At 41.2% G+C, this 57671-nt stretch carries 64 protein-coding genes and 2 other annotated features (1 of these 66 running past the window's edge); of the genes, 11 read left to right on the top strand and 53 right to left on the bottom strand.

From position 1 onward, the window contains the following. The 13 genes from rplN to IC619_RS13170 form a co-directional block, all read right to left on the bottom strand. On the bottom strand, positions 1-341 hold the 5' portion of the coding sequence (rplN, locus tag IC619_RS13230; protein ID WP_191140639.1) for a 50S ribosomal protein L14. Its footprint begins 28 nt before the window's first position; only the first 341 of its 369 coding nucleotides appear in the window; its start codon is at positions 339-341; its stop codon lies off the left edge, out of view. Positions 342-379: 38 nt separating this feature from the next. Further along, a complete protein-coding gene (gene rpsQ, locus IC619_RS13225; protein ID WP_191140640.1) occupies positions 380-646 on the bottom strand; it encodes a 30S ribosomal protein S17 in 267 nt (88 codons plus the stop codon). After that, entirely contained in the window at positions 643-855 is a 213-nt protein-coding gene (gene rpmC, locus IC619_RS13220) for a 50S ribosomal protein L29 (protein WP_191140641.1), read from the bottom strand. Before rpmC ends, rpsQ begins: the two co-directional genes overlap by 4 nt. Next, entirely contained in the window at positions 852-1274 is a 423-nt protein-coding gene (rplP, locus tag IC619_RS13215) for a 50S ribosomal protein L16 (RefSeq protein ID WP_191140642.1), read from the bottom strand. The genes rpmC and rplP overlap by 4 nt, the downstream gene beginning before the upstream one ends. Positions 1275-1277: 3 nt before the next feature. Then, complete coding sequence (rpsC, locus tag IC619_RS13210) at positions 1278-1940, bottom strand: 30S ribosomal protein S3 (protein WP_191140643.1); 663 nt, start codon at positions 1938-1940, stop codon at positions 1278-1280. Between the two features lie 26 nt (positions 1941-1966). Continuing rightward, positions 1967-2299, bottom strand: a complete 333-nt coding sequence (rplV, locus tag IC619_RS13205; RefSeq protein WP_191140644.1) for a 50S ribosomal protein L22 — start codon at positions 2297-2299, stop codon at positions 1967-1969. Positions 2300-2334: 35 nt separating this feature from the next. Further along, positions 2335-2616 (bottom strand): 30S ribosomal protein S19, encoded by a 282-nt coding sequence (gene rpsS, locus IC619_RS13200; protein ID WP_191140645.1) that lies wholly within the window; start codon positions 2614-2616, stop codon positions 2335-2337. Positions 2617-2656: 40 nt separating this feature from the next. Beyond that, on the bottom strand, positions 2657-3490 hold the full coding sequence (gene rplB, locus IC619_RS13195; RefSeq protein WP_191140646.1) for a 50S ribosomal protein L2: 834 nt from the start codon (positions 3488-3490) through the stop codon (positions 2657-2659). A gap of 27 nt (positions 3491-3517) precedes the next feature. Then, on the bottom strand, positions 3518-3805 hold the full coding sequence (rplW, locus tag IC619_RS13190; RefSeq protein WP_191140647.1) for a 50S ribosomal protein L23: 288 nt from the start codon (positions 3803-3805) through the stop codon (positions 3518-3520). Further along, entirely contained in the window at positions 3802-4428 is a 627-nt protein-coding gene (gene rplD, locus IC619_RS13185) for a 50S ribosomal protein L4 (RefSeq protein ID WP_191140648.1), read from the bottom strand. Before rplD ends, rplW begins: the two co-directional genes overlap by 4 nt. A gap of 26 nt (positions 4429-4454) precedes the next feature. Continuing rightward, positions 4455-5084: a 50S ribosomal protein L3 gene (rplC, locus tag IC619_RS13180; RefSeq protein WP_191140649.1), complete on the bottom strand. Its 630-nt coding sequence runs from the start codon at positions 5082-5084 to the stop codon at positions 4455-4457. 32 nt (positions 5085-5116) lie between these two features. Further along, a complete protein-coding gene (gene rpsJ, locus IC619_RS13175; protein WP_191140650.1) occupies positions 5117-5425 on the bottom strand; it encodes a 30S ribosomal protein S10 in 309 nt (102 codons plus the stop codon). A gap of 531 nt (positions 5426-5956) precedes the next feature. Continuing rightward, the gene (locus IC619_RS13170; RefSeq protein ID WP_191140651.1) at positions 5957-6778 is read right to left on the bottom strand and encodes a DUF2935 domain-containing protein; all 822 of its coding nucleotides are present in this window, start codon (positions 6776-6778) and stop codon (positions 5957-5959) included. Positions 6779-7003: 225 nt separating this feature from the next. On the opposite strand from IC619_RS13170, the gene IC619_RS13165 reads away from it, so the two are divergent. Genes IC619_RS13165 through IC619_RS13155 form a run of 3 tightly spaced genes read left to right on the top strand, consistent with a single transcriptional unit; the run spans position 7004 to position 8984 of the window. Then, a complete protein-coding gene (locus tag IC619_RS13165) occupies positions 7004-7729 on the top strand; it encodes an ABC-2 transporter permease (protein ID WP_191140652.1) in 726 nt (241 codons plus the stop codon). Positions 7730-7745: 16 nt separating this feature from the next. Beyond that, entirely contained in the window at positions 7746-8135 is a 390-nt protein-coding gene (locus IC619_RS13160; protein ID WP_191140653.1) for a GntR family transcriptional regulator, read from the top strand. Positions 8136-8138: 3 nt separating this feature from the next. Next, positions 8139-8984: an ATP-binding cassette domain-containing protein gene (locus tag IC619_RS13155; RefSeq protein ID WP_191140654.1), complete on the top strand. Its 846-nt coding sequence runs from the start codon at positions 8139-8141 to the stop codon at positions 8982-8984. Positions 8985-9212: 228 nt separating this feature from the next. Here the strand turns inward: IC619_RS13155 and tuf are convergent, their stop codons facing one another. The 26 genes from tuf to IC619_RS13025 all read right to left on the bottom strand — a co-directional run bounded on the left by tuf (position 9213) and on the right by IC619_RS13025 (position 35588). Next, complete coding sequence (gene tuf, locus IC619_RS13150) at positions 9213-10400, bottom strand: elongation factor Tu (protein ID WP_191140655.1); 1188 nt, start codon at positions 10398-10400, stop codon at positions 9213-9215. A gap of 103 nt (positions 10401-10503) precedes the next feature. Then, positions 10504-12579: an elongation factor G gene (fusA, locus tag IC619_RS13145; RefSeq protein ID WP_191140656.1), complete on the bottom strand. Its 2076-nt coding sequence runs from the start codon at positions 12577-12579 to the stop codon at positions 10504-10506. 41 nt (positions 12580-12620) lie between these two features. Beyond that, on the bottom strand, positions 12621-13091 hold the full coding sequence (gene rpsG, locus IC619_RS13140; RefSeq protein ID WP_191140657.1) for a 30S ribosomal protein S7: 471 nt from the start codon (positions 13089-13091) through the stop codon (positions 12621-12623). Positions 13092-13147: 56 nt separating this feature from the next. After that, a complete protein-coding gene (gene rpsL / locus IC619_RS13135; protein WP_191140658.1) occupies positions 13148-13561 on the bottom strand; it encodes a 30S ribosomal protein S12 in 414 nt (137 codons plus the stop codon). A gap of 150 nt (positions 13562-13711) precedes the next feature. After that, positions 13712-13960 (bottom strand): ribosomal L7Ae/L30e/S12e/Gadd45 family protein, encoded by a 249-nt coding sequence (locus tag IC619_RS13130; protein ID WP_191140659.1) that lies wholly within the window; start codon positions 13958-13960, stop codon positions 13712-13714. Between the two features lie 80 nt (positions 13961-14040). Further along, complete coding sequence (gene rpoC / locus IC619_RS13125) at positions 14041-17658, bottom strand: DNA-directed RNA polymerase subunit beta' (protein ID WP_191140660.1); 3618 nt, start codon at positions 17656-17658, stop codon at positions 14041-14043. Between the two features lie 59 nt (positions 17659-17717). After that, positions 17718-21257, bottom strand: coding sequence for a DNA-directed RNA polymerase subunit beta (gene rpoB / locus IC619_RS13120; RefSeq protein ID WP_430624114.1), 3540 nt, complete (start codon positions 21255-21257; stop codon positions 17718-17720). A 246-nt stretch (positions 21258-21503) separates the two neighbouring features. Beyond that, positions 21504-22109 carry a class I SAM-dependent methyltransferase gene (locus tag IC619_RS13115; RefSeq protein ID WP_191140662.1) on the bottom strand — a complete coding sequence of 202 codons (606 nt, stop codon included), beginning with the start codon at positions 22107-22109 and terminating at the stop codon, positions 21504-21506. Positions 22110-22241: 132 nt separating this feature from the next. After that, entirely contained in the window at positions 22242-22607 is a 366-nt protein-coding gene (rplL, locus tag IC619_RS13110) for a 50S ribosomal protein L7/L12 (RefSeq protein ID WP_191140663.1), read from the bottom strand. Between the two features lie 41 nt (positions 22608-22648). Then, on the bottom strand, positions 22649-23164 hold the full coding sequence (gene rplJ, locus IC619_RS13105; RefSeq protein ID WP_191140664.1) for a 50S ribosomal protein L10: 516 nt from the start codon (positions 23162-23164) through the stop codon (positions 22649-22651). 26 nt (positions 23165-23190) lie between these two features. Beyond that, positions 23191-23325 (bottom strand) — a sequence feature (ribosomal protein L10 leader region). A gap of 57 nt (positions 23326-23382) precedes the next feature. After that, positions 23383-24123, bottom strand: a complete 741-nt coding sequence (gene rplA, locus IC619_RS13100) for a 50S ribosomal protein L1 (protein WP_347239801.1) — start codon at positions 24121-24123, stop codon at positions 23383-23385. 40 nt (positions 24124-24163) lie between these two features. Continuing rightward, on the bottom strand, positions 24164-24589 hold the full coding sequence (rplK, locus tag IC619_RS13095; RefSeq protein WP_191140707.1) for a 50S ribosomal protein L11: 426 nt from the start codon (positions 24587-24589) through the stop codon (positions 24164-24166). A 164-nt stretch (positions 24590-24753) separates the two neighbouring features. Continuing rightward, entirely contained in the window at positions 24754-25287 is a 534-nt protein-coding gene (gene nusG, locus IC619_RS13090) for a transcription termination/antitermination protein NusG (RefSeq protein ID WP_191140666.1), read from the bottom strand. Positions 25288-25337: 50 nt separating this feature from the next. Then, a complete protein-coding gene (gene secE / locus IC619_RS13085) occupies positions 25338-25568 on the bottom strand; it encodes a preprotein translocase subunit SecE (RefSeq protein ID WP_191140667.1) in 231 nt (76 codons plus the stop codon). A 30-nt stretch (positions 25569-25598) separates the two neighbouring features. Then, the gene (gene rpmG / locus IC619_RS13080) at positions 25599-25748 is read right to left on the bottom strand and encodes a 50S ribosomal protein L33 (protein WP_191140668.1); all 150 of its coding nucleotides are present in this window, start codon (positions 25746-25748) and stop codon (positions 25599-25601) included. A 518-nt stretch (positions 25749-26266) separates the two neighbouring features. Further along, positions 26267-26914: an RNA polymerase sporulation sigma factor SigH gene (sigH, locus tag IC619_RS13075; RefSeq protein WP_347239802.1), complete on the bottom strand. Its 648-nt coding sequence runs from the start codon at positions 26912-26914 to the stop codon at positions 26267-26269. 100 nt (positions 26915-27014) lie between these two features. Further along, a complete protein-coding gene (locus IC619_RS13070; RefSeq protein ID WP_191140670.1) occupies positions 27015-27536 on the bottom strand; it encodes an NYN domain-containing protein in 522 nt (173 codons plus the stop codon). Then, positions 27529-28275, bottom strand: coding sequence for a 23S rRNA (guanosine(2251)-2'-O)-methyltransferase RlmB (gene rlmB / locus IC619_RS13065; RefSeq protein ID WP_191140708.1), 747 nt, complete (start codon positions 28273-28275; stop codon positions 27529-27531). The genes IC619_RS13070 and rlmB overlap by 8 nt, the downstream gene beginning before the upstream one ends. A gap of 2 nt (positions 28276-28277) precedes the next feature. Then, positions 28278-28703, bottom strand: a complete 426-nt coding sequence (locus IC619_RS13060; RefSeq protein WP_191140671.1) for a Mini-ribonuclease 3 — start codon at positions 28701-28703, stop codon at positions 28278-28280. Beyond that, positions 28700-30100, bottom strand: coding sequence for a cysteine--tRNA ligase (cysS, locus tag IC619_RS13055; protein ID WP_191140672.1), 1401 nt, complete (start codon positions 30098-30100; stop codon positions 28700-28702). Before cysS ends, IC619_RS13060 begins: the two co-directional genes overlap by 4 nt. Further along, entirely contained in the window at positions 30063-30794 is a 732-nt protein-coding gene (gene cysE / locus IC619_RS13050) for a serine O-acetyltransferase (RefSeq protein ID WP_191140673.1), read from the bottom strand. Before cysE ends, cysS begins: the two co-directional genes overlap by 38 nt. 63 nt (positions 30795-30857) lie before the next feature. Next, positions 30858-31078, bottom strand: a binding site (T-box leader). A gap of 39 nt (positions 31079-31117) precedes the next feature. Next, positions 31118-32587: a glutamate--tRNA ligase gene (gene gltX / locus IC619_RS13045; RefSeq protein ID WP_191140674.1), complete on the bottom strand. Its 1470-nt coding sequence runs from the start codon at positions 32585-32587 to the stop codon at positions 31118-31120. 13 nt (positions 32588-32600) lie between these two features. Next, positions 32601-33080 carry a 2-C-methyl-D-erythritol 2,4-cyclodiphosphate synthase gene (gene ispF, locus IC619_RS13040; protein WP_191140675.1) on the bottom strand — a complete coding sequence of 160 codons (480 nt, stop codon included), beginning with the start codon at positions 33078-33080 and terminating at the stop codon, positions 32601-32603. A 1-nt stretch (position 33081) separates the two neighbouring features. Continuing rightward, positions 33082-33765 carry a 2-C-methyl-D-erythritol 4-phosphate cytidylyltransferase gene (gene ispD, locus IC619_RS13035; protein WP_191140676.1) on the bottom strand — a complete coding sequence of 228 codons (684 nt, stop codon included), beginning with the start codon at positions 33763-33765 and terminating at the stop codon, positions 33082-33084. A 96-nt stretch (positions 33766-33861) separates the two neighbouring features. After that, the gene (locus IC619_RS13030) at positions 33862-34959 is read right to left on the bottom strand and encodes a PIN domain-containing protein (RefSeq protein WP_191140677.1); all 1098 of its coding nucleotides are present in this window, start codon (positions 34957-34959) and stop codon (positions 33862-33864) included. A gap of 140 nt (positions 34960-35099) precedes the next feature. After that, positions 35100-35588, bottom strand: coding sequence for a CarD family transcriptional regulator (locus tag IC619_RS13025; RefSeq protein WP_191140678.1), 489 nt, complete (start codon positions 35586-35588; stop codon positions 35100-35102). Positions 35589-35844: 256 nt separating this feature from the next. Here IC619_RS13025 and IC619_RS13020 point away from each other — a divergent pair, with 256 nt between their 5' ends. Next, entirely contained in the window at positions 35845-36240 is a 396-nt protein-coding gene (locus tag IC619_RS13020; protein WP_191140679.1) for a DUF1573 domain-containing protein, read from the top strand. A gap of 107 nt (positions 36241-36347) precedes the next feature. On the opposite strand, the gene pssA is transcribed toward IC619_RS13020, so the two are convergent. From pssA to IC619_RS12975, 9 genes are all read right to left on the bottom strand, one after another. Beyond that, the gene (gene pssA / locus IC619_RS13015; RefSeq protein ID WP_191140680.1) at positions 36348-37034 is read right to left on the bottom strand and encodes a CDP-diacylglycerol--serine O-phosphatidyltransferase; all 687 of its coding nucleotides are present in this window, start codon (positions 37032-37034) and stop codon (positions 36348-36350) included. A gap of 91 nt (positions 37035-37125) precedes the next feature. Beyond that, a complete protein-coding gene (disA, locus tag IC619_RS13010; RefSeq protein ID WP_191140681.1) occupies positions 37126-38205 on the bottom strand; it encodes a DNA integrity scanning diadenylate cyclase DisA in 1080 nt (359 codons plus the stop codon). Positions 38206-38209: 4 nt separating this feature from the next. After that, entirely contained in the window at positions 38210-39589 is a 1380-nt protein-coding gene (gene radA / locus IC619_RS13005) for a DNA repair protein RadA (RefSeq protein ID WP_191140682.1), read from the bottom strand. A 203-nt stretch (positions 39590-39792) separates the two neighbouring features. Next, positions 39793-42240 carry an ATP-dependent Clp protease ATP-binding subunit gene (locus IC619_RS13000; protein WP_213260921.1) on the bottom strand — a complete coding sequence of 816 codons (2448 nt, stop codon included), beginning with the start codon at positions 42238-42240 and terminating at the stop codon, positions 39793-39795. A gap of 45 nt (positions 42241-42285) precedes the next feature. Further along, entirely contained in the window at positions 42286-43362 is a 1077-nt protein-coding gene (mcsB, locus tag IC619_RS12995; protein WP_191140683.1) for a protein-arginine kinase McsB, read from the bottom strand. A gap of 11 nt (positions 43363-43373) precedes the next feature. Further along, positions 43374-43898, bottom strand: a complete 525-nt coding sequence (gene mcsA / locus IC619_RS12990) for a protein-arginine kinase activator protein McsA (protein ID WP_191140684.1) — start codon at positions 43896-43898, stop codon at positions 43374-43376. Between the two features lie 6 nt (positions 43899-43904). Beyond that, the gene (locus tag IC619_RS12985; RefSeq protein ID WP_191140685.1) at positions 43905-44375 is read right to left on the bottom strand and encodes a CtsR family transcriptional regulator; all 471 of its coding nucleotides are present in this window, start codon (positions 44373-44375) and stop codon (positions 43905-43907) included. Between the two features lie 131 nt (positions 44376-44506). Then, positions 44507-45193 (bottom strand): MgtC/SapB family protein, encoded by a 687-nt coding sequence (locus IC619_RS12980; RefSeq protein ID WP_191140686.1) that lies wholly within the window; start codon positions 45191-45193, stop codon positions 44507-44509. Positions 45194-45279: 86 nt separating this feature from the next. Further along, complete coding sequence (locus tag IC619_RS12975) at positions 45280-45936, bottom strand: HAD-IA family hydrolase (protein ID WP_191140687.1); 657 nt, start codon at positions 45934-45936, stop codon at positions 45280-45282. A 458-nt stretch (positions 45937-46394) separates the two neighbouring features. Here IC619_RS12975 and IC619_RS12970 point away from each other — a divergent pair, with 458 nt between their 5' ends. Further along, positions 46395-46586, top strand: a complete 192-nt coding sequence (locus IC619_RS12970; protein ID WP_191140688.1) for a hypothetical protein — start codon at positions 46395-46397, stop codon at positions 46584-46586. Positions 46587-46683: 97 nt separating this feature from the next. Beyond that, complete coding sequence (locus tag IC619_RS12965; protein WP_191140689.1) at positions 46684-47118, top strand: FixH family protein; 435 nt, start codon at positions 46684-46686, stop codon at positions 47116-47118. 72 nt (positions 47119-47190) lie between these two features. Here the strand turns inward: IC619_RS12965 and IC619_RS12960 are convergent, their stop codons facing one another. From IC619_RS12960 to IC619_RS12950, 3 genes are all read right to left on the bottom strand, one after another. Then, positions 47191-48312, bottom strand: a complete 1122-nt coding sequence (locus IC619_RS12960; RefSeq protein WP_191140690.1) for a site-2 protease family protein — start codon at positions 48310-48312, stop codon at positions 47191-47193. Positions 48313-48332: 20 nt separating this feature from the next. Continuing rightward, positions 48333-48854 carry an ANTAR domain-containing protein gene (locus tag IC619_RS17240; protein ID WP_191140691.1) on the bottom strand — a complete coding sequence of 174 codons (522 nt, stop codon included), beginning with the start codon at positions 48852-48854 and terminating at the stop codon, positions 48333-48335. A 157-nt stretch (positions 48855-49011) separates the two neighbouring features. Further along, positions 49012-49746, bottom strand: coding sequence for a serine/threonine-protein kinase (locus IC619_RS12950; RefSeq protein WP_191140692.1), 735 nt, complete (start codon positions 49744-49746; stop codon positions 49012-49014). A 374-nt stretch (positions 49747-50120) separates the two neighbouring features. Here IC619_RS12950 and IC619_RS12945 point away from each other — a divergent pair, with 374 nt between their 5' ends. Beyond that, on the top strand, positions 50121-51407 hold the full coding sequence (locus IC619_RS12945) for an MFS transporter (RefSeq protein ID WP_191140693.1): 1287 nt from the start codon (positions 50121-50123) through the stop codon (positions 51405-51407). A 17-nt stretch (positions 51408-51424) separates the two neighbouring features. Here the strand turns inward: IC619_RS12945 and IC619_RS12940 are convergent, their stop codons facing one another. Next, positions 51425-52102: a hypothetical protein gene (locus tag IC619_RS12940; RefSeq protein WP_191140694.1), complete on the bottom strand. Its 678-nt coding sequence runs from the start codon at positions 52100-52102 to the stop codon at positions 51425-51427. A gap of 91 nt (positions 52103-52193) precedes the next feature. On the opposite strand from IC619_RS12940, the gene IC619_RS12935 reads away from it, so the two are divergent. From IC619_RS12935 to IC619_RS12925, 3 genes are all read left to right on the top strand, one after another. Further along, positions 52194-52994 carry an inositol monophosphatase family protein gene (locus IC619_RS12935; RefSeq protein ID WP_191140695.1) on the top strand — a complete coding sequence of 267 codons (801 nt, stop codon included), beginning with the start codon at positions 52194-52196 and terminating at the stop codon, positions 52992-52994. A 118-nt stretch (positions 52995-53112) separates the two neighbouring features. Then, complete coding sequence (locus IC619_RS12930; protein WP_191140696.1) at positions 53113-53595, top strand: ankyrin repeat domain-containing protein; 483 nt, start codon at positions 53113-53115, stop codon at positions 53593-53595. A gap of 226 nt (positions 53596-53821) precedes the next feature. Beyond that, complete coding sequence (locus tag IC619_RS12925) at positions 53822-55924, top strand: TerD family protein (RefSeq protein ID WP_191140697.1); 2103 nt, start codon at positions 53822-53824, stop codon at positions 55922-55924. A 379-nt stretch (positions 55925-56303) separates the two neighbouring features. Here IC619_RS12925 and mle read toward each other — a convergent pair whose 3' ends face one another. After that, positions 56304-57158, bottom strand: coding sequence for an alpha/beta fold macrolide esterase (gene mle, locus IC619_RS12920; RefSeq protein WP_191140698.1), 855 nt, complete (start codon positions 57156-57158; stop codon positions 56304-56306). Between the two features lie 314 nt (positions 57159-57472). Between mle and IC619_RS16860 the strand changes: the two genes are divergently transcribed. Continuing rightward, the coding region (locus IC619_RS16860) for a transposase (RefSeq protein ID WP_249669863.1) at positions 57473-57671 on the top strand (199 nt) is incomplete at its 3' end.

The following is a 57671-nucleotide window of genomic DNA, read 5'->3' as shown; positions in this document are numbered from 1 at the left end:
ATTTTCATAAAATCACGATCACGTAGTTCACGGGCTACCGGTCCGAAAATACGGGTTCCACGTGGTGTTTTATCATCCTTAATCACAACAGCAGCATTTTCATCAAAGCGAATGTAAGAACCGTCTGGGCGTCTGGTTGTACGCACAGTACGTACGATTACGCAGCGAACAACTTCACCTTTCTTGACAACGCCACCGGGTGTTGCTTGCTTGACAGAAGCAACAATAATGTCACCAATACCCGCAGAAGATCGCTTTGATCCTCCTAAGACACGGATACACATGATTTCTTTCGCGCCGGAATTATCCGCTACACGAAGACGAGTTTGAGGTTGAATCATCGGTTTCCCTCCTTCCCGTATATTTCACGGAAATTCATCTAAATAATAACTGCTTCTTCAACAATTTCTACTAAGCGGAAACGCTTATCTTTCGATAGCGGACGCACTTCCATGATACGAACAATATCGCCTGCTTTAGCTTTATTTTCTTCATCATGGGCTTTAAATTTCTTTGTATACTTGACGCGCTTACCATACAAAGAATCTTTTTTGTAGGTTTCGACAGCGACGACGATCGTTTTATCCATTTTATCACTGACCACTTTGCCGACACGTACCTTACGGCGTGTTGTACGCTCGTTCATCCCTGTTTCCTCCTTTCAATACCAAGCTCGCGCTCGCGTAAAGTTGTTTTACAACGTGCGATATTTTTACGAACTTGTCCGATTCGGGCTGGATTTTCCAATTGTCCAGTTGCCGATTGAAAACGGAGGTTAAACAGTTCTTCTTTGTACTGTGCGAGCTTTTGCTCGATCTCGGCGGTGGTCAACTCGATTAGCTGTTGTGCCTTCATTCGTTACCACCTGCTTCACGTTTAACAAATTTTGTTTTGATTGGTAATTTCATAGCAGCAAGTCTCATCGCTTCACGCGCTACATCTTCTGGAACACCTGCTAGTTCAAACATGATTTTACCTGGTTTTACTACAGCTATCCATTTTTCTGGAGAGCCTTTACCGCTACCCATCCGAACTTCGAGCGGCTTTTGCGTAATTGGTCGATCTGGAAAAATTTTAATCCAGACTTTACCGCCACGTTTGATATAACGAGTCATCGCAATACGCGCTGCTTCAATCTGACGGTTGGTAATCCAAGCAGGTTCTGTTGCTTGAAGACCGTATTCACCAAAAGCTACTTCGGTTCCGCCTTTCGCGCGGCCGGTTAGTTTCGGACGATGTTGACGGCGATATTTCACACGTTTTGGGATTAGCATGTGTTACTCGCCTCCTTTAGTTTCTCCCTGATTATTCTTCGTAGGAAGAACTTCTCCACGATAGATCCAAACTTTAACACCGATTTTACCAAAAGTAGTATCAGCTTCAGCAAAGCCATAGTCGATGTCTGCACGAAGTGTATGAAGTGGTACTGTTCCTTCGCTATACCCTTCACTACGCGCGATATCCGCTCCACCTAAACGACCACTAACTTGAGTTTTAATCCCTTTCGCACCAGAACGTAATGTGCGTTGAATGGATTGTTTCATTGCACGACGGAAAGAAACACGACGCTCTAATTGTTGTGCAATCTGTTCGGCTACAAGATTGGCATCAAGCTCAGGTTTTTTAATTTCCAAAATGTTGATGTGTACTTTCTTATCAGTAAGGCTTGTTAAAGCTTTACGAAGTGCTTCAACTTCGCTACCACCTTTACCAATAACCATACCAGGTTTCGCTGTATGAAGTGTGATATTCACACGATTAGCAGCTCTTTCAATTTCAATCGTCGATACAGAAGCATCTTTTAACTTCTTTTGAATAAACTCACGAATCTTAATGTCTTCATGTAATAGTGTAGCGTAATCTCTTCCACCAAACCATTTGGATTCCCAGTCACGAATGACACCTACACGAAGACCTACTGGATTAATCTTTTGACCCAAGCTTTTGCACCTCCTTAAAAATTATCCTATTTTTCAGCAACAACCACTGTAATGTGGCTGGTACGTTTGTTAATGCGGCTCGCACGACCCATAGCACGAGGGATAAAACGTTTCATCGTCGCTCCCTCATTTGCGTAAGCTTCCTTCACAACCAAGTTATTTACATCCAACTCATGATTATGACCTGCGTTTGCAATTGCAGATAGTAAAGCTTTTTCAATCACCGGCGAGGCAGCACGAGGAGTAAAACGTAAGATAGCCAATGCTTCTTCTGTGGATTTACCACGAATTAAATCGATGACCAACCGTACCTTACGGGGCGCTATGCGCACGTTACGCGCAACGGCTTTTGCTTGCATGTGTGTACCTCCTCTCTCGAAAACCTAACCTTACATTACTTTCTTTTCGTTTTCTTGTCATCACCAGCATGACCACGGAATGAACGAGTAGGCACAAACTCACCTAACTTATGACCAACCATATCTTCTTGAACATAGACTGGTACGTGTTTACGTCCATCGTGAACTGCGATGGTGTGTCCAACGAAATCAGGGAAGATCGTAGAACGACGTGACCAAGTTTTAATCACGCGCTTTTCGTCTTTTTCATTAAGCACAGCAACCTTTTTTAGCAAATGATCGTCTGCAAATGGCCCTTTTTTTAAGCTGCGACCCATAAATGTGACCTCCCTTCAAACCCGATATTTTTATGCTACTTTACTTCTTCTTACGTCCACGTACAATATATTTGCTGGACGCTTTGTTTTTCTTACGTGTTTTATAACCAAGCGTAGGTTTACCCCATGGTGTCATAGGTGATTTACGTCCGATTGGCGCACGTCCTTCACCACCGCCGTGTGGGTGATCTACTGGGTTCATAACAGATCCACGAACCGTTGGGCGCTTACCTAACCAGCGAGAACGACCAGCTTTACCAATGTTGATCAATTCATGATCTAAGTTACCTACTTGCCCGATTGTTGCACGGCATTCAATGTGAATCATACGTGTTTCGCCAGAAGTTAGACGAATGATCGCATAGTTCCCCTCTTTACCAAGCAATTGAGCAGAAGTACCCGCAGCACGAACTAATTGTCCACCGCGACCTTTTTTAAGCTCGATGTTGTGAATGACGGAACCCACAGGAATATTACGAAGTGGTAATGCATTCCCTACCTTGATATCCGATTCAGGACCAGATTCGATCATCATTCCTACTTTTAAATCTTTCGGTGCTAAAATATAACGCTTTTCACCGTCAGCATAGTGAATTAGAGCGATGTTAGCCGAGCGATTTGGATCGTATTCAATCGTTGCTACTTTACCTGGAATTCCATCTTTATTCCGTTTAAAGTCGATAATACGATACTTACGCTTATGACCTCCACCTTGATGACGTACAGTCAGACGACCTTGGTTGTTACGTCCTGACTTTTTGGTCAAGTTAACCGTTAAAGACTTCTCCGGAGTACTTGTTGTAATCTCTTCAAAAGAAGATGACGTCATATGACGGCGGGAAGGTGTTATCGGCTTATAACTTTTAATACCCATGCTTTTCCCTCCTTTGTTACTTAGTCATTAAGCTTCAAATATTTCAATCGGTTTACTACCTTCAGCAAGTTGAACTACTGCTTTTTTTCTTTCAGGCGTCCGACCACTGTAACGACCATACCGCTTCAATTTACCAGGTAAACGAAGTGTATTTACTTTTTCAACTTTCACACCAAAGATCGCTTCAACTGCTTTTTTGACTTGAACTTTGTTTGCGCGAATGTCTACTTCAAACACATACTTATTGTTTTCCATCAACTCGGTAGATGCTTCCGTGATGACTGGACGACGGATAATATCACGTGGGTCCTTCACTGGCCTAGCACCTCCTCAACAAGCGTTACTGCTTTGCTAGTGAGAATCAATTTATCATAGTGCAGAACATCCAATACGTTTAATCCTGTAGCGGAAATTAACTTTACACCAGGAATATTACGTGCGGATTTCACAGTGTTTTCTTCTAAGTGATCTGTAACCACCAAAGCTTTGGTGTTTGCATCTAAATTCTTTAGAATTTGAGCAAACTCCTTTGTTTTAGGTTGTTCCATTGTAAGCTGATCTAAAATCACGATCTCATCAGCTTTTACTTTAGAAGAAAGTGCTGACTTAATTGCCAAACGGCGAACTTTCTTTGGTAATTTATATGCATAACTGCGTGGTTGTGGGCCAAATGTTACACCACCACCAACCCAGATTGGGGAACGTGTACTACCGTGACGCGCACGTCCAGATCCTTTTTGTGGTCTTGGCTTACGTCCACCACCACGAACTGCTGAACGGTTTTTCGTAGCATGTGTTCCAGCACGCAAAGATGCTTGTTGCATCACGACTGCATCGTGTAACACAGCTTTATTTGGCTCGATACCAAAGATCTTCTCAGCTAGTTCGATATCCCCTACTGTTTTTCCGCTTCTATCTAATACGGATAGTTTAGGCATGGAATGCTCCTCCTTTCTCTACACAATTAAACACTTTTTTTGGTTGCTGCCTTAATCATAAGGTAGCTATTTTTAGGTCCAGGTACTGCACCTTTAATCAAGATCAAGTTATTTTCAGTATCTACACTAACCACTTCAAGGTTTTGTTGCGTTACACGCTCTCCACCCATACGTCCTGGTAAGGTTTGACCTTTAAATACACGAGCTGGATCAGTAGCACCTAAAGAACCTGGTCCACGATGGTAACGGGAACCGTGACTCATTGGTCCACGGGATTGGTTGTGACGTTTGATCGCCCCAGCAAACCCTTTACCTTTTGATGTACCTGTCACATCTACAAACTCACCCGCAGCGAAAAGATCTGCTTTCAGAACACTACCTAGCTCATACTTGTCCATCTCTACATCGCGAACCTCGCGAACGACTTGATGAGGTTTAGCATCTGCCTTTTTGGCATGACCTTGTTCAGGTTTGTTTGCACGGTGTTCTTTCTTCTCTTTGAATCCGATCTGAATCGCTTCATAGCCATCGGTTTCTAATTCTTTCTTTTGTAGAACGACACATGGTCCAGCTTCAACAACTGTAACTGGTACAACCACTCCGCCTTCTTTAAAGACTTGTGTCATTCCAATCTTTTTACCAAGAATACCTTTCACCTTCTACACCTCCTACCATTTCGAAATCGACATTACAATTTAATTTCAATATCAACACCAGAAGGTAGATCCAATCTCATCAATGCGTCTACAGTTTGCTGAGTAGGATTAATGATGTCAATTAAACGCTTATGAGTGCGCATTTCAAACTGCTCACGAGAATCTTTATATTTATGAACCGCACGCAAAATCGTATATACAGACTTCTCAGTTGGAAGTGGAATTGGTCCTGATACACCAGCTCCAGTCCGTTTCGCAGTATCTACGATTTTTACGGATGATTGATCCAATACGCGGTGATCGTAAGCTTTTAAGCGAATGCGAATCTTTTGCTTTGCCATTGTTACCCCTCCTTCTCGTTCATTTTCAAAATGAACTTCTCCACGAAAATTATCCCGCCCTGGCCATGGCAAAGGGGCCGGGTGTGTCGGCAACCTTTCGTATCATCGCTGTTCATGACAACATTCACGATTATATATAAAAAATCGAACAGATGCAAGTATTTTTGTTGGTTTTTTGGGGATTTGTTTTATACATGTTAAAAGTTAAACCACTTCATCTAATCCGTATACTAGATATTCACCAAGTAGCAGTAACAAGATAGAGGAGAATTTGTTTTAGTCAAGACTGAAGCATATTCTCCTTAAAAAATGGGGCATTATTTTTTGAGCTTCCATTCTTAACGCTAAACATGAGGCCAAAATTTAGACATTTCCTCTAGCTCGAGGTTAAACGATTAGCGCCTTAAATATCATTTGGTAATCGTATAGATACGAAGACGTTTTTTTCTGGTTTTATATAAGCATCCTAGCAAAAACAACTATGTAACCGTTTTTTACATGATTCAACTAGCTTTACAGTTACTTTACCTATCATTCTGGCGGAAAGTCAGGCTCTGTTAATGAGCAATCGGATGGGATAGAGATATCCGGCACAAAAGCACAAAGTTTATAAAGAAAATAGCATGCTTCTGGTAAATGATGCTCAATAAAACGAAGGGTAGTCCCGGTTAGCACGGTTTCACCTTTGTAATCATTCATTATTTTTTGAAAAAATAGGTAAAATTCCTTTACTGCGGTTGCTGCATCTCGCGCGAGCTGAAGTTGACGGGGAAAGCCGGGTTTTGTAAACTCTTCAAATTGACCAAAAATACGAGACTGAGTTAGTAGCAATCGAAACCGGCGATTAAATTGCCTCGTAATTTCAATATCTTCTCCTTCAATTGAGTCTAACGCTTTTTCCAGTAATACAGAGTGTCCCACTTGATCGAGTAGCCATAAATCAAGTAATTGAATCAAGGTTTGCGGCTTCGCATCTAAACCATAGCAGTAATAGGATAAAAGACGCATGTACTCCCTGTTTTCACCCAGCGTACCTGTGAAATAGGAAGGATGTAACGTCGTAACCACTTGATTTTTCAGGCGGGCGTGTTGCATGCTACCTTCAAACAAATAATAATGATAGGCAATCGGATATGCTTCCCTTGCAAACTGAATCATCTCCGGACGATTTGCTGTTGCCGTTCTCGGAATCGCACCTAGTTGCTTCCTCAACCTTCCAAATGCCGTTACATATTGATCCGCTGTCTCCACCCAATATTTTTCTTTCCCTGAAGTGAAATCAATGACGAAGCGAGCATGGTCTTGTAATATCATCGTCCAAAATTGATGCTCATCCCAGACACAAAGAGACATAAGAAAGCTCCTCTCACAACTTTTTTTATCTATATGCAAGAATAGAGGTTTTTATCTAATGTTAAGTAAGAAGACTTTTTGTAAGACCACTTTGACTAAATGCTAATTCCTTATGCCGATTCAAATACTGAAGAAAAACTAAATTTTAAAGTTTCCCTTTACAAATTTATTGGTTATAGTGTATATATTGTATATGCACACTATAAACAGAGGTGATTATTTATGATGAGTAAAGAAACACGTCAATTAACGCTTTCAGAAATCAAAAATAACTGGGGATCCGGATTAATATCACTTGTTACGTTTTTGTTGTTATTTCCGGTTGTGGGATCGACCAAAATGATGAACAACCAGATGCCTGTTCAGTTCCTTCAATCACCGTACCTTGTTCTATTTATCAATTTTGGCATGCTTAGTTTGTTGTTTAATTCCTCCGTCAATCGAAAGCGGATGTATAATTCTTTAGATCTGATTAAACGTGACCAATCGACTAAGGAACTCATTTTTCTCAACTTGTTTCCCATAAAAACATCTGCTATTGTAGCAAGTCGCTATCTACATACCCTAGTACAATGGGCATTGTGTTTTATTTTAGGTAGCGCGCTTATATATTCGTTCGATTTAATCCCTATGTCACTTTCGTCTTATATTTATTTAATTGTTTTATTAGCTTCTTCTAGTCTGCTTTTTTGTTCACTCTATCTCTATATGGAATTAAACTACTCGCTAAAGCACTACTCAAAGTTTATATTAATCTCTTGGATAATCATCATGCTTATCTCTTTATACACAGCAATGATACACAACTGGCTATGGGGTTTTTATATCATCGACTTAGCTGAAACCGAAACGATGCAAACTTTTATAACCCTCCCCATTTCATTTATAATTTATTATGTTTCATATCGATTCGCCATCCAGAAATTAAAGAAGAGAGACTTAGCGATATAAATTTGGAAGTGATGCCATGAAGTTACCCATACATTTAGACACGGAGTCAAGCCAAGCCTATTATGATCAAATTAAAACACAAATTCAGAAATTCATATTGAACCAATACTTACCTGCTGGTACTGCTTTACCTTCAATTCGCACCCTAGCAAAAGATTTATCTTGTAGTGTCATTACAGTCAAACGCGCTTATCAGGATTTAGAAGCGGATGGCTTAATCATTACCAAGCAAGGTAGAGGAACTTTTGTGGCTAGTCACAATCCTGCACATGTCGAACAATATAAAGAAACCAAACTAGCTGGTATGATCGACCAATTGCTTACAGAAGCTCAGAAATTAGGCTATACAAAAAATGAAATCTTAACACACGTACAAAAACAAATCATATCTCAAAAGGATGAATAATTGATGATTAAAATCGAATCGATGGTTAAAAATATTGGTAGTTTTGAGCTCGGTCCCATCAATTTGCAATTTGAAGCAGGTTATATTTATGGACTCGTTGGACCTAATCGATCTGGAAAGACAACCCTCATTCAAACACTTACCCAACATTTAAAACCAAACCAGGGAAGGATCACTTGGTTTGGCAAGCAAGCAGCGCACAACGAGCAGTTTATTAAGCAAAACGTTTGTTATATGCCTGCCGAATTTGATGGACCTGCAAATTGGAAAGTGGGTGACTTTTGTCAGTTTGCAAGGATGTGGTACCCCAACTGGAATGATGCCATTGTGCTAAAGTTATTGACCCAATTTGAACTTAAAAAAGAGGAGAAATATGCGAAATTATCTACCGGAGCAAAGAAGAAGTTGCAATTTGTATTAGCAATGGCATCTAACTGTCCGTTTATGATTTTAGATGAACCTACCAATGGTATTGATTTTAAATCACGAAAGTTCATGCTAGATTATTTAGTAGAATGGATGGAGCAAGGAGAGCGTACGCTACTCATTACATCACATCATATTGACGAAATTCAGCGTTTAGCTGATATTATTATCCTCATTCACAATGGGAAACAAATTGGACAATACGAGAAAGACCAACTCATCAGTAACTGGAAACAAATATGGCTTCCCACGCCAGTACAAACGGAAATTCCCGGTGTGGTAGCCATGCAAAACGAAGCCCCATACTCTGTCATAACAAAGCAAGCAAATGAAACCTTAGCTTACTTAGAGAAAAGCCAAGTAGATGTCATTAAAGTAAGATCACTTGACATGGAAGATGTATTGGCGCAACTCGTCGGTTAAGGGGTCATTACAGATAAAAAAATAGCCGTATTAGACCCTCTTCCAAATTAATCTATAACATTTAAAATAAAATTAACCATAAATTTCATATTTAAAGAGTAATTACATGTGAAATGGTTTGGATATTTTAATAGAAGGTTCTCTAAATAAAAACCCGGTAAAACAATTAAAAAAAGACCTCGAATCAGCGCTAATTCGAGGTCTTTCTCTATGTGAAGTAGTTGGATACTACTCGATGATTTCAGTTACGGAACCAGCACCTACGGTACGTCCACCCTCACGGATAGCGAAACGAGTTCCGTTTTCAATCGCGATAGGAGCAATCAAGTTTACTTCCATCTCGATGTTGTCACCAGGCATACACATTTCGGTACCTTCTGGTAAGTTGATTACACCGGTTACGTCAGTTGTACGGAAGTAGAACTGAGGACGGTAGTTTGAGAAGAATGGTGTGTGACGTCCACCCTCGTCTTTGGAAAGAACGTATACTTGAGCTTTAAACTTGGTGTGTGGTGTCACACTACCTGGTTTAGCAAGTACTTGACCACGTTGGATGTCTTTACGCTCAACCCCACGAAGAAGTGCTCCGATGTTGTCACCAGCTTGTGCTTGATCGAGCAATTTACGGAACATCTCAACTCCGGTACATACTGACTTACGAGTATCAGTAATCCCGATGATTTCGATTTCGTCCCCAACTTTAATGATTCCACGCTCTACACGTCCGGTAGCAACTGTACCACGACCTGTGATGGTGAATACGTCCTCTACAGGCATGAGGAAGTTTTTGTCGATATCGCGCTCTGGCTCTTCGATGTACTCATCAACAGCGTTCATAAGTTCAACAATTTTGTCAGCCCACTCACCGTTTGGATCTTCTAAAGCTTTAAGAGCAGAACCTGAGATAACTGGTAGGTCGTCACCAGGGAAGTCATATTCAGAAAGAAGTTCACGTACTTCCATCTCTACAAGTTCCAATAGCTCTTCGTCATCAACCATGTCCACTTTGTTCAAGAAAACAACGATTGAAGGTACACCTACTTGACCAGAAAGTACGATATGCTCACGTGTTTGCGGCATAGGACCATCTGCAGCAGATACAACCAAGATTGCTCCGTCCATTTGTGCAGCACCGGTGATCATGTTTTTAACATAGTCAGCGTGACCTGGGCAGTCTACGTGTGCATAGTGACGATTTTCTGTTTCGTACTCTACGTGAGCTGTAGAAATGGTGATTCCACGCTCTCTTTCTTCTGGTGCCTTATCGATTTGGTCATAAGCAGTCGCTTCTGCTCCACCTTTTGTTGCAAGTACAGTTGTAATTGCAGCAGTCAAAGTGGTTTTACCATGGTCAACGTGACCGATTGTACCAATGTTCACATGAGGTTTACTACGCTCAAATTTAGCTTTTGCCATGATCTATATCCTCCCTAATTACCATTCATATGATGTGATGTATAGAAAACCGGGAAGTGATTGCATAAAGTGACCACTTCACCTGTGTTCTCTTAAAATAATATTACTTAACGGAAGCTTTTTTCATAATATCTTCCGCTACACTTTTCGGTACTTCTTCATAGTTAGAAAATTGCATGGAGAATGTTCCACGACCTTGTGTACGGGAACGTAAGTTGTTTACATAGCCGAACATTTCAGCCAGTGGTACGATCCCACGAACTACTTGGGCACCGCCACGTGCTTCCATACCTTCCACACGTCCGCGACGAGAGTTAATATCTCCCATTACATCGCCCATAAATTCTTCCGGAACCGTAACTTCCACTTTCATCATTGGCTCTAAAATGACAGCTTTACATTTTGACTTCGCTGCTTTTAGTGCCAGTGAGCCTGCAACTTTAAAGGCCATCTCAGAAGAATCCACATCATGGTATGAACCATCCACTAAGGTTGCTTTAACGTCAACAAGTGGATATCCGGCTACAACACCATTTTGCATTGCTTCTTCAATACCTGATTGTACTGCTGGGATGTACTCACGAGGTACTGACCCACCTACAATCTTGTTCACAAACTCAAAGCCGCCGCCTTCTTCAAGTGGCTCGAATTCTACCCAAACGTGACCAAATTGTCCACGTCCACCGGATTGACGGACGAACTTACCTTCAACTTTTGCAGATCCACGAAAAGTTTCTTTGTAGGCAACTTGTGGTGCACCAATGTTTGCTTCTACTTTAAACTCACGCTTTAGACGATCTACGATAATATCAAGGTGAAGTTCTCCCATACCACGAATAATGGTTTGAGCTGTCTCTTCATCGGTGTGTGTTTTAAATGTCGGGTCTTCCTCTGCAAGTTTTGCAAGTGCTACACCCATTTTATCTTGGTCACTCTTTGTTTTAGGTTCGATTGCGATCTCAATTACTGGTTCTGGGAAATCCATGGATTCAAGAATGATTGGATCTTTCTCATCACATAGTGTTTCACCAGTTGTTGTATCTTTAAGACCAACACCAGCCGCGATATCTCCTGCATATACAGTAGTGATTTCTTCACGACTGTTGGCATGCATTTGAAGGATACGACCGATACGTTCTCTTTTTCCTTTTGTAGAGTTTAATACATAGGAACCAGAACTTAAAGTACCGGAGTAAACGCGGAAGAAAGTCAATTTCCCTACATATGGATCTGTCATAATTTTAAATGCTAGAGCTGAGAATGGACCTTCGTCGCTAGATTCACGTACTGCTTCCGTACCATCAGGTAGTTCACCTTGGATAGCAGGTACATCAAGCGGAGATGGCATATAAGCTACAACCGCATCCAATAAAGGCTGTACACCTTTATTTTTATATGAAGAACCACATAGAACAGGGATAATCTCTACATTACAAACGCCTTTACGAAGGGTTGTTTTAATTTCTTCTTCGGTCAATTCTTCACCGTCAAGATATTTCATCATCAACTCTTCATCAAGTTCAGCAACTGCTTCTACAAGCTTCGTGCGATATTCATTCGCTTTATCTTGTAATTCAGCTGGAATATCGCGTGCTTCAGAAGTGGTTCCGAGATCGTCTGTGTACACCAATGCTTTCATGGTAACGAGATCAATCAATCCTAAAAACTCATCTTCAGCACCAATTGGAATCTGAATTGCAACTGCGTTTGCTTGAAGGCGATCACGCATTTGCTCAACTGCTCCGTAAAAGTCAGCACCGATAATATCCATCTTGTTCACGTAAGCGATACGTGGTACACGATAACGATCGGCCTGTCTCCAAACTGTTTCGGATTGTGGTTCTACGCCGCCTTTTGCGCAGAACACTCCAACTGCCCCATCAAGAACACGTAGGGAACGCTCTACTTCAACTGTGAAATCAACGTGACCAGGTGTATCAATAATGTTTACACGGTGGCCATCCCATTGAGCAGTAGTAGCAGCAGAAGTAATCGTAATTCCGCGCTCTTGTTCTTGTTCCATCCAGTCCATGGTGGCCGCACCTTCGTGCACCTCACCAATTTTATGAACACGACCGGTATAGAATAGTACACGCTCAGTGGTTGTTGTTTTACCAGCATCAATGTGCGCCATAATCCCAATGTTACGTGTTTCTCTTAAGGAGAATTCGCGTGCCATCGAAAATTTCTCCCTTCAATTTCACATATATGGTTTATAGATTACCAACGATAGTGTGCAAATGCACGGTTTGCTTCTGCCATACGGTGAACATCTTCTTTCTTTTTCACTGCAGAGCCACCATTGCTTGCTGCGTCTAAGATTTCATTTGCTAAACGCTCTTGCATGGTTTTTTCATTACGCAAACGCGCATAGCTCACTAACCAACGAAGACCTAAACTTGTACGACGTTCTGGTTTCACTTCTACCGGTACTTGGTAGTTTGATCCACCTACACGACGTGCTTTTACTTCAAGTACTGGCATTACATTTTTCAATGCTTGCTCAAATACTTCCATTGGTTCATTGCCTGTACGTTCTTGAATTAAGTTAAATGCATCGTAAAGAATACGTTGTGCTTTTCCTTTGTTACCATCTAGCATTAAGCGGTTAATCAGACGGGTAACCAACTTGCTATTGTAAATCGGATCTGGTAGTGCATCTCTACGAGGTACTGGACCTTTACGTGGCATAGATTTCCCCTCCTTTTCCTCATTGTTTTTACGCAATTGTGAGGATCATGACATCATTATTTTTTTGTGCGTTTTGCACCATATTTAGAACGAGCTTGCATACGGTTCTGTACACCAGCAGTATCTAGCGCACCACGAACGATATGGTAACGTACCCCAGGTAAGTCTTTTACACGTCCACCACGAACAAGTACAACACTGTGTTCTTGTAGGTTATGTCCGATTCCTGGAATATAAGCCGTAACTTCAGTACCATTAGTCAAACGTACACGCGCATATTTACGTAACGCGGAGTTTGGTTTCTTTGGTGTCATTGTTCCTACACGTGTGCAAACTCCACGTTTTTGTGGTGAGTTTTGAGGAACAATTTCCTTTTTCATGCTGTTGTAGCCATATTGCAAAGCAGGTGATTTTGACTTCACAACTTTGCTTTTACGACCTTTGCGTACGAGCTGATTAATTGTTGGCATGACTGTCCACCTCCTTCTTTCTTTTTTATTCAAGACCACAGATCCAGGAGTGTCATCTATGATCACAAAAATGAACGTCAGAATTTTAGGTAGAGATCAAGGATTTGCGGGCCCTCAAATCCTTGATCTCCTATATATATGTCGTTCATTTCACTCTAAGATCGCTATGGAAGCTGCCCCCACATCAATTCCTGCTGCTTTCCCGAGTTCTTTCATCGCGTCTACAAAGGAATATGGGATTCCATATTCTTTACAGCTCGAAACAACTTCTTCAGTAATGTGCGAATCAGCATCTGTTGCCAATACGACATGTTGTGCTGTCAGTTGTTCGACTGCTTTTTTCGTTTGCTTAGATCCAATCGCGAGCAAACTTGCCTGCATCACTTTTTCATAAGACATCCGCAGCCCTCCAAAGTGATTAATTCACAAGCACACGAAAACAGTTTACCATCGGCTTTTAGCAAAGTCAACTATGAAAATTAGTCAATAAGCACAGATTCTTTTGACGCTAGATCTTCTTCACTAATCGCTTCATTTGCAAGTCTCATTTTCAAATTACGATAACGAGACATACCGGTTCCTGCTGGAACCAATTTCCCGATGATAACATTCTCTTTTAGACCGAGCAATTTATCCACTTTACCTTTAATTGCCGCATCAGTCAAGACACGTGTTGTCTCTTGGAAAGATGCTGCTGACAAGAAGGATTCTGTTTCAAGTGAAGCTTTTGTAATACCAAGCAAGATCGGTCTCGCAACAGCGGGGTCCCCTTTGCTGAGTAATGCTTTCTTGTTGGCTTCTTCATAGTCATGAATATCGACTACAGAACCTGGTAGTAGATCAGTGGTCCCTGCATCTGTAATACGCACTTTCCGCATCATTTGCCTTACCATAACTTCCACGTGCTTGTCGTTAATTTCTACACCTTGTAGACGATAAACTTTTTGTACTTCTTGTAGTAAGTAATTCTGAACACCTGTAATGCCTTTTACGCCTAGTAATTCCTTGGGATCAACTGATCCTTCGGTTAATTCATCACCAGCAGCCACAGCGTCCCCTACATCCACTTTTAAGCGTGATCCGTATGGTACTACATGTACTTTGGCTTCTACAGTGCCTTGCACTTCGATCTCGCGACGCTCTTTCACTTCACGAATATCCGTGATTTCACCTGCAATTTCACTAATAATGGCTTGACCTTTTGGATTACGTGCCTCAAATAGCTCCTGAATACGCGGTAAACCTTGCGTGATATCATCACCCGCAACCCCTCCTGTATGGAAGGTACGCATGGTAAGCTGTGTACCCGGCTCACCAATAGACTGGGCAGCGATAATACCAACCGCTTCACCAATTTCAACTTTTGTACCGAGTGCAAGGTTACGACCATAGCACTTCTTACAAACCCCATGCTTGGTGCGACAAGCTAAGACCGAGCGAATAACGAGTTCTTCGATACCCGCATTCATAATTTGAGACGCCTTATCTTCATCAATCAAGGCATTACGTCCAACAATCACTTCACCTGTTTCCGGATGACGAATCGTTTGGAACGAATAGCGACCGACAATCCGGTCATATAAGCCTTCGATGACTTCATTTCCTGAGGAAATCCGCGCAACATGGAAGCCTTTATCAGTCTGACAATCGTCTTCACGCACAATAACATCTTGTGCTACGTCAACCAGACGACGTGTCAAGTACCCGGAATCTGCAGTACGAAGTGCCGTATCGGCCAAACCTTTACGCGCTCCGTGAGTAGAAGTAAAGTACTCAAGTACGGTTAAACCTTCACGGAAGTTGGTTCGAATCGGTTGTTCCATGATACGACCTGATGGGTTGGCCATCAAACCGCGCATTCCCGCTAGCTGTGTAATCTGTGAAACGTTACCACGCGCACCGGAGTTAGCCATCATGTAGATCGGATTATAAATCCCCATGTTGTCCATCAAAACTTCAGTAATCGATTCCTTCGCTTGACTCCATGTTGAAATGACACGCTCATAGCGTTCTTCATCTGTAATTAATCCACGGCGATACTGTTTCATCACCAGGTCTACTTTTTCCTGTGCTTCTGCCAAAATGGCTGGTTTTTCATCCGGCACCTCCACATCCGAAACCGAAATCGTAAGCCCTGCACGTGTAGAATAGCTATAGCCTAGTTGTTTCACTTTATCGAGTGTTTCAGAAGACTTAGTCGTTCCAAAACGTCTAAAAATCTCAGCAATAATCGCACCTAAATGTCCTTTTTTCAATGCGCCAGGATCAGGTAATTTTTGTAGAAATTCTTTTACGTTACTTCCTTTTTCAAAGATAAAGTAATGATCGGGTGTACCGTAAAAGTTTTCTGTACCTGGTTCATTAATATAAGGGAAATTAGGTGGCAATATCTCATTAAAAATGAGTTTTCCAACTGTAGTCGCAAGTAAGGCCTTTTCTTGTTCTTCAGTAAAACATGTTTTTCCCACTTCATGAGCCGGAATGGCCACTTTGGTGTGAAGCGAAATGTATCCTTGTTGATAAGCATTGATCGCTTCTCCTACAGAATGGAAGACCGTGCCTTCACCCTTCTCGCCATCTTTTTGTACCGTTAAGTAGTAGCAACCTAATACCATATCTTGAGAAGGGGTAACAACAGGCTTTCCATCTTTCGGATTCAAGATGTTTTGTGCGGCTAGCATCAGTAAGCGAGCCTCCGCCTGTGCTTCAGCAGATAATGGCACGTGAACCGCCATTTGGTCACCATCGAAGTCAGCATTATATGCGGTACATACAAGTGGATGCAAGCGAATCGCGCGTCCCTCTACCAGAATAGGCTCAAACGCTTGGATACCTAATCGGTGAAGCGTAGGTGCACGGTTTAGGAGAACAGGATGCTCCTTAATCACTTCTTCCAATACGTCCCATACTTCAGGGTGAATACGCTCTACCTTCCGCTTGGCACTCTTGATATTATGTGCGAGGCCTTTTGCAACAAGTTCCTTCATTACAAATGGTTTGAACAACTCAAGTGCCATCTCTTTAGGCAATCCACACTGATACATGCGTAAGTTAGGACCTACTACAATAACAGAACGACCCGAGTAGTCCACACGTTTACCCAGCAAGTTTTGACGGAAACGCCCTTGCTTACCTTTCAACATGTGCGATAAAGATTTAAGCGGACGATTACCAGGACCTGTAACTGGACGACCACGACGACCGTTGTCAATCAAAGCATCGACAGCTTCTTGTAACATCCGTTTTTCGTTTTGCACAATAATATCTGGCGCTCCCAAGTCAAGGAGACGTTTTAAACGGTTGTTCCGATTGATCACACGGCGGTATAAATCGTTTAAATCGGATGTCGCGAAGCGTCCTCCGTCGAGTTGCACCATAGGGCGAAGCTCAGGCGGAATGACCGGGATCACATCTAGCACCATCCAATCCGGCTCATTACCGGACGAACGAAAGGCTTCCAAAACTTCAAGTCGTTTGACTGCACGGTTACGACGTTGTCCTTGCGCTGTTTTCAATTCATCTTTTAAAGAGGCTACTTCGCGATCTAAATCAATATCAGCTAGCAAGAGCTTAATCGCTTCAGCACCCATCATAGCCGTAAATGCCTTGCCATATTTCTCACGATTCGCCCGAAACTCTTTTTCAGAAAGAAGCTGCTTTTTTTCCAGTGGTGTTGTACCGGGGTCAACAACAACATAGGAAGCGAAATAAATCACTTCTTCCAATGAGCGGGGAGACATATCAAGCACAAGACCCATTCGACTTGGAATACCCTTGAAGTACCAAATGTGAGAAACTGGGGCGGCAAGCTCGATGTGCCCCATACGCTCACGTCGCACCTTCGCACGCGTTACTTCTACGCCACAGCGATCACATACTACACCTTTGTACCGGATACGCTTGTACTTTCCACAATGACATTCCCAGTCCTTAGTGGGACCAAAAATTTTCTCGCAAAAAAGTCCTTCTTTCTCCGGTTTAAGCGTACGATAGTTAATGGTTTCAGGTTTTTTGACCTCACCGCGCGACCAGGAACGAATCTTCACTGGAGAGGCGAGGCCGATCTTCATATATTCAAAGTTGTTTACATCTAGCATTGGGTTGATCCCTCCCTTAAGGATACATCCCGTCAACTACAGGGACCCACATCCTACAATTATGAAGTTGACTTCGCTTCTTCTTCTTTCTCTAACTCTAAACCGAGTTTATCTTCATCCAGTTCCTCATCGTCATCTAACTCACGCATTTCAATTTCTTGCTCATCTTCAGCCAAGATCTTAACGTCCATCGCCAAGCTTTGCAATTCCTTAATCAATACCTTAAACGATTCTGGAACGCCTGGTTCCGGTACATTTTCACCTTTTACAATCGCTTCATACGTTTTAACACGTCCTACGACGTCATCAGATTTAACCGTTAAGATTTCCTGAAGCGTATAGGCAGCACCATAAGCTTCAAGTGCCCATACCTCCATCTCACCAAATCTTTGACCACCAAACTGAGCTTTACCCCCGAGCGGTTGCTGGGTAACAAGTGAGTAGGGTCCAGTCGAACGCGCATGAATTTTATCATCAACCATATGTGCCAGTTTAATCATATACATGACACCCACAGTAACACGATTTTCCATCGGCTCTCCTGTTCTACCATCAAACAATTGCGTTTTTCCGTCATCATCTAGGCCAGCTTCACGTAACGTATCAAATACATCTTCCTCAGTCGCACCATCAAATACTGGGGTAGCGATATGAAGACCTAATGTTTTGGCCGCCATTCCCAAATGTACTTCAAGAACCTGACCGATATTCATACGCGATGGAACCCCAAGCGGATTTAATACAACCTCTACGGGTCTACCATCTGGTAAGAACGGCATATCTTCCTCAGGCATAATGCGAGCAATAACCCCTTTATTTCCATGCCTTCCAGCCATTTTATCCCCTTCGGAGATCTTACGTTTTTGCGCAATATATACACGCACTAATTGATTAACACCAGGCGCTAGTTCATCGCCATTTTCACGGGAAAATACTTTTACATCAACAACAATGCCGTCTTGTCCATGTGGTACACGTAAGGAAGTATCTCGTACTTCACGTGCTTTTTCACCAAAGATGGCGTGTAAAAGACGTTCCTCAGCAGTAAGCTCAGTTACACCTTTCGGTGTCACTTTACCCACTAAGATATCACCTGGTTTAATCTCAGCACCTACACGAATAATGCCACGTTCATCCAAGTTTTTCAGTGCGTCTTCACCGACATTTGGAATATCACGCGTAATTTCTTCTGGTCCAAGCTTCGTGTCACGCGCTTCTGACTCGTGTTTTTCAACGTGTACAGAAGTATATACGTCTTCTTTTACAAGTTTTTCACTTAGCAGAATCGCATCCTCATAGTTGTAACCTTCCCAAGTCATGAATGCCACCACGACGTTTCGGCCGAGTGCCATTTCGCCCATTTCAGTCGAAGGACCGTCTGCAAGTGTATCACCACTGCTTACACGCTCACCATGACGCACAACAGGACGTTGATTAATCGCAGTTCCTTGGTTAGAGCGGGCGAACTTCGTCACCTTGTAACGATCTAGATCCCCTTTTACAACACGACCATCAATCTCTTCTTCATGACGCACAGCAATTTCATCCGCCGTTACACGTTCAATCACACCAGGACGACGCGCACGAATCATAACTCCTGAGTCACGTGCAGCAATATGCTCCATACCCGTTCCGATAAATGGTGCTTCCGGAATCAATAGTGGAACGGCTTGTCGCTGCATGTTAGATCCCATCAATGCACGGTTAGAATCGTCATTCTCTAAGAACGGAATACATGCTGTAGCCACAGAAACCACTTGTTTTGGAGACACATCCATGTAATCAACACGATCACGAGGCACTTGAATCACTTCTTCTTCGTCCCGAACCGTAACCATTTCTGAAGCAAAAGTACCATCATCGCTTAGAGGCGCATTTGCCTGAGCAACATAGTAATTATCTTCTTCATCCGCTGTAAGGTAATCAATCTGGTTGGTTACCACTCCAGTATCAGGGTCAACCCGTCGATATGGCGTCTCGATAAAACCATAGGCATTAATACGAGCAAAACTGGATAAAGAGTTGATAAGTCCAATGTTCGGTCCCTCTGGCGTTTCAATCGGACACATCCGGCCATAGTGAGAGTGATGCACGTCACGCACTTCAAATCCAGCTCGTTCCCGTGTTAGACCACCAGGTCCAAGTGCAGACAAACGGCGTTTATGCGTAAGTTCAGCTAGTGGATTTGTCTGATCCATAAACTGCGACAACTGACTGCTTCCAAAAAACTCCTTAATAGAAGCGATAACAGGACGAATATTAATAAGTGCCTGTGGCGTAATCGCATTTGCATCTTGAATCGACATTCTTTCACGAACCACACGCTCCATACGAGACAAACCAATCCGAAACTGGTTTTGTAAAAGCTCTCCCACAGAACGTAGACGACGATTTCCTAAGTGATCAATGTCGTCCGTTGCCCCTACATCATATAGTAAATTAAAGAAATAACTAATGGACGCGATAATATCTGCCGGTGTAATGTTCTTAACTGAATCATCTACCTCCGCATTAGAAATCACTTTAATAACTTTTCCCTCATCATGTGGTGCGTAGATGGAAACTGTTTGTAGCGGGACAGGTTCATCCCCTGGCACTCCACCACGAACAGCATGCTCAGCAAACCCAAATGGATTTTCTCCTGTTAAGTAAGGTAGCACCTTGTCTAATACACGACGCTCAAGCACAGTTCCTGCTTCTACCAAAATTTGAGAAGGATCATTTGGATCTACGATATCTTCTGCTAGCTTTTGGTTCAGAAGGCGGTTTTTAATGTGCAATTTCTTATTTATCTTGTATCGGCCTACATTCGCTAGATCATAACGCTTAGGATCAAAGAAACGTGCAAACAGCAAACTACGTGAGTTATCAGCTGTTGGCGGTTCCCCCGGACGTAACCGTTCATATATCTCAATCAGTGCTTTTTCGGTATTTCCAGTGTTATCTTTATCGAGTGAATTTCGTAGATACTCATCATCACCAAATAACTCGAGAATCTCCGCGTCACTACTAAAGCCTAATGCACGCAAAAGAACCGTCACAGGTATCTTTCTGGTACGATCAATACGTACATACACGATATCCTTCGCGTCGGTCTCCAACTCTAGCCATGCACCACGATTTGGAATAACGGTAGCTGTGTAAGATGGTTTACCGTTTTTATCTACTTTCGTGTTATAATAAACACTGGAAGAACGAATTAATTGGCTAACAATTACTCGTTCCGCACCATTTATAATAAATGTGCCTGTTTCTGTCATTAATGGGAAGTCACCCATAAATACTTCTTGCTCTTTCACTTCGCCCGTCTCTTTATTGATTAAGCGAACTTTAACACGTAAAGGTGCAGAATATGTTACTTGGTGTTCTTTTGCTTCTTCCACATTATATTTAGGCTCACCCAAATTATAATCGATAAACTCTAACACCAAATTACCAGTAAAGTCTTCAATAGGAGAAATATCTTGAAACATTTCTCTTAAACCTTCGTCTAAAAACCACTGGTACGACTCTTGTTGTATCTCAATCAAATTCGGCAGTTCCAATACCTCGTTAATACGAGCATAACTCCGACGTTGCCGACGTCCACATGGGATCATTTTTCCAGCCAAACGAACTCCCCCCTCGTACCCAGTAAAAAGCACAAAATATCACCGAATAAGTAAAAAAAGAAAAAGGGTTACCATAAGAACCTCATTTTTCCAGCTAATAACGACTATTTTCCTATCTTATCCAGTTAACTGGTAAAATAAACCAATTAATATAAGATAATTTTGTATAAAAACTTCACTCGTACTTACTACACTTACTGCAATTTAAAACACTATCACAAGCGAAAAAAGAAGTCAATCTTTTACCACTTGCAAAATTTCAAATCCTTTTTTCTGTTTGCGTATGATCACTTCTGAGGATAAGCGCTCAAGTTCTTTGAAGGCTGAGGCAGCTCCCTGCTTTTTGCGAATCACAATCCATAAACTACCATTTGGATTCAAGTGTTCGTAAGCTTCCGCAAACAATCGATATACATTTTCTTTACCCGTCCGAATAGGTGGGTTAAGTAAGATGAGATCAAAACATTGTTCATCTAGTGCTTGAAAGCCATCGCTAACCAATTGCTTTGTCTGATTTGATACCCCATTACGAACTGCATTTTCAGTAGCGAGTGTTACTGCTCGCTCGTTTACATCTGCCATCGTAATGTTATCTTGTGCGTAGACTTTTGCCAGCACAGTTCCAATTAATCCGTAGCCACAACCTAGATCAAGTATAGATCGAATCGAAGGAGTAATTTCCACTGTCTCTAAGAGCAAACGACTACCAAAATCCACACCCTTCTTCGAAAAAACGCCCGCATCTGTTTGGAATATAAAGGAGTCACCTAGGATTTCAGCTTGAAATGTTCGATCTTCTCTTTTCGAAGCAGGTCTAGGAGAGAAATAGTGGTCGCTCATGATAGGAACCTCCTTAGTCATCAAACTGCAACCCAGCAAAATGTGGAATCAATCGAAGTAGAAATAAGTAGAGAGTACTAGCATGATAATGGAATGACCCGCCGCGGTGGGCGCCGGGTCATTTATTGATTACTATTTCAATTCTACTGAAGCACCAGCTTCTTCGAGTTCTGCTTTAACTTTTTCAGCGTCTTCTTTAGATACGCCTTCCTTAACAGGAGCAGGAGTACCATCAACAAGTGCTTTTGCTTCTTTAAGTCCAAGACCTGTAATTCCGCGAACCGCTTTAATTACATTGATTTTGGAAGATCCTGCACCAGTAAGGATAACATCAAATTCTGTTTGCTCAGCAGCTGCTTCACCAGCTCCTGCGCCACCTACTACTGCTACTGGAGCAGCTGCAGTTACACCAAATTCTTCTTCAATCGCTTTTACTAAATCGTTCAATTCTAGAACACTCATGCCTTTAATCGCTTCAATGATTTGTTCGTTAGACATAGCTGTAATCCTCCTTGTAATTCATCATTAATAAAATTTTATTACTCAGCAGCTGCTTCTGAAGTACTTTCGTCCTCTTTATCAGCCACTGCTTGAACAGCAAGCGCAAAGTTGCGCACTGGAGCTTGTAAAACGGAAAGTAGCATAGAAAGAAGACCTTCGCGGGATGGTAGATCGGCCAAAGCCTTAATCTCTTCCATTCCTACGACTTTACCTTCAACCACACCAGCTTTGATTTCGAGGTCTTTGTTTTCTTTAGCAAATTTGTGCAAGATTTTAGCTGGAGCTACAACATCTTCTGCACTAAATGCAATCGCACTTGGACCTTCTAATTTGTCGTGTAGCTCAGACAAGTTTACTTCATCGGTTGCACGTTTCGTTAATGTGTTCTTCAACACATGAAACTCAACACCAGCTTCACGAAGCTCTTTACGAAGTTCTGTCACTTGCTTCACGTTCAAACCACGATAGTCGGTTACAATTGTACTTTTGCTGTTTTGAAACAACTCGACAATCTCAGCTACTTTTTGCTTTTTTAACTCAATCGCTTTAGACATTGAGACACCTCCTCATACAGCGTAATTCGGCATTAGAAAAAGCCTCCGCAGACATACGAAGGCGCTAGTGATAAGTAAAGACCTACCCTATTTCCCCTCGGTAGGAAATTAAGCATACTGGCGTATGCACCTACTGTCTACGGTTCAACTTATATCCGATTTTATCAACGCTAATAGGTTACTCTTTTTACTCGTAGTTGTCAAATCGAAACTTTAGCTTAACGAGCAGATAAACGTGTTCCGTTTACTGTCACACCAGGGCCCATTGTAGAAGAAACAGTTACACTCTTCATATAAATCCCTTTTGAAGCGGCTGGCTTTGCTTTTACAAGCGCGTCAGCTAAAGTTTGCAGATTTTCAGATAGCTTCTCAATAGAGAAGGAGACTTTACCAATTGCAGCATGAATGTTACCAGACTTATCAGCACGGTATTCAATTTTACCCGCTTTGATTTCCTCAACAGCTTTTGCTACTTCAAATGTTACCGTTCCCGTTTTCGGGTTTGGCATTAGACCTTTTGGTCCAAGTACACGACCTAAACGACCGACTTGTCCCATCATGTCTGGTGTAGCAACAACAACATCAAAGTCAAACCAACCTTGGTTTACTTTGTTAATGAGGTCCTCATCACCTACAAAATCAGCACCTGCTTGTTCTGCTTCTTTGGCTTTTTCACCTTTTGCAAATACCAAGACACGCTTTGATTTACCTGTACCGTGAGGTAAAACAACTGCACCTCTTACTTGTTGGTCTGCTTTTTTAGTGTCGATTCCAAGACGGAATGCCACTTCTACAGACTCATCAAATTTTGCAGTAGAAATCTCTTTTACGAGCTCTAATGCTTCTTGTGGCTCATAAATCTTTTCGTTATCAACTTTCTTCTGTGCTTCAACATACTTTTTACCATGTTTAGCCACATTAATTCCTCCCTTCGTGGTCGTAGCGGATAGTCCTCCCACAAGTCAAAACCGCTCGTGGCACAAGCAGTTTTTTCTTCACTTAATCTTCTACAATAATTCCCATGCTGCGAGCTGTTCCTTCAACCATACGCATTGCAGCTTCTACGTTAGCTGCGTTTAAGTCTGGCATTTTGGATTCAGCAATTTCACGCACTTTATCGCGTTTTACTGTAGCTACTTTAGTTTTGTTTGGCTCACCTGAACCAGACTGAATTCCAGCAGCTTTTTTCAGTAATACCGCAGCCGGTGGTGTTTTCGTTATAAATGTAAACGAACGATCTTCAAAAACTGTAATTTCTACTGGAATAATTAATCCAGCTTGTTCAGCAGTACGGGCATTAAATTCTTTACAGAAGCCCATAATGTTTACTCCAGCCTGACCTAGAGCGGGACCTACTGGTGGTGCAGGATTCGCTTTACCAGCAGGAATTTGCAGCTTGACCACTTTAATCACTTTTTTGGCCATGCTAACCAACCTCCTTCAAACGTTGTGGTTTTCTCGGGTTTCACCCTCCCACGGATAGGCAAGCGCTCTACATAAGTAGCTCAACTTACACTCACCCCGAAGACAGGGGTTTTTAACAGTATTACTTTAACATAATCCATCCGGGAACAAAAGCGATACGTTCTTTAAATTTTTTCCACCTGTCCAAAATCAAGTTCTACAGGGGTTTCTCGTCCAAACATGTTGACAAGAACTTTTAATTTCGAGCGGTCATTGTCAATTTCTTCGATTTTCCCTACAAAATCAGCAAATGGCCCCTCTTGTACTTTGACGCTTTCACCTACAGCAAAGTCGGATGTTGTACGGGTTTCGTCTACTCCCATTTGGCGTAAAATCGTCACCGCCTCATCCGGCATAAGGGGAGTTGGTTTAGATCCTGCGCCAGAAGAACCAACAAAGCCGGTCACACCGGGTGTGTTTCGCACAACATACCACGAGTCATCAGTCATGACCATTTCGACGAGTACATACCCCGGAAAGACTTTACGCATAACGGTTTTTTTCTTACCATCTTTATGCTCTACTTCTTCTTCCATTGGAACTAGGACACGAAATATCTTATCCTCCATCTCCATGGAGTGAAGCCGCTTTTCCAGATTCGCCTTCACCTTATTCTCGTAGCCCGAATACGTGTGAACCACATACCAATTTTTCTCCATGCTAATCAGGGTTAAACCCTGTCCCCCCTTAATCCTTCACCCTTTTTTGCTTAGGCTTTATTGTAAATCAATTTGACCAATTCACTCAAACCTAAATCAATCACACCTAAAAATAGAGTGAGAATAATGATAGTAAAGATAACGACTGAAGTATAGGCAACCATCTCTTTACGAGTTGGCCATTTCACTTTTTTTAGTTCTTGTACACTGCCGCGAAAAAAACCTGTCGTTCCAGACACGCTTTTACGAACACCACGACCAATACTGCCAAAAACGGCCATGAATTGCACCCCCATTTGCTTCAAACGTTATTACTTCGTTTCACGATGTACCGTGTGGGCATTGCAACGTGGGCAATATTTACGAAGTTCCATCCGGTCTGGATGCTTTCGTTTATTTTTTGTCAACGCATAATTACGATCACGACAATCCGTGCAAGCCATAGTAATGTTTACCCGCATGCCGACACCTCCTCTTATTCAATCAACGTTCTATGTGAGATTATTTGCGTTACTCCTATTTCGCATAGGGGCTTTACGTAACAAAGTACGAAGGCGCACACGAAGCCTCATTCGTCCACAGCCTATCCATTCCTCATATGTGCATCTAAGGTTAGAATAATCACGGCCATTTAGGAGATAAAACATCCAAAGTATACTATCATACCAATGTCGTCAATGTCAATGAATGCAGATACTCCTATCATTACATTATATGGGAAGCTGTCCTTTTTTTAAACCCGCTTTATGGATCTTACAAAATTAGGTTGTGATTCAGTTCAAAATCGTTTACTTTCGAATGGATTCTTCATGTTGGTGTATCGCCCACCCCTTTTTCCTTTCCTGTTAATTAAATTTTTTTGTAGAGTTTGAGAGGAATTTGCTGTTTTTTGTCGAAATCCTATTTTATTAGGAGTTAAACAAAAAAACAGGTGGCCGCCTGTTTTTTGTTGGTCTACCGCAATCCTATTTTTTTTTGCTTACAGGGAGATTTCTCGAATTTCTAGATATCTCTCTAACTTCCTTTTTACCCGTTGTAATGCATTATCAATTGATTTTACGTGGCGATTTAAATCGACTGCAATTTCTTGGTATGAACGTCCATCCAGATATAACATTAATACTTTTTTCTCGAGATCGCTTAATATCTTGGCTATTTTATCCTCAATATCGCTATACTCTTCTTGATTAATATAAATTTCTTCTGGATTGGATAAGGTGCCTGGAATCTTATCAAGTAACGTTCGATCTGTATCATCATCATAGGCAGGCTTGTCCAATGATACATAAGAATTAAGAGGGATGTGCTTTTGCCGAGTTGCTGTTTTAATTGCCGTGATAATTTGGCGCGTAATGCATAGTTCTGCAAAAGCTTTAAAAGAAGCTAGCTTGTCCCCTCTAAAATCACGAATTGCTTTATACAACCCGATCATACCTTCTTGCACAATATCCTCATGGTCTGCTCCAATTAAAAAATATGATCTCGCTTTTGCCCTAACAAAATTTTTGTACTTATTAATCAAATGTTCAAGCGCTTCCTGATCACCTATTCGTACGCCACATACTAAATCTTCGTCAGTTAAAGTTGTGTAGTCAGTTATGACATCTAAATCGATTGCATGACTAATCTGTAGATTTACACTCACTGCATTCCCTCCTGACAATGTAGCACTAGAGCGTCAATAAAAATATTATATCTGAATTGATGCAAAAAGGTCAATTTTTATCCTATTTTTTCCTCCGTAATTTTTCTAATTCTTTTTTCAATTCATCACTTAGCCTTTCAGCTAGGGATCCTTTTGGTTTTTTTGTATTCTTAATCTCCAATTTTTTACTCAGTTTATTTTTAGACAATTCAATTTCCTCGATAAGTTCTCTCGCAGATTTGCGGTATGCCCCTTGTCCAAATACAATTCTTTGCTCAAGCTGATCTGAAGTCGCTACATAAATTACGCGAAACGGATTTTTATGCTTTTTGACGAAGCGCTCAATAAACGCATCGGCAGTCTCATCATATTGTGTATAATATATGGTCACTTTTTCCTGCTTTGATTTCACTTCCGAGGTCTTCGTAAAATGCGCATCAAAAACAACAATGACTTGTTGACCTGTTACAGCTTGATACTCTGATAGGTCGCGAATTAGATGGTTTCTTTCTTCGTCTAGATAAGTTGGGTGTAATCGCATCGGGGAGATAGCCCCAATGACATTATATCCATCCACGATAAGCCACTCTTCACGTTTAGCCATGGCTTTTTCTTCCGTTTAGAAAGATTTGATACATCAATACACCCGCAGCTACCGATGCATTTAAGGATGAAATTTTTCCTTTCATCGGGATACGAACTAGAAAATCACACTTCTTTTTTAATTGCTGGCTAATCCCTTTTCCTTCATTTCCAATGATGAGGGCAATCGGCATATCGTATTGGGGTTTCTCATAAGAAGCTTTCGCATCACCATCTGTACCTAACACCCAAATCCCCTTCGTCTTCAATGTTTCTACCGTACGATTTAGATTTGTAACTCTAACTACTGGTACATGTTCAATGGCCCCAGCTGAAGTTTTGGCAACTACCGATGTAAGTCCAACTGCACGCCGTTTTGGAATGATCACACCATGTACACCCGCTGCATCAGCTGTACGCAAGATCGAGCCTAAATTATGTGGATCTTCAATGCCATCGAGAATAACAAAAAAAGGCATTTCTTTTTTTTGTTCCGCTTCACGAAATAGATCATCTAAGGTGGCATATTGATACGCTGCTACTTGAGCGATTACACCTTGATGATTTCCTTGTTCAGACAACTGATCTAACCGAGTGCGTGGTACCCATTGAAAAGCGATTTGTTTGCTTTTTGCATCGCTGATAATCGATTGTACACTATGTTTATTAACCCCCTCAGCAAAAACGATTTTTTCTACTTCTCGACCTGATTTTAGAGCTTCTTGTACGGCATGTTTTCCTATAATCCAATCACTCATCAGTCTCAATCTCCTTCTTCAATTTTATCCAGTATTTTCTTTATCACGACATCCAACCGCTCTTCTGCTCCGGATAGATATAAGAACCCAATTAAAGCTTCCATGCCTGTACTATATCGGTAATCAACTACCCTAGCATTGCGTGGGACGCTGCCTGTTTTTGCATTGCGGCCTCGTTTAAAGATCCATTGTTCCTCTTCTGTTAAGCTATTCTCTAGTGCCCGTATTGCAAATGCCTGCGCAGAAGCAGATACATAGCGTACTGCTTCTTTTTGCAGGCGACTCGGCTTTAACACACCCCTTGCAAGCAAGTGATAACGCACATAGATTTCATATACGGCATCCCCTACGTACGCAAGTAATTGTGGGGCTATTTCTTTAGGAGATTGTTTGATAGGCATATTAAGTTCTCCCAGTTTCATCGCTTTCATTTTCGCTTCCACCTAACACCTTGTGCTGTATCTTCTAGAACAATACCCATTGCTTGTAAGTGATCTCTAATTTCATCCGCTCGTTTAAAATCACGAATGCGTCTTGCCGATTCTCTCTCCGCTATGCGTGCTTCAATTTCAGAATCAAGATGCTGTTCCGTTGTGAAGTGTACCAAACCCAATACATCTTCTCCATGTTTTTTAAGCCATTCTTGGATTGCTCCTAAAGATTCTCGTGTTACAACTGAATTGGCTACCCATTCATTACTCAATTTAATAACATCAAATATAACACTAATCGCATTCGCTGTGTTGAAATCATCATTCATCGCTTCTGTAAAGCGATTTGTAAAGCCAGCTAGTTCTTGTTCTAATGCTTGATCCATTTGACCACTCTGGGCAAATGCGATACGGTGAATCAGATTGTTTGCAGCAGTTTGCATTCTCGCTACACTCTCTTCAGCCTGATTCATCACTTCTTCTGTGAAAGAAATTGGATTTCGATAATGTACAGAGAGAATAAAGTAACGAAGTGCAGCTTGTGAATAATGTTTTCTGAGATCCACCACACGCTTTACGTTCCCAAGCGACTTTGACATTTTCTCTGCGCCCATATTAATGTATTCATTATGCATCCAATAACGGACAAAGGGCTGATCTGTCCACGCCTCACTCTGTGCAATCTCATTTTCGTGATGCGGGAAGCATAGGTCAATCCCTCCAGCATGAATGTCAATTGTATCTCCCAAGTATTTACGCGCCATCACAGAGCACTCAATATGCCAGCCCGGTCTACCTTCTCCCCATGGTGATTTCCAGCTAATCTCACCTGGTTTGGCATTCTTCCATAGTGCAAAGTCTGTCGGATCTTCTTTTTCTTCATTCACTTCAATCCGAACACCTGTTTTTAAGTCTGTCCGTGACTGATGTGTTAACTTGCCATAATCTTTTTTTGCGTTTGTACGGAAATAGATGTCGCCGTTCTTTTCATAGGCATATCCTTTTTCTATTAATACTTGTATCGCTTCGATCATCTCCGTAATATGTTCTGTAGCACGTGGATGTATGTCAGCACGCTTTACACCCATACCGTCCATATCCGCAAAGTAAGCTTCAATATATTTTTCAGCAATCACAGGAACAGCTTCTCCCGTTTGCTTTGATTCCTCAATTAAGCGATCATCTACATCGGTAAAGTTTTGTACATAGGTCACTTGAAAACCAGTGTGCTCTAAATATCGTCTTACCACATCAAAGAAAGTAAATGCCCTCGCATTCCCGATGTGAATATAGTTATACACAGTGGGGCCGCATACATACATCGTTACTTTTTTATTTCCATCCACATTAAGCTTTTCTTTAATTTTGGTCTGTGTATTGTAAACTTTTAAGTTCATCTTGCTCATCTCCTTTTTCACTCGAATCCGTTGTTTTCTGCTTTCGTAATTCTTGTATTTCTGCTTTTAACTTTGTTATTTCAGCCTGCATGGTTCGAAACATCTCGGTGACAGGGTCAGGCAAGTTCACTTGATCTAAGTCCGTTTGTACACGAACACCGTCTTGAATGACCACCCTCCCTGGTACACCTACAACGGTAGAATTGAGTGGCACATCACGTAATACAACAGAGCCCGCACCAATTTTCACACATCTACCAATTCGGATAGAGCCCAATACCTTAGCACCTGAAGCGATCATCACATGATCCTCAATCGTGGGATGGCGCTTCCCCTTTTCTTTACCTGTCCCCCCCAAAGTTACACCCTGATAAAGGGTAACATGGTCACCAATTTCACACGTTTCACCAATGACAACACCTGAACCATGATCGATAAAAAAACCCTTTCCAATCTGGGCTCCAGGATGAATTTCAATCCCTGTAAAAAAGCGACTAATTTGTGAGATGAAACGAGCGATAAAATACCATCTTCTCTTATACAAGAAATGCGCTACCCGATGCGACCATATCGCATGAAGTCCAGCGTACGTCACCACAACCTCAAGCGTATTTCTAGCAGCTGGATCTCGATCAAATACCGCTTGTAAATCTGATTGCAGCACTCTTCGAAAGTGTTTTAGTCTACTCCACATGTTGGATCTCCTCCTCATCTGCATCCAAAAAACTTGTAAAAAAAATCTCTGCAGCATAATCGCTGCAGAGACGGGAGAGTTCCGCGGTTCCACTCTGCTTGAATTCATAAAAGAACTGAATTCCAACTATCCCCGTAACGGTGGGTTCCGGAACTTCCTACTCATCACTTTTCAGAAGTTAGCTCATAGGTGCATTTCAAGCATATCAGAAATGGGATTTCCCACCCGTTCGTCCCTCTCTGTAATTCCTAGACATGCCTTACTCTCCTATTCGTCACTGTATAATATACGATTTATGGATTAACTATATTTTCTAATAAGCTTTATTTATTGTCAATAATGGCTTGCAATCGTCTCACAACTAAGTCAGCACCGATTAAAGAAATGGATTCTCTCAGATCAGGACCCTGTGATTGCCCCGTTACCGCTACACGAATCGGCATAAATAGCTGCTTCCCTTTGTATCCCGTTTCTTTCTGAACTTTTTTGAGTAATCCTTTGATCGTTTCTGGATCAAATTCGGTTGTTGTTCGGATGTTTGCTATGAAAGAAGCTAAAACTTCCTTAATATGCTCTTGCTCCAAGATTGTCTGTGCTTCTTGATCATAGCACAACTCTTCCACAAAGAACATGCTAGCCAGTTCTGTAATTTCAGCCACATATTCCATCTGCTCTTGATATAAGCCAACCAAACGTTCCACCCAAATTCGCTTTTCGTCAGCATAAGGTGCTTGAATATATCCGGCTTTCTCCAAATGTGGGATCGCCAGATCGGTAATTCGTGTTAATGATGCTTGTTTGATATATTGCCCATTCATCCAGTTTAATTTACCCGTATCAAAAATAGCAGGTGCCTTTGAAACCCGTTCCAGTGAGAAAAGCTCGGTTAATTCTTCTATGGAAAAGATTTCTTCTTCATTTTTCTCACCTGCTGGTGACCATCCTAACAAAGCAATGAAATTCACAATCGCCTCAGGAAGATATCCCAACTCCTCATATTGATCAATAAATTGAATAATGGTTTCATCCCGTTTGCTCATTTTTTTGCCCTCAGCATTTAAGATAAGCGGAACATGTGCAAATTGTGGGATGTCAAAGCCTAGTGCGTCATAGATCAATAATTGCTTTGGTGTATTGGAGAGATGTTCTTCGCCCCGAATGATATGACTCATCTTCATCAAGGCATCGTCAATTACGACAGCAAAGTTGTACATCGGACGTCCATCCGGGCGACGAATTACAAAATCACCAATATCATCCGACTCAAATTGAACACGACCACGAACCGCGTCTTCAATGACAAGTTGTTTCCCACTCGGTACTTTGAAGCGAATACTTGGAATTCGTCCCTCTGCTTCAAATTTTTCCCGCTCATCAACTGATAGATCTCGATCCCATCCACTGTAACGCGGTGCTTCCCCACGTGCGATTTGTTCTTCTTTCTCACGCTCAATCTCTTCGGTCGTCGCGTAGCTATAATAAGCCTTGCCTTCTGTTAATAGTTGTTCAATATAACGATTGTATATATCTATACGCTCCATACAGCGATATGGTTTGTATGGGCCATCTGTATCCACTGATTCATCCCAGTTTACGCCTAACCACTTTAACATGTTCATTTGGACGAGGTCTGCACCCTCAACATTTCGCTCCGTATCGGTATCCTCAATACGGACAACAAATTGACCTCCATGCTTTTTGGCTAGTAGATAGCTAAATAAAGCCGTACGCGCCCCTCCAATATGTAAATGTCCGGTTGGACTTGGTGCATAACGTGTGCGAATTTCCATCATCCTTCATGCTCCTTTATGTCAATTTCACTAAACAAATCACAGCCATTGCCGCAATGCCTTCTTCACGCCCCGCAAAGCCAAGTTGTTCGGTTGTCGTCGCTTTCACATTCACCTGACTGATGTCCGCCTCTAAGAGATTAGCAATTTGTTCACGCATCGCAGGAATGTAGGGGGCCATCTTAGGTTTTTGGGCGATGATCGTAGCATCTACATTTCCTAATTGATAGCCTTTTTCTTTAATAAGTGACCAAATATGTGTGAGTAATTTTTTACTATCCGCATCTTTGTATAGCGGATCCGTATCAGGAAAGTGTTTACCAATATCACCAAGTGCTAATGCGCCGAGTGCTGCATCAGTAATCGTATGAAGTAGGACATCGGCATCCGAATGCCCGATTAGTCCCTTGTTATAGGGAATTTCAATACCCCCTAGTATTAAAGGGCGGCCAGGCTCAAATTGATGGACATCAAACCCTTGTCCAATTCGAATCATATCATTTTCTCCTCATCTGTATAATCGCATCTGCATAATAGAGATCTTCCGGGGTTGTAATTTTAATATTCGTATAGTCACCTTCTACAATATAAACAGGATGGCCCATTTCTTCAACCAACATGGCATCATCCGTTGCAGGTCGTGCTCTGTTTAAAGCTTGCTCATGAGCTTCCTCTAACCATTCCCGCTTAAATGCTTGTGGCGTCTGTACCGACCACAATTCTTTACGATCAGGTGTACAAGACACAATGCCGTCCGCTGTCACTTGTTTGACGGTATCTTTCATCGGAACTGCCAAAATCACCGCACCTCGCGTTTGTACATTGCTAATCACAGATGTAATCGCTTCCTGCGTAATAAAAGGACGTACAGCATCATGCACGATGACCCACTCTGTATGTAAATGCATCAGACTTAACCGAACACTATCCTGTCGTTCAGTCCCACCAATATGCACCTCTGTAATATGGTCTAATTGGTATGCGCTTATCAGCTCGGCGGCCCTTGTTTGCTCATGTGCGTGTACGGCCACAATTATTTTTTGTATTTCTGGATGAGACGCAAACCGGCGTAATGTATGAATCAAAATCGGTGTACCCTCGATGGATAAGTATTGTTTATGAAGATCAGTCCCCATGCGCCTGCCTGTCCCAGCAGCAGGGATGATAACGCCTACACTCACGCTATAAAGCCCCTTTCTAAAAACAGCAATGCCCGCCGGTTAAAAACCGGTACGGGCGCATATTCATATCCTATTTACCATAAGAGCAACTTGATCTTATAAGGCTCGCTCAAGTAATTTCGGCTTTGCGAAGATCATTCTACCAGCTGATGTTTGTAGTACACTCGTGACTAATACATCGATTCGCTCACCGATAAAGTCACGGCCACCTTCAATTACAATCATGGTACCATCATCTAGGTAAGCTACTCCCTGGTCATGCTCTTTACCATCTTTAATCACCTGAACATTAATCTCTTCACCAGGTAATACGACCGGTTTCACAGCATTGGCTAAATCATTAATGTTCAAGACTCCTACTTTCTGGAGTTCACATACTTTATTTAAATTAAAGTCATTGGTAACTACTTTCCCGGAAAGTACCTTTGCCAATTTGACAAGTTTACTATCTACTTCCTGGACATCTTCAAAGTCTCCTTCATAAATCAAGACTTTGACATCTAATTCTTTTTGGATTTTGTTCAATATATCAAGACCACGTCGTCCTCGATTTCGTTTGAGCACATCAGAAGAATCTGCAATATGTTGTAGTTCTTCTAATACAAAACTAGGAATCACCAAAGTGCCTTCTAAAAAGCCAGTCCTACAAATATCAGCGATCCGACCATCGATGATCACACTCGTGTCCAAAATTTTGTGCTCAAATATTTCTATCTCTTCTTCAGCTGACTTACTTCCATTTTTACTCTGTCGACCACGCGTAAAAATGGATATCAGTTCATCTCGCTTTTTATAACCAACTCGAAAGCCCAGATAACCGAATAAACCCGAGATAATAATAGGTAGTACTTTGTTCAAGCCAGGAATCGGCAATTGCGAAACCGGCTGTTGAATTAAAAATGCAACAATAAGACCAGTAATAAGACCAATAATTCCAAATAAACCATCTGCTGCCGGTATTTTCACCAAACGCTCTTCGCTCCAACGAATCCACTTTACTACATTATTGGTTAACCATAGTGTAGAAACAAATAGGAGTATGGCACCTAATCCTCCACCTACATACCGAGGAGCAGGTACCTCTCCAAAATTGAGCGGCGATTCCTGAAGCAACTCAAACAAGTTAGGCCCAAAGTAGTACCCGGCAGACGCTCCGATTAAAATAAAAGCAAGTTGAACAAAACGTTTCAACACGGAGCTTCACCCCCTCCCGCACACTCATTTAATTGGTTGACAAGTTTACTGCTGAACTTGCATACTACCATTATAGACAATCCAGCTCACTTACAACCCCTATATATAAAAAAAATAAATGAATTTTTCTCTTGTCATTTCTATTCTCTTTCTGCGGCTACGATGTCATCAATTAACTCAAACGCTTGCTCCTCTTTCAAATCACGCGCTAGAGCTAATTCACTAATTAAGATCTGCTTGGCATTGTCAAGCATCTTACGTTCCCCTGTAGATAATCCTTTTTCGCATTCTCGGAGCATAAGAGAGCGCACAACATCTGCTACCTCATAAATATCTCCGCTACGCATTTTGTCCAAATTGGCACGATACCGGCGATTCCAGTTCGTGGTGTCCCCATCTTCTTGATTTTTCATTTTATCAAGAACCGCTTCAACAGTACGATCATCTACGACTCCTCTTAAGCCGATTGTCTGTACATTTTTCATCGGAACCATCACTTTCATATCACCTATCGGCATTCGCATGACATAATATTTCTGCCGTTCACCTAGAATTTCCTTTTCCTCAATCGATTCGATGATACCAGCCCCATGCATTGGATAAACAACCTTGTCGCCAATGTTGAACAAAAAGAACCACCTCCAGATGGCAATATCTATTTTCCAAGATATCACAAAACAGCCACATAGTCAACTTGATTAAAATAATTCATCTTAGCACATAATCATTTAACTCGTCAATATTTTTTTTAGATAGTAAGCAATAATAGTTCGAATTCTAAAAATTGACACTTATGTCTTAAAGCCGCTATAATGAAGATGCGAAAATTAGGAATATGATTGACGCGTCGTTGTGGAGAGAATAACAGATAAAGAGGTGGATATCATGAGCGAAAAATCTCTCGAATCCTTTCAAACACAGGTATCTGATTTACTGATCCGTCATCGCAGCTTTCTTGATGTAACTTCCAAGTTCCAAGAGTCAAACGCTCGTGTAAATCGCGCCTTAATGAAATCGGTAACAGATTGTGGTTGTATAAAAGTAGATGCTAAAAAGCAAAATTATCCAGATAATAGCAAAGTATCAGAGTGGAGTGCACAGCTGTCCACTCATTTAGACGGCAAATTATGTGATCATTGCCATGACGTTATTTCAGCGGAAATCGGCAAAAATATATTTTATCTCACTTCTGTTTGTAATTTACTCGATTTAAAATTAGCTGATGTCTTAGAGAAAGAATCCGATCGCCTATTTACATTAGGGGTATACCATTTACGGTGACATCTGAAATATCCCTTACCTTTGTTTATTCAACAAAAAGGAAACCTATACCGATCCAATAAAAGGCAAGGTTTCCTTTTTCTGTTTTATCTATATTATTTTAAATCTCATGACCCGTTTTGTTGTTTCTTTCTAAACGTTTTACTTACACCGTACAACGCATACAGGATAAGGGGAATAAACATTACTTTCGGTAATTCATTTGGAAATTTGAAAGCAGTTATAACAATCAAAATTAATAAGAAAGGCGCGGTCCATAATACAGGTCTCGGTATATTTAACCTTTTAAATGCCGGGTATCGCACTTTACTGACCATCAGATACGATAAGAAGACCATTCCAAGCATGAGCACATAAGGATTACGAATATACTCATTATATAAGGCCATCGTTGCCAGGATCCCACCTGCAGCCGTAATCGGAAGCCCGATGAAGTAACCTGGTTCCCCCGGATAAACATTAAACCGCGCAAGCCTTAACGCCCCGCATATCGGGAAAATAGCTGTTACCAACCAACCTTCTGGGCCAACTTGATCAAAAACGGATATATACATAATAATTGCAGGTGCAACCCCAAAAGAAATTAAGTCTGATAATGAGTCCAGCTCTTTTCCAAATTCACTTTGTGTATTTAACATACGCGCTACACGACCGTCTAGACCATCTAATAACATCCCGATAATTACCATAATAGCTGCATACTTCCATTCGTTCTGTACGGCTAATATGATCGACATGATTCCCAAAAATAAGTTCCCAACCGTAAAACAACTGGGTAAAGCTCTAGCAAACATACGGGAACCTCCTAAATATTTAAATTAAGCAAATCTCTATACAGACGAGTGAAGTAATCTTTTAGCCGTAGTGGTATTAATTCTAGGTTATTTAGATATGTCTGTCAATAAAGACCTGTTCTTGAATACGCCGTAAACCTTCTTTAATCGCTCTGGCACGAATCTCACCAATGCCTTCCACTTCATCCAACTCTTCAATCGACGCTAACATAAGTTGTGACAACGTTTGAAAACGATCCACTAGCTTGGTAATCACATGTGAAGGAATACGCGATATCTTGTTAAGCAGACGATAACCACGTGGAGATACAGCTGCTTCTTGAATATTCATATTGCCACTATAGCCTAAAATGCGGACCAGATTAGCGTGTTCAAGCAAGTCGTCCGCCGTTAACTCTTCCAAACGCATAAATACATGACAAGGATCAATCATAACCGGATCAAAACAGTAATCTAAGATCAAAAGTTCAGCTTCCTCCTCCACATTAGAAACTAATTCTTCTAATTGCATACTGATGAGACGACCTTCTATTCCTAGTTCATGAATATATGATTGTATTTCTCTTTTTATGCGTAAGACCATTTCAACCCGTTGAAGCACTAACGAAACTTCATTTAAGGTAACCAACTCTTCAAATTCGAGCGCACTCAGGTTGGTAGTTGCTTGATCAAGCACAGACTTATACTTGTCAAGTGTCTGGACAGCTTGATTCGCCTTAGTCAAAATAACACCAATATCTTTTAGCGCATATCGTAGATTGCCTTGATACAAGGTAATAATATTTCTGCGTTGCGAAATAGATACAACCAACTTACCTGTCTGTTTCGCTGTTCGCTGTGCGGTCCGATGTCGTATTCCAGTCTCTGTCGAAGAAATGGACGAACTAGGTACCAGCTGCGCATTGGCATATAGAATGCGTTTCCCATCATTACTTAGTATAATCGCTCCATCCATTTTTGCTAACTCATATAAGTGAGCAGGAGAGAATGGAGAGTCAATATGAAAGCCACCATCTACGATTTCACGTACATTTTCATCATAGCCTCTTACGATTAACGCACCTGTCTTAGCCCCTAGTACATTGTCGAGCCCTTCGCGAAAAGCTGTCCCAGGCGCGACCAATTGCAAGGTTTGATTATGAATTGCCTCTCGATTACTTACTTCTTTCACAAGTTTATCCTCCCAACGCCGTCCGCAAAGCTTCCTCTAGACTATCTACACCAATCAATTTTATATCCCGAGGCCCAGTCCAGCCACGCAGGCTTTTTGAAGGAAGTATCACACGCTTAAATCCCATATTATTCGCTTCCGTCACGCGTTGTTCAATTCGAGATACGCCTCTTACTTCCCCTGTTAGCCCTACTTCACCAATAAAAATATCACCTGACTCTACTGCTCTGTCCCGAAAGCTAGACGCTAAACTGATCGCAATAGCTAAATCAACTGCTGGCTCATCTAATCGTACACCACCAACAACATTTAAGTAAGCATCTTGATTTTGCAAAAACATACCCAATCGCTTCTCCAAAACAGCCATAATCATCGTGACTCGATTATGATCCACACCTGTAGCCATACGCTTTGGGGTCGCGAAGCTAGTAGGGCTTACTAATGCTTGTAACTCTATCAGAACGGGTCTTGTCCCTTCGATACTAGCTGCGACAGCAGTACCTGGCACCCCTACTGGACGCCCTTCTAAAAACAATTCAGACGGATTACCTACTTCTTGTAAGCCTCCCTCTTTCATTTCAAATACACCAATTTCATTGGTAGATCCAAACCGGTTCTTGACTGCGCGTAATATCCGATACGTATGATGCCGCTCCCCTTCAAAATAAAGCACACAATCAACCATATGTTCCAACATGCGAGGGCCAGCTAATGCACCTGATTTCGTAACATGACCTACAATCATAATGGCAATCCCTTGTTCTTTAGCCCAACGCATCAATTGACCTGTACACTCCCGTACTTGTGCAACACTTCCTGGTGCCGATGTAATTTCGGGATGAAACATCGTTTGGATCGAGTCAATCACCATCAATTTAGGTGAGACCTCATTCATCAATTGCTCAATTTCAGTCAAGTCAGTAACAGCTGCAACCATTAATTCATCTCGCAGTGCACCTAGCCGGTCAGCGCGCAAACGAATTTGTTCGGTAGATTCTTCACCAGATATATATAAGATGGACATATTTCGGCTTGCTAATTCATGCGTCGCTTGGAGCAATAGCGTAGATTTCCCAATTCCTGGGTCACCACCGACAAGTACAAACGATCCGGGTACCAAGCCACCGCCCAATACACGATTAAATTCACGGATTCCGATGTCATAACGAGGCTGATCTAGTTTTTCTACCTCTGTGATCGGAACCGCTTTTTCTCGTTTAACGCCTCGTTTTACACCTACGCCTGGAATATAGGTCTCTTTTCGCTCTCGCTCTTCGACCAAAGTACTCCACTGTGCACATCCAGGACATTTCCCCATCCATTTTGCACTTTCGTATCCGCAGTCTTGGCAAACAAACTTCGTTTTTGTTTTTGCTTTCGCCATTCGTCCGCCTCCTTAATAAACCATTATAACAAAGTTCTTTTATCCTATGAAAAAGAATCCTCGTCGTAAATAGGAGAAGAGCTATACCCCTTGAGGCATAGCTCTAAATCTCGTTTTTCTTATACCAAATGTGCTAACTTTCATGACTTTCCACTTGTAAAAGTAGGGGTCTGAACCCACCTTAAAGCTCAACAAGAATGTTCTTATACAGATTTAGAAGATGACTTATTTGTTTTTTCAACAATCCACTCGCCTTCTTTTATATCAATCGTAACGGTATCACCACGTTTGATATGACCTCGAAGTAGCTCTTCTGATAGTCGATCTTCAATATGTTTTTGAATCGCTCGACGTAAGGGGCGTGCACCATATGTCAGATCCATGCCTTCTTTAGCTAGATGCTCTTTAGCTTGATCGGTCAGATCAAAAGTAATCTCCTGCTCCTGTAGTCTCGTACGCAATTCATTAGACATTAAGGAGACAATCTTCACGAGGTGTTCTTCTCTTAATGAATGGAACACAATCACATCGTCGATACGATTTAAAAATTCTGGGCGGAAACTTTTCTTTAACTCTTCCATTACATTCTCTTTCATACGTTCATAGTCATCATTTCCGCTCACATCTGCGGTAAAACCTAGACGTGTATTTTTACGGATGCTAGAAGCCCCCACATTCGATGTCATGATGATGATCGTGTTACGGAAATCGACGACACGCCCTTTACCATCCGTTAATCGACCATCTTCAAGCACTTGTAGAAGCACATTAAAGACTTCAGGATGGGCTTTCTCTACCTCATCAAATAAAATAACAGAGTATGGTTTGCGGCGCACTTTCTCAGTCAATTGTCCACCTTCATCATAACCTACGTATCCGGGTGGCGAACCGACAAGGCGGCTAGTAGAATGTTTCTCCATGTACTCAGACATGTCAATCCGGATCATGGCATCTTCATCACCAAACATTGATTCTGCCAGTGCTCTAGCAAGCTCAGTCTTACCGACTCCAGTAGGCCCTAAGAAGATAAACGAACCGATTGGACGCTTCGGATCTTTTAGGCCAGCACGCGCACGTCTGATTGCTCTCGCTACAGATTTAACCGCTTCTTCCTGCCCAATCACCCGATTATGCAAAATATCTTCCATATTGAGCAAACGAGCCGATTCTTCCTGCGCCAATTTATTTACAGGAATTCCCGTCCAGTTGGAGACCACATCGGCAATATCTTCTGCGATTACTTCAGAATCGGTAACACCCTGATCTTGCTTCCACGTGTTATGCGTCACTTCAATCTCTTCACGTAGTTTCTGTTCTGTATCTCTAAGCGAAGCTGCCTTTTCAAATTCTTGACTTTGCACAGCTGCGTCTTTCTCTTTTTTCACTTCGTCCATTTTTTGCTCTAGCTCTTTTAACTCTGGTGGTACCGTATACGAAGATAGACGAACTTTAGAGGCTGCTTCATCAATTAAGTCAATTGCTTTATCCGGTAAAAATCGATCTGAAATGTAACGATCCGATAGTTTAACCGCTTGCTCAATCGCTTCGTCTGTAATCTTAACGCGATGATGCGCTTCATAACGGTCACGTAGACCTTGTAAGATCTGAATAGCCTCTTCTTTACTTGGCTCATCTACTGTAATCGGTTGAAAACGACGCTCTAATGCTGCATCTTTTTCGATGTACTTACGATATTCATCCAGGGTAGTCGCACCAATACACTGTAAATCTCCACGCGCCAGAGCTGGCTTTAAGATATTAGAGGCATCAATTGCACCCTCTGCACCACCTGCACCAATTAGTGTGTGCAACTCGTCAATAAATAAGATGACGTTGCCGGCTTGACGAATCTCATCCATGATTTTTTTGAGTCGATCCTCAAATTCACCCCGATATTTGGTTCCAGCGACAACCGTTCCCATATCCAATGTCATAACACGTTTACCACGCAAGATCTCGGGAATTTCGCCATCTACAATCCGCTGTGCTAACCCTTCAGCTACAGCCGTTTTCCCGACTCCAGGCTCTCCAATTAAGACCGGATTATTTTTGGTACGTCGGGAAAGCACCTGAATCACACGTTCAATTTCTTTACTTCTCCCAATTACGGGGTCTAAATTTCCATCGCGAGCTGCTTGAGTCAGATCACGCGCTAAGCCGTCTAAAGTTGGTGTGTTGGCTCCACTGCCTGAACTCTGATTATTAGTTGTACTTTCACTGTTTCCAAGTAATTGCAGTACTTGTTGTCTTGCTTTGGTTAAGCTAACACCCAAATTGTTTAGAACACGCGCCGCAACACCTTCACCTTCACGGATTAACCCGAGCAAAATATGCTCAGTGCCGACATAAGTATGACCTAGTTTACGTGCTTCATCCATGGAAAGTTCAATTACTTTCTTAGCACGTGGTGTGTATGCGATGTTTGTGGGCCCACTCTGTCCTTTTCCTATCAAGGTCTCTACTTCATTTTGAATTTTTTCGAGCCCTAGACCGAGTGCAATTAAGGCTTTTGCTGCGATACCTTCACCCTCACGTACGAGCCCGAGTAAAATGTGTTCTGTACCAATATTACTATGTCCAAGTCTTCCAGCTTCTTCTTGAGCAAGTGACAACACTTTTTGCGCACGCTCTGTAAATCTTCCAAACATCATCGTTTCATGCACCCCACTTTATGTCATTATAATTAATCGAAATTATTAACTTCTGTTTTCTAGTCCCAAGCGCTCTCGTATTAATTTGGAGCGTCTAATATCTCTTTGTTCAGCATCTAAGCGGCTCCCCGCATATTGCTGTAGAAAACCGGGTTGCGTCATAACCATCAGTTCATTCATGACGTTGGCAGACACATCCGTTATCAACCCTAAATCAACACCTAAGCGTACATCAGATAGTCGCTTCATGGCTTCTTTGGAATCAATAATCCGCGAATGTGTCAAAATGCCTAATGAGCGAAACACACGATCTTCTAACTGTACAGATGATATCTCTTGTAGTCTTTTACGTGAAGCTTGTTCATGCTCAATCATTTGATACACAACGCCTTGCAACTTATCTAATATCTCTTCTTCAGATTGACCTAATGTAACCTGATTGGATACTTGGTACAAATGACCTAGTGCTTCACTACCCTCTCCATAAATACCTCGAACAGCTAAACCAACCTGTGTGATAGCTGGTAAGATTCGGTTTAGTTGTTGCGTCATAGCTAGTGCGGGTAGGTGAATCATGACCGATGCCCGGATCCCCGTTCCTACATTTGTAGGACAACTGGTTAAATAACCACGCTGATCATCGAAAGCATAGGATAGATTTTTCTCAATCCATTCATCAAGCTGATCTGCTAACTTCCATGCTTTTTCGAGTTGTAGCCCCGGAAAAATACACTGAATGCGAATATGATCTTCCTCATTAATCATAATGCTAAAAGATTCATCTTGAGCCAATAGTACAGCTCCATTTCGTGACTCCTCCGCTAGCATCGGACTAATCAGATGTTTCTCTACGAGTACTCTTTTTTCTAGTTCATTCAAATCTTTCATCCGCACAAACTCGGCAGCCGCCAGATCCGCTAACTCTTGTTTATTTGTTTTCCAAGCTTCTTCAACTCGGTTTACAACTTCTTCAGATTGTGAATCTGTACTTAACATTGGAAAGGGTAATCCTGACAAATTGCGTGCAATTCGAATACGACTGCTAAAAACGATGTCGGATTGAGGCCCCTTCACTTTCATCCATTCGCTAATCGCGTTTTTTATAAAATGTTCAAGTGACATCTTGACCCCTCCTACTTCTTCAACCGTTCTTGCAATGAACGAATTTGATCGCGCAATCTGGCTGCCTCTTCAAATTCCTCTGCATTAATTTTTCGTGATAAATGTTCTTTCAAGGTTTCAATTTCTCTTTTAATCTTTAAATTCCCTCTTGTTCGAGACGGGATTTTACCACGATGTGTCGCATTGCCATGTATACGTCGCAAAAGTGGATCGAGCCGCTCTTCAAAAGTTTCATAGCAGTCTCCGCATCCAAATCTGCCAATTTTACTAAATTGATTATAGGTCAAACCACAAGTAGAACAGCGTAAGCTGTTTTCTTGAAATCCAGGAGCTTGACTCGACTCCGAAGCCATCGGTTCGAAGTTAAGTAGCCCAGAGAGTAGCTGGTGAAAGGTGAAGCCATTTTCAAAACCTGGTAAGTATTCACCATTTTCTTGGGCGCACACTTCACAAAGATGAAATTCAGTTTTCTCACCATTTACAATTTTGGTGTAGTGAAGTGTTGCTGGCCGTTTTCCACATTCTGGACATAACATCGGCCTTCACTCTCCTTTATCGGTAAATATAGTAATAATCAGGATACGCATCATGCGTGCGCGCAGTTGATCTCTGATGGGAATGGGGACTTGTAAGGTTTCTCTGGCAATAAGTCGCTTCATCATCAGCGCTTCACGCTCGGTGATCCAGTCTTCATCCACCAGACGACTAATCAAATGCTCTGCAGTCAACTGCGGAATCGCATTTCCGATATGATTTAACAAATATTCAAAGTCACTTTGACGACTTTTCAAATGAATCTTTTGAATACGAATATATCCTCCGCCACCCCGCTTACTTTCAACAAGATAGCCTTTCTCGATCGTAAAGCGGGTGCTAATCACATAATTGATTTGCGAAGGAACGCACTGAAAAGCACACGCTAATTCACTTCGCTTGATTTCCACGGTACCTGTTGGACTATCTTCCAATATGCCCGTAATATACTGGGCAATGATGTCCGATACATTTCCCATTCGGACACCTCCTTGCTGACTTTGACTATCTTTGACCTTCTGACTTTATTATAATCAAAAGATCATTCTTTGCCAATACCTAATTGATACTTTATTGATTTACCCTTATTTTTAAGTACTTATACATGTTTTTATTGCTCTGTTCGAACTGATTTAACACCTTTGACCTTTCTCGCTTCTTCACAGAGGATCGTAATGGAAGTAGAGTCAAAAAAGCGAATGATAAACGAGATATTAAGCGTATTATCATCTCCTTCTTCCATATTTACTTTACGTACACTCCCCCCATTGGAGTCAATAAACGCAACCAAATCACCGAGTATCCCCGGTTGATCATTTACAATCACATCCAGTTTTCGCAAATGCCTTTTTCTAACTAATATTCCCTCAAGCCTGTTTAACAATTCTAAGCTTACAAGCACAATGACAGTCGTCAAAATCGCACCAAACATAAAGTTGGCACCTGCAGCTAATCCAATCCCAGCAACTACCCATAGCGAGGCAGCCGTTGTTAAACCAGACACACTAATGCCATGCCGCAAGATCGTTCCCGCACCTAGAAATCCAATCCCACTGATCACTTGGGCAGCAAGTCGCGCAGGGTCAAACCGAACATTGGGGTGGTCATTAAAATCAGAAAAACCATAAATAGATAGCAACATAATAAGTGCCGCCCCTACACTAACAAGAATGTGCGTTCGGAATCCAGCAGGATGATTATTTCGTTCTCGCTCCCATCCTACCAAGCCACCTAAAACGGCCGCTAACAATAACCGAATTGCAATCTCCCAAAAGGAGATATTCCATATATCGTCCATTTCATTCCCCTCCTTCTATTAAAGTGAAACAAGAACAACCTCTTGTAAGGCAGTCTCATTTCACTTTTTCATGATTTAAGCAAAATCTAAAGTAATGAGAGCAATTCATTGGGATGGTTAATGATATGATCAGCATGATCTAGCTCATGCGCTTCTCCAAATAATGAAAATCCAGTATATCGACACCCTACGGTAATAAGCCCATTCTCTTTTCCTGCTTTAATATCAGAATTTCGGTCTCCTACCATATAGCCATCCGTAATACCATGCTCTGTCATCGCGATTTTTACTAAGTCCACTTTTTCTTTTGTTTGGTATCCCCCAGCTGTGTATATACCTGTAAATAAAGATACGAGCTTCTTGGATTTTAGGGCTGCATAAACATAATCAGGAGAGCCATTACTTGCAATAAATAGTGGTAATTTCTTTTGATATAAGTGATGTAATAATTCCCCAACTCCCGGGTACAAAACACCTAAATCTCGATCAAAACGCTCCAATTCCGCTTGTAACATGATTTGATCAGCTCGAGCGCGTACATCTTCATCACAATTTGGCAGTAGCAGATCCCAGATTTCATCATGCGTAAGCCCAAAAGCAGATTCAATTTTACGCTCATCCGGAATTTCTCCATCATATAATCCTTCTGTAATCAACCATTGAAAAGTGTCGAGAAAAGCAGGCACCGCCACCTTCTCTGTCTGAAATAAAGTACCATCCAAATCAAATAATATCGCCTTCACAATGTCACCTTCCATTTCTTTTCCTTTAGATAAATAACAAACAGTTTAGCACGAAGACTCTCTACATACAATTAACATTTCCGTTCTCATATGAATGGATTACTTTGTTTATCATTTTTAGGCACCAACAAGAGAAGCATACAAATATAACATTTTTATAAAATTTTTTCAAAAAAGAATTGACATAAATGCTGGTAAACTGTAACATTTAGAATAGAATAAATTCATTTGACAAAAGGAGGTCATTTAGATGCATTACTTCACTGCTGAGCATGCTGCAATCCCTTATACAGAATCAAATCATCAGATGACCTCTATCGATAAGCGTTAAATGAATTTTGTTTAATCGCTAAAAGAACCACAGGTCATCGTAGCGCCTGTGGTTACATATATAGATCATTTGTAGCCACAGGACCGTCGCCTGTGGCTTTTGTGCGCAAAAAAGGAGCTAAAAAGTGATGTTAAAGACCATTATTTATTTATTTCAAACGGAAAAGAAAAAAGATCTGCAACCACAAAAAAGCTTAAACATGGCAGGAGAAGAATTAAGAGATTTTTGGTTAATCGAGGGACCACGTGCTTATCGCCAAAGTATTACAAGCGACAAAATATTTGACAAAACCATGAAGCATCAAAATTACTGGCCATAATTTGTATCATCAATAACTCCAATGGGGGATTCTAAATCAAGGAGGGTGTATTAAGATATGAGAAGTTTATCGTATTAAGCGAAAGGGTGTTACATGGATGAAAATCATAAAACTCGGTTTCCTAGGTGGTCTATGTATCTTTTTTATGATCAGTCTACTAGGTTGCGGTCAGGAAACTGACAAGTCCGAGCATAGTGGAATGAATCACGGAAGTATGGAAGACGATAAAATGAATGAAGAACTAACGATTCAATTTGCTACCTCCGAAGAATCGATTAAAAAAAATGAAGCTGTTACTTTAACTGCTGATATCAAGAAAGCCGATGTAGCTGTAACAGATGCGAAAGTAGAATTTGAAGTGTGGAAGAAGGAACAAAAAGAGCATACAAAAACCGAAGCAACACAACAAAAAGATGGTGTATATGAAGCTGAAGTAAAATATGAGGAAGAAGGTCAATACGAAGTAATCGTTCATGTGACCACGCCAACCACACATCAAATGATTAGCAAACAATTCCAGGTTGAAAAGTAGATATCCATCCACGCTCTCACATCCACAAACCGATTCGTGGATGTGAGTTTTTTGTAGCGTCTACGAGCCCTCTTACACAGAAATATCTGGAACAAGCATCAGCATATAAATTAAAAACAGAATGAGTGATAGGTAAGAAACCCCATAAGCCCAGCGCACAGCCGGCTTTACGTCAAAGTAGGCCTTATCTTGATGCATCGATCCCATTCTTTCTGTTGCAGGATTATAGTAAATCTCAAACTTCATCTCGACCGAATAACTAAGTGCCGATTTTGGTGTAGTATTTAAGAGTTTGACACGCTCGATCTGACCTTCAACAATTTCTGGATCTTCCAGTTTTGCAATCACACCTACTCCTGGATAAACGATATGCGCAATATGTTTTTTGGTTTCTAAATCACAAAACTGTACAAAGCGCAATTCTCTTTGATGCTCAATCCAAGGGATGAAAGTTCCTGCTTTCTGAAAAAGATCTTCCGCTACTGTAGCAGAAAGGCGTACCTTTTTCATCCATTTCCCATTTGACTTCTTTTTATTTCGATATGCCGACCAGAGCTCCCAAACAAATAACACATAAATCAAGGTAAAGATGACCGATCGCAAGTAAATAATGAAAGCCAAGCCACCGATTAACCCAAGCACCCACAGCCAGCGTGTAATCGCTGTCACAATGCGCCCACCATCTAAAGGATGGATTGGTATCAGGTTCACTAAATTGATAAAAAAGCCGATTGTTGCGACTACATAAAAAATCTGCTCTCCTGTCCAAACACCAAGTAAATAGGTGATGACAGCACCAAGTGTACCGAGTAGTGGTCCACCAAATGCGATGAACGCTTCCGTCTCCGCTCCACTAGGCTGGCGCTTCATCGTAATCAATGCACCCACGAATGGAATAAAAGCTGGTGCTGATACTGGCACTTTTTTTATCTTCGCAGCCCACACATGTCCCATTTCATGTATAAAAATCATCACGACCAGACCAATCGCAAATGACCATGGGAAGAGAAGCGCATAAGCTCCAATTGAAACAAACATCGAGATGATTGTTCCACCAAATTTGCCCAATTTGAGTAGCGGGAGAATCGATTTTAACTTGGTTAATACCGTAACAGCCAATAAACCTAACCATCCAAAGCGATTTATGATTTTATTTTTACCGCCCTGTTTTTTCGCCCTGTCATCCTCCATCATAACAATCCCTTCACTACAGCCTACACTTTAACTTGATCGATTACATAGTTGGTATTACTCTGATTGTACAATATTTGAATGGAAATTTCTTTTATCGTTTTGCGACTATTCATTGCCTTCGTACGTAGTCTACGATATGCCTCTGCTTCTTGAATACCCTCTTTTACCATTAATATACCTTTTGCTTTTTCAATAATTTTGCGCGCAGCTAAACCATCTTCTAATTCATTCACTCGCTGTGTCAGCTGTTTGTTTTCTTGATGAAGCTGCATAATTCGCACCACGAGAGATATAGGCATATGTGTAGAGAAAATCATCGTGCCCCCTTTCCCCTCAATCCGTTCATGGTTGACGAGGTAAGCGAAAGGCAAATTTCTCTTTTTTAGCGGCATATGTGTGTTGAAAGAAGGATCGTAAATCAGCATGAAATCAATCTTATCCTCTTCTGTATGGACCAAGTGAATCGATTGCGCACACAATTGCTCAATAAACGAACGAACAGACGATGGAATCGGTACATAACTCTTTACATAAACCTTCACATCCAACACCTCTATGTTAAGTTATTTTACATAAACATTTTTATTTTTTCATTTTAGCAATAATTAGAGGTGTTTTCAATTATTCATGTTAGGTTTTATGACAAGATAGTACACTTCATCATCATGCACTCCTTTATAAGGAAATGGGTCTCTTACCTTACCCCACCCTTTTTAATAGGGACATGATCTCTTCGATTTGTGGTCTGGTGGCGAGATTAAAGGAAAGCGCACGGCTTACAATCTGATCAAGTTCTTCTGGGATATCCGGTCGAACTAATTTTAGGGGAGGTACTTGTAATCCCCACTCAACCGGATGTTTCCCCGTTAAGATTTGAAAGATGAGTACACCGATTAGATAGACATCATATAAGCGATCTGTTCGTATCTGTTCTTCTGTCTGTTTACTTAGTCGCCCTAAGTGCTTTGGTAATAATCCACGCTTACCTCCATACAAAAAGCGAATGGCTCCACTTTTCGTGATTATGATATTTTGCGGATGCACGAGTGTAAATTGCCCCTCCAGCTCCAACCGAAGCAATTGACTGCAAATCCCTGCCACCAGCCAAGACATCTCCTCTAATGAGAATGATCTCTTTCGGATTTGATAAGCGAGTAATCCCCCTTCCATTCGTATAAAGACCTGGTAAAGGTTATTTTGTTCGATAAATATATTCTCTAAGGGCATAAAGATCATATCATCGCGGAGACCAAGTTCCTCAATAAGAGATGAAGACGCGTTGCTAGGCATTGCAAGGGCATGCACAAATCTTTTTTCATCATCTCCTCTAGCAGAAGTCCTATCCGTGAAGTACAATGTCCCCATCACAAAAGGAAAGATTTTTCTTATATGATATTGGCTTCCGATTATTTCGCCTGCTATTTTGCTTTCCATCTAAAAGCTCCCTTATTTCATCCATGACATCTTCTATTTTAACAAAATAAAGCAGTTTGACCTGCGTAGTGGTATCGCCGGGATGTGTGATTTCGTTTTCCATACATACCAAAACCTTCCGGCCAAGCAGATGGCGCGCTTCTTCCTTCCGGTTTTGGCTACGCTATTTGGTGTTCATTTCGCTTTTTTCTTATCGGAATCAACTAGCACCATAGGTAGGTTGCTACCGTTATTTATTTTATCACGCTCTTTATTTCCCGTGTAGATCTTAGCTGTATACGATTTGCTTGATTTCATGCTATGCTAACCTTAAAAGGTATTTATTTTTTGCAATAATCAGTTCATCATTTCAAATATTTTTTGGGGGAATGTGTATGGATAAAAAGGCAGTTCGTAGTTGGGCTATGTATGACTGGGCTAATTCAGCCTTTGCAACGATTATCATCGCTGCGGTCATGCCAATCTTTTATTCCAAAGTAGCTGCTAATACGCTTGCACCCGCAACAGCTACTGCTTACTGGGGTTACACGCAATCCATTTCTCTTATTTTAGTAGTCATCCTATCTCCTTTATTAGGCGCCATTGCAGATGCTTCGAACTCTAAAAAGAAATTCCTACGTTTTTTTGTCATCATGGGTGTCTTGGCAACGACACTCATGTTTACCATCGGAGAAGGAGATTGGCTTTGGGCATCCCTGCTACTGATCGTGGGAACACTTGGTTTCTCTGGTGCAAACGTTTTTTACGATGCCTTTTTAAGTGATGTCGCACCTGAGAAAGATCGCGATATGGTTTCAGCTAAAGGTTTTTCTTATGGATATGTTGGTGGAGGCAGTATTCTAGCCCTTAGTCTAGCCCTGATCACCTTTCACGATAAAGTGGGAATCAGTTCGCTGTCAGCAACCCAAATTTCCTTTTTTGCTACCGGTATATGGTGGTTACTTTTTTCAATCCCGATCTTTCGTAATGTACACGAAAAAAAAATCATCCAAGGAGTAAAGCAACCGCCTATGGCAACCGCATTAAGTGGTTTCCGTAGTGTATGGCAAACGATCAGAGCGATCAAACAGTATCCAGAGCTACTAAAGTTTCTGATTGCTTTCTGGTTTTTCAGTGATGGGATTAATACAATTGTAAAGATGTCAGTTATCTTCGGGGCCGAAATTGGAATTGGGCAACAAGATTTAATCACTGCGCTTCTGATCACGCAGTTTGTCGGTTTTCCCTGTACCCTCTTTTTTGGAAAAATAGCGAGTAAGTTCGGGTCCAAGCTAACCCTCGTGATTACGTTGTGCGTCTATTTGTTTATTACGATTCTCGGTTACCGTATGGAAAACGCGTTAGACTTCTATATTTTAGCCACGCTTGTCGGTACCGTACAAGGCGGGAGCCAGGCACTTGCTCGTTCTATATTTACGCGTATCGTACCCGCTCATCGTAATGCAGAGTTTTTTGGTTTTTATGGTTTATCTGGAAAGTTTGCGGCCATATTCGGACCGGCTGCCGTTGCCATTATTGGGCAACTAACAGGTTCAAATCGGACTGGTATTGCTTCAGTAGCCTTTTTCTTTATCGTAGGCATTATCATGCTATTCTTCGTTAATTTAGACAAAGGAAAAGAAGAAGCTGAAGCTGCTGTGGCTCGGGAATTAAATCAGTGATAAAATGAGCGCTCTCTTCACTTTTGAGAGTGCTCATTTTCATCTTCTAACTTTTGCTCTAACGCATTGAGGTGCTCTGCATAGAAAAGCTCTTTCTGGTTACTGTATTTCATAAGTAGCGCTTCACGCTCATCCACCCATCCGCTTATAGATGGTAAATCTAGACGATCATCTAAGCGATCTACAGCTTTTTGCAAACGGTCATCTTCACGATCCGCTAACCGAATCATATCATCATCCATTTTATCTAATTCCTTCTGAAGTTGATCTTCTATTTCATCTACTTGTTCCTTGTTCTCGTTTTTTAATATCGTTTGCTTCATTTTCTCATCAAAGTTTTCGAAGTAGTAGATATACTCACGATAATCTTCTGCTAATAACGCAAGGAGACGTTCATAATACGCTCGCTCCGTTAATCCTGTAGGAAATTGATCTAATTCCATTTTCACCTGATCCAGCTCATATTTCTCACCTGCAAACTTACCAGCATCACTTAGCGTAAGACCTTCTAACGCTGACGGTATTTTAACCGCTTTCCATTCCGGTTTTATCACTTTCTCTTCCACTTTCTTTTTCACCACTTGGGGTTGTTGTTGTTTTGTCACAGGATTTTGATAAGCCTGATGGGCAGCATTGGGATCACATCCCGTCATGACCAACAAGAGCGTCCCTAAATATAAACATATACTTTTCAACTTCCTAAACCATCCTTTCCCATTTTTGTGTCGTGTATATTGCCTTGCAAACGATGTGCTAAAATAGCAGTAAAAACAAGGAGACGTTCACATGAAAAATCAAGCTTTTCTCATTTATGAACACACCCATGAATGGGTGATAGAAGCAGGTCAAAAAGTTCGCCACTTTCTCCGTCATAAAACCATGCACTTTGAAACCAAAACAGATGAGCATGATTTAGTTACTGAGATGGATCGTACAATCGAGCAATTTTTTGTAGAAAAAATCAAATCCCACTATCCAGATCACCAAATTATCGGAGAGGAAGGGATGAGTCATCCTCCACAAAGCCTTGATGGATGGGTTTGGTTAATCGATCCCATTGACGGCACCTCTAACTTTGTTTCATTTCAAGAAGACTTTGTCATTTCTGTCGCTCTGTATCATAAGCAGATCGGGGTATTTGGCTATGTGTATGATGTGATGTCAGGAAAAATGTATCACGCCTTCCGTGATAAAGGGCTTTTTATTAATCATGAGCCTGTTCCCCCACTTTCAGAGCAGAAACGGTTAACAGATGCCATGATTGCACTCGACCTTCACATGCCAGAAGAAGAACGACAAACCAATATGGAAAAAATCATGCACTTAACTGAGCAAGTACGCGGCATTCGTATTTATGGTGCAACCGCGCTCACATTAGCCAAGTGTGCGGTGGGAAAGCTAGATGCTTATCTCACATTTAGTACATTCCCATGGGACCACGCAGCCGGTCGTATCTTAGTGGAAGAAGCTGGCGGAATCGTCTCTGATTTTAACGCAAATGCACTTTCATTACAAACACCTACAAGCGTAGTTGCCTGCAATCGTAACATCTATAGCGATCTCCTCGGGCTTCTAACGCATAAATGACCGAGTTGCTTCCGCATATACACAAATATCTCCAACTTACAATAATACCGCTCCCCTTTCCATGTAATGACGTAGTATAAAGCAAAACTAAAGTAATGGAATGGGAAGGGGACAAACATTGATAAACCATTATGCAGAGTCTCTACTGGAAGCCATCAGACAAAACCGCATCGAGGATATAAAAAAAATCTTATGGGAGGGGGGGAACCCTAACATTTTTACACCACAAGGTTATACAGCTTTAACCCATGCAGTCCGCTTTAACCCTCCCGCTGTCATCGAAACATTATTGAAAGGTGGGGCCACCCCGTCCATATGTGAGCAAAGCGGAAAAACGGCACTCTTGATCGCCATCTTACTCCAAGATACAGAGAAAGCAAAAATAATTCTCAGTGGTGGAGCCAATGCTAATCAATATACACAAGAGGGTAAAACCCCACTCTGGATAGCAACAGATCTAAACGATACAAAGATGGTCGAGGTCTTACTTGAAGGCGGTGCGGATCCTACGCTGACTACAACGGACGGCGAAACAGCATATTCACTCGCTCAACAAAGAGAAAATCAAGATATCATCAATCTTTTACAATATAGACAGTAATCCCTTTCCCAACCACCAGTTCTGAAAAACATCGGGGGCTGGTGGGATATACGTATTAATAAACATATGAATCTTTATTATAAATCATTAAACTCTTTACATTTAACAGAATCTAACTTATAATGATCTTTAATCAGGCTATGATACACCTTCCTTCATATTACATTTGGGTATAGGGGTATCAATCTCCTGATTTTATTTTATATGAAGTAGGTGTTGCATCAACTTGAAAAATACAATATATCTTAGACGAAAAAATAAAGTGATCGTAGCATTAGGTAACGATTCCCTACCAATACCTTATGTAGCAACAATGATGAAGAATATTGAATCTCTGGGTTATACCGTTTCAATTTCTCTAATGAAACGTTTACTCAGATTATCGATTCCTGATTTTATCCGATTTCAAACTCAGCTAATTACTGATTTACGTCATATAGTTGGTGCTGATAAAGAATATAATCCAATGTACCCCAACTTCCCTCAACAATTGATGCATATAGATGAATCTCAGCTATATCTAAACGCGATTGAATACTACCTAACTCAAATTCCGCCTGACACGAAGCCAAAAGAGAAACGTCTCCCATTAATTGACCAAGTAAATTTAACAGTGATTGAGTGTGGAGAAGATGATGAGTTTATCCAAATGATCAAAGATTTGATTTGTGCTAACACTTCCATTTCTAAGACAGATCAATCAGATATTGCCTGGGCTCTCACTCACTTCCCTGATTGTAGTATGCTTCTCCCACAGCATATACCCATGCGAGAAAACATGAGTTTTGTTTTGGGTGTCCTTTATACTAGTAGCAAAGCAAGTTCCCAACTTCTTTCGAACTATGTGAAGTCACCTACTGATATATTGAGATTCGCCACCCAGTTGTCGGATGGAGATATTAGCCTAGCTACTAATACAAAGTTTAAAAAATTTAGCAGATCTGATCGTAGATTACTTTTGGGATTACTCGAAATTTGTAAAGTGGATCTTAGCGCAGAAATGATTACATATCGCAAACAATGGATTCGCCTAGGAGAAATTCTACATCCTATGGAGTATCAAAAACGCTTCCCCAAAGCGTCCAAAGCATTTTCTATCATTCGAAATCAATCTTCATACCCTACATTTAATAGTGAGATCGAGTTAGCTATACGAACTAAAAATAAAGAAAAAATATTAGAACTTCTCAGCAAAAAACCTGGTGAGTTCGCACGCCGACTAGATCATATCCTTCGTATCTTTCCTGATGATGATATGATTTTAGAAAAGTTTCGGGAGATAGCTACTCAAGTAGCCACTCCACTTCTATTACAAGTATGTACTCATTTTAAACACCGTGACAAACCCTCGAAGTATCGTACCTTTTTTCCAAAAGGAATAGTCGGTAAGATTAAAGTGATTCCACATCGACTATCGCTTATATCATCTTCGACATGTGTTACTGTCGTCCAAATTTGTGAGTCTGCTTTATGCAATCGCTTTGCTTCCTTACCATCACTTGGAAAAGTATATGTATCCAAAGATTTAATCGACTATACTGTCCCATTTTCGCAACGGTCTGCCAATAAATCGGTCCATACCGTTGCACGTGGTAGTAGAATCTCGATACCAGAAGGTAATACAATCCGTTTCTTCACTTGGTGGCGAGAAGGAGAAGTCAATAATATGCCAACAGGTCGTGTTGACTTGGATTTGTCAGTTGTGATGTATGATACAAATTGGCATTATATGGAACATATCTCTTATACTCATTTACGTTCGCATGATTATCGTTCTTATCACAGTGGTGATATTACAGAGGCACCCAATGGTGCTTGTGAGTTTATTGACTTAGATATGCCTTCCATCCAGCGTTATGGTGGTAGATATATTGTCATGTCCCTACACATTTATACAAGCCAATCTTTTGATGCGTTACCAGAATGCTTTGCCGGTTGGATGATCCGCAAACACCCTAAATCTGGGGAAATTTTCGAACCATCAACCATACAAAATAAGCTTGATCTAACTGGTGATGCACATATCAGTATTCCAGTTATTTTAGATTTACAAGATCGAAAGGTGATCTGGACTGATTTAACATTAAGATTCAATCCCGACAGTTATAATAATAATATTGAAGAGAACCAAACGGGGATAGTGGCTATCGGAAAAGGAATGAGTACAATGGCCAAACCTACCTTATATGACCTATTCCGCTTACATGCAGCAGCTCGTGGAAATTTAGTAGAAGATGAACAGATTGCAGATACTGTATTCTCCCTGGATGGAGATTATACACCTTACGATATTGAAGCCATTATATCCAAATTCTTAATGACAACCTAAATCTTAGCCTCTTAGATCAAGAGGCTACCGTCCATTCTGAAAAATAGGGGAGCAATATGATCAAAATAAATATCCTAGATGGCGTTAATTGACATGTTTGAGGGTCAGTCAACACTTACGATATCGCGATCAATCATGCCGAGCATAGAAGTATAAGCGTAACAAGTCTTGATCTGAATATGTTGATGGGGAAAGAATGTAATCTCTACCCCTGCACGATTTCCTTTTTATACCGTAACTATTTTCATGACCATACTGGATCGCAAGGGATTTCAATCGACAATCTTTTCATCTTTAAAAGAAAGGTTACAATCGTAATTAACCGAACATATAACCCTTCTTAAATATCCTGTGGTTGAGTTCAGAAAATCACCTAAACCTACCTTGCTGATGTATGATGTGATATAGCTTGAATGATGGTATTCCAATCATCAGAATGAATTTCATGACCAGTTCCTTCAAGTGCTAATAGTGTGGAATTTGGCAATTCATTCACCAATGCTAGCCCATGTTCATACGGTAGAATCGTATCTTTCGTACCATGAATGACCAATGCGGGTACTTGGATATCTTGCATTTTATTTTCATAAAAGTCATTTCCGGTAAGCATTGCGTGATTAAACATACTTTGGATATGATTTGAACGTTGAAAATCTTGGGTGGCTTGTTTGCAAAAACGTTCTTCATCAAATACACGACTTGGTCCACAAAGCATTCTTGCCCCTTCTACTAAATAATCGACAACAGCATCTTCATTTGACCAATCTAAGCTAGCTCCTTTAGTATGGTACTCCAAGAGTCTGGGGTCCATTTCGGGTAAATCGCGGTTATTTTCATCTGCTCCAAAAAGGCTAGATGATATGAGTGTCATACTGAGAATCCTATTTGGATGATTATAAGATATGACTTGGGCAATCATCCCACCTAATGACATACCGACTAAATGTGCTCGTTGCACACTGTAAGCATCGAGGATTCCAATAGCATCGTTGGCCATGTCTACTACTGTGTAATTGGAAGTACCAGGCTCATATGTTGTAGAACGCCCCACATCTCGATTGTCATAACGAATAACATACCTGCCCGTATCAGCTAATAACTGACAGAATGCCTCATCCCAATAGACCATTGAATTCATAGCCCCGTTTATTAATAAAATAGCTGGTTTAGTTTGATCTCCGAAGCTCTCTGTACAAATATCAATTCCATTTATTTTAAGCATCACTTCACTCATCATTCATTCCTCATTTCACCCGAATTTGGTATGTAAATAAATTTCCGCATTTTATTCCAACACAAATAAACTTAATAATCATAGATAACACCTCTAAAACTATCTAATCTTTATAATTATAACATTATTCAAAATCAAATCCATCCGCGACTCATTTGTTATCTAATTTATGGTTTTAGTGCCAAAAAGATAAAAATAAAAAACAGCTTAATCCCCTTTTGAAAGAGGTTCTAATGAATCGGCTACAGTAAGTTAGACAGAAAAAATAAGGTCAGGTAAACTTGTTTCAACAGGTGAAATGAGGAGAATGAGCTATGTCCAGAAAGGCAAGACGTACTTTTACAGCTGAGTTTAAAGAACAAATGGTGCAACTATATCAAAATGGTAAGCCAAGAAAAGATATTATTAAGGAGTATGAACTAACCCCCTCTTCTTTGGATAAGTGGATTCGTCAGAGCCAAAATAGCGGATCCTTTCGAGAAAAGGACAATCGAACCAATGAAGAAAATGAAC

Source organism: Polycladospora coralii, from assembly GCF_014773435.2.
Taxonomy (GTDB): Bacteria; Bacillota; Bacilli; order Thermoactinomycetales; family Thermoactinomycetaceae; genus Polycladospora; species Polycladospora coralii.
Note: the sequence above shows the minus strand (reverse complement) of the source record. Positions and strands in the feature narration are given on the sequence as shown.

Coding starts and splice junctions, on each gene's coding strand:
- IC619_RS13070 (WP_191140670.1), bottom strand. CDS start 27,536: ATGGCTAAACGTGAAGAGTGGCTTATCGTGGATGGATATAATGTCATT.
- IC619_RS12935 (WP_191140695.1), top strand. CDS start 52,194: ATGAAAAATCAAGCTTTTCTCATTTATGAACACACCCATGAATGGGTG.
- rpoB (WP_430624114.1), bottom strand. CDS start 21,257: ATGATCCCATGTGGACGTCGGCAACGTCGGAGTTATGCTCGTATTAAC.
- rplB (WP_191140646.1), bottom strand. CDS start 3,490: ATGGGTATTAAAAGTTATAAGCCGATAACACCTTCCCGCCGTCATATG.
- IC619_RS13170 (WP_191140651.1), bottom strand. CDS start 6,778: ATGTCTCTTTGTGTCTGGGATGAGCATCAATTTTGGACGATGATATTA.
- IC619_RS12950 (WP_191140692.1), bottom strand. CDS start 49,746: ATGGAAAGCAAAATAGCAGGCGAAATAATCGGAAGCCAATATCATATA.
- rpsS (WP_191140645.1), bottom strand. CDS start 2,616: ATGGGTCGCAGCTTAAAAAAAGGGCCATTTGCAGACGATCATTTGCTA.
- IC619_RS12965 (WP_191140689.1), top strand. CDS start 46,684: ATGAAAATCATAAAACTCGGTTTCCTAGGTGGTCTATGTATCTTTTTT.
- rplD (WP_191140648.1), bottom strand. CDS start 4,428: ATGCCTAAACTATCCGTATTAGATAGAAGCGGAAAAACAGTAGGGGAT.
- mle (WP_191140698.1), bottom strand. CDS start 57,158: ATGAGTGAAGTGATGCTTAAAATAAATGGAATTGATATTTGTACAGAG.
- rpsG (WP_191140657.1), bottom strand. CDS start 13,091: ATGCCACGTAAAGGTCCAGTACCTCGTAGAGATGCACTACCAGATCCG.
- radA (WP_191140682.1), bottom strand. CDS start 39,589: ATGGCGAAAGCAAAAACAAAAACGAAGTTTGTTTGCCAAGACTGCGGA.
- IC619_RS13165 (WP_191140652.1), top strand. CDS start 7,004: ATGAGTAAAGAAACACGTCAATTAACGCTTTCAGAAATCAAAAATAAC.
- rpsL (WP_191140658.1), bottom strand. CDS start 13,561: ATGCCAACAATTAATCAGCTCGTACGCAAAGGTCGTAAAAGCAAAGTT.
- IC619_RS13160 (WP_191140653.1), top strand. CDS start 7,746: ATGAAGTTACCCATACATTTAGACACGGAGTCAAGCCAAGCCTATTAT.
- rpsQ (WP_191140640.1), bottom strand. CDS start 646: ATGAACGAGCGTACAACACGCCGTAAGGTACGTGTCGGCAAAGTGGTC.
- IC619_RS13130 (WP_191140659.1), bottom strand. CDS start 13,960: ATGTCTTATGAAAAAGTGATGCAGGCAAGTTTGCTCGCGATTGGATCT.
- secE (WP_191140667.1), bottom strand. CDS start 25,568: ATGGCCGTTTTTGGCAGTATTGGTCGTGGTGTTCGTAAAAGCGTGTCT.
- gltX (WP_191140674.1), bottom strand. CDS start 32,587: ATGATGGAAATTCGCACACGTTATGCACCAAGTCCAACCGGACATTTA.
- ispF (WP_191140675.1), bottom strand. CDS start 33,080: ATGATTCGAATTGGACAAGGGTTTGATGTCCATCAATTTGAGCCTGGC.
- rpmG (WP_191140668.1), bottom strand. CDS start 25,748: ATGCGGGTAAACATTACTATGGCTTGCACGGATTGTCGTGATCGTAAT.
- IC619_RS12970 (WP_191140688.1), top strand. CDS start 46,395: ATGTTAAAGACCATTATTTATTTATTTCAAACGGAAAAGAAAAAAGAT.
- tuf (WP_191140655.1), bottom strand. CDS start 10,400: ATGGCAAAAGCTAAATTTGAGCGTAGTAAACCTCATGTGAACATTGGT.
- nusG (WP_191140666.1), bottom strand. CDS start 25,287: ATGGAGAAAAATTGGTATGTGGTTCACACGTATTCGGGCTACGAGAAT.
- IC619_RS12945 (WP_191140693.1), top strand. CDS start 50,121: ATGGATAAAAAGGCAGTTCGTAGTTGGGCTATGTATGACTGGGCTAAT.
- rpmC (WP_191140641.1), bottom strand. CDS start 855: ATGAAGGCACAACAGCTAATCGAGTTGACCACCGCCGAGATCGAGCAA.
- mcsA (WP_191140684.1), bottom strand. CDS start 43,898: ATGTTATGTCCAGAATGTGGAAAACGGCCAGCAACACTTCACTACACC.
- IC619_RS13155 (WP_191140654.1), top strand. CDS start 8,139: ATGATTAAAATCGAATCGATGGTTAAAAATATTGGTAGTTTTGAGCTC.
- IC619_RS12980 (WP_191140686.1), bottom strand. CDS start 45,193: ATGGACGATATATGGAATATCTCCTTTTGGGAGATTGCAATTCGGTTA.
- mcsB (WP_191140683.1), bottom strand. CDS start 43,362: ATGTCACTTGAACATTTTATAAAAAACGCGATTAGCGAATGGATGAAA.
- cysS (WP_191140672.1), bottom strand. CDS start 30,100: ATGAACTTAAAAGTTTACAATACACAGACCAAAATTAAAGAAAAGCTT.
- IC619_RS13060 (WP_191140671.1), bottom strand. CDS start 28,703: ATGAAAGCGATGAAACTGGGAGAACTTAATATGCCTATCAAACAATCT.
- rpoC (WP_191140660.1), bottom strand. CDS start 17,658: ATGCTAGATGTAAACAACTTTGAATATATGAAGATCGGCCTCGCCTCT.
- rplP (WP_191140642.1), bottom strand. CDS start 1,274: ATGCTAATCCCAAAACGTGTGAAATATCGCCGTCAACATCGTCCGAAA.
- fusA (WP_191140656.1), bottom strand. CDS start 12,579: ATGGCACGCGAATTCTCCTTAAGAGAAACACGTAACATTGGGATTATG.
- IC619_RS12985 (WP_191140685.1), bottom strand. CDS start 44,375: ATGGGAAATGTATCGGACATCATTGCCCAGTATATTACGGGCATATTG.
- IC619_RS12960 (WP_191140690.1), bottom strand. CDS start 48,312: ATGATGGAGGATGACAGGGCGAAAAAACAGGGCGGTAAAAATAAAATC.
- rplJ (WP_191140664.1), bottom strand. CDS start 23,164: ATGTCTAAAGCGATTGAGTTAAAAAAGCAAAAAGTAGCTGAGATTGTC.
- IC619_RS13115 (WP_191140662.1), bottom strand. CDS start 22,109: ATGAGCGACCACTATTTCTCTCCTAGACCTGCTTCGAAAAGAGAAGAT.
- rplK (WP_191140707.1), bottom strand. CDS start 24,589: ATGGCCAAAAAAGTGATTAAAGTGGTCAAGCTGCAAATTCCTGCTGGT.
- IC619_RS13020 (WP_191140679.1), top strand. CDS start 35,845: ATGAGCGAAAAATCTCTCGAATCCTTTCAAACACAGGTATCTGATTTA.
- rplV (WP_191140644.1), bottom strand. CDS start 2,299: ATGCAAGCAAAAGCCGTTGCGCGTAACGTGCGCATAGCGCCCCGTAAG.
- IC619_RS13000 (WP_213260921.1), bottom strand. CDS start 42,240: ATGATGTTTGGAAGATTTACAGAGCGTGCGCAAAAAGTGTTGTCACTT.
- rplL (WP_191140663.1), bottom strand. CDS start 22,607: ATGTCTAACGAACAAATCATTGAAGCGATTAAAGGCATGAGTGTTCTA.
- pssA (WP_191140680.1), bottom strand. CDS start 37,034: ATGTTTGCTAGAGCTTTACCCAGTTGTTTTACGGTTGGGAACTTATTT.
- rpsJ (WP_191140650.1), bottom strand. CDS start 5,425: ATGGCAAAGCAAAAGATTCGCATTCGCTTAAAAGCTTACGATCACCGC.
- cysE (WP_191140673.1), bottom strand. CDS start 30,794: ATGTGGAGTAGACTAAAACACTTTCGAAGAGTGCTGCAATCAGATTTA.